Here is a 57,671-nt window from a genome sequence, read left to right as displayed (position 1 = left end):
TTTCACATTACAACGTGAAGAAGCATTTCGTTTATTAGATGAATTTGAAAAGATTTCAGCAAGTATGTATTGGTGGTGTCGTTTTGATGGACAGACTGAATTGCAAAACGGGGAATCTTTATTTAATCGTGAAGAAATAATAGAGTGGCTAAAGCATAAAGCAGTTCTTCAAGGCGGTGAGCTAACAGCGTGGCCAAAGTTATTACATGGCGATGATGAAATGTTACATTGGGTGCAGGAAACGAAACGATTACATAAAAAAGTAGAAGGACATTTTCCAGGTGCATCTGAAACGACTTTAGCAAAGTTAAAACTGTTAGGTACAGATTGTGATCATGAGGCGATGACAGGGCAGGAAGCTTTCGCTCGTCTTATGCAAGGTTACACGGTTTCCTTAAGAAATTCTTCAATCCGCCCAGATTTAGAAGTGTTATTGAAAGAATTGTTGGAACTAGGAGTAAAACAGTTTGATAGATTCATTCTTACTACAGACGGCTCACATCCTTCATTTTATGAAAATGGAATGACAAACGTAATGATATCTACCGCGATAAAACAAGGAGTGCCAGTTATAGATGCTTATCATATGGCAAGCTATAATATCGCCCGTTATTATAATATGGAGCATCTACATGGTTCAATTGCGACTGGTAGAATTGCTAATATAAATATTTTAGAAAGTAAAGAAAACCCGGTTCCAATAAGTGTAATTGCAAAGGGGAAATGGGTGAAGCGCGACGGAGTAAATAAAAATGAATCAGTACAAATAGACTGGAGTAAATTCAAAGTAACTCCATTATTATTAGACTGGTCCATAGAAAAAGAAGATATGATTTTCCCGCATAAAATGGGTATACAATTATTGAATAATGTTATAACAAAACCATACACGACTGAAATTGATTTAAACCGTGATGAACTTTCACTAGATCATGATGAGTGTTTTCTAATGATGATTGCTCGTGACGGTGCGTGGCGAGTGAATACAGTTGTGAAAGGTTTTGCAAAAGAACTTGGTGGGCTAGCTAGCTCTTATTCTGGTACCGGCGACATCATTCTTATTGGGAAGAGTAAAGAAGATATGCTTATAGCTTTTCATAGAGTAAAAGAGCTTGGCGGGGGAATGGTAATAGCTGAAAAGAATGAAGTATTACACGAAATCGCATTACCATTGCTCGGGATTATGTCTAAGTTAAAAATGAGTGAATTAATACAGGAAGAGAAACAGATGGTGAAATTATTGCAAGAGCGTGGCTACGTGTATGACGATCCGGCATTTACCATTTTATTCTTTTCTGCGACGCACTTGCCTTTTATACGGGTAACGCCTATAGGGCTATATGATGTGAAAAATAGTAAGGTAGTGGCTTCACCGGTGAATTTGATAAGACAATGTTAATATGAAAGGCCCTATAAAAGTCCAATTTATAGGGCCTTTCACATTGTTAGCATAAGAATATTGTGAGTCTCAAATAATATAGTATCTAAATTATTTGAGGTGAAACGTAAGTATGAAAAAAATATTGTACATTTTAGGCGTATTTGTATTATGTGTATCTATTCAGCAAGTAGTACATTCTCAAACGGATGCACCAGAGTTATCTTCGGATTGTCTTGAAAAAAGGAAAATTCGAGATGAAAAGTATGTGAAGAACATTATGAAGGACATTCAATCTACGTTTGATTTAAATATAGATGAACACAGTTTTTGGGAAGTTAGCCAAAGAGACCTGGATGCTGCACATTTAATGTATGGCGGAAGAGAAAATGATTCTTATTATAATTCGCTAACTAAAATTTATGATAGTGGTGGATTTAGAGAGCAGCCTAGTTTATTTGTGGCATTGCAAGAAGCATTTTTACTTTATAAAGAAAAAGATAATATCAATGTAATGAAACACTTAAATCTAGATGTTGAAAAAGGGGAATGGATCGTTATAGAAACGAAAAAGAAGAAAGGGAAAAAAGTGAAATTCAAGCCGTTACAATGTGAAAAAGATTATATAAAAAAGAGAAATGAGTACCATAATCTAAAATGAAATAACGGAAATTTAAGCGAGGAAGATTTGTTAATAATTGTAAATGGAGTGGTAGAAATTCCTAGTGATTTTGCCATAAAAAAACGTCATTTTTTATTTTTAAAATGACGTTTTTTTATATACTTAAAGCTTTTGCATCACACTTTCAATCCTCTTCACCAAATCAGCAGACACTTTATGAAAATACCCCAAAACAACCTTTCTAATATCAGCAGAGATAACTTTCAAATTACCAGCTAAATTTTCAGCAAGATGTTCTTTTTCAATCGGTTTTAACTTCGCATAAAATTCACCAGGCTGCGTAAAGTCATCTTGTTTCGAAATTGAAGTTCTTTCAAGTTTACCTTCAACGTATCTTCTGTCACCGCTCGTTATTTGATTAGCAGGTGTCCAATTTTGCTGTTGGTTAATCGTTAATTTGCGGAATTCAGGTCCAATTCTTCTTCTTTGAGAATCACTATAAATGTTAGCTCGCCCTTGCAACATTTTATCATCTGATAGTTCTGCACCGTCTAGTAAATTAGAAGGAGAGAAGGCGACTTTTTCTACTTGTTCCATATAATTTTCAGGATTTTTATTTAACACCATTTTGCCTACTGGTATAAGAGGATACGACTTTTCATCCCATACTTTTGTATCATCTAAAGGGTCATAAGAAAGATGTCCTTCATCTTTCGGATCCATGAGCTGGACATATAATCCGTATTCCACTGGTTTACCATTTGCAATTGCATCATATAAATCTTTCCCGCTATAATCAGGGTTTTCAGCAGCCAGTGTATTCGCTTCCTCATTAGTAATGAATTGTACACCTTCAAATGGGTACCAATGATACTTTACATACTTTCGGTTACCTTCTGCATTTCTCCAAACATATGTATTTACACTATGTCCTGGGATGTGGCGCAGACTTTTGGCCGTACCAGCATCAGAGTATAAATGGACAACGAAATGAATGGATTCAGGTGCTCTAGCGACAAAGCTCCAAAATCTATTCGGGTCTAGTAAGTTATTTATAGGTGAAGGTAACAACGCTTGAATCGTTTCTGGGAAGCGCATCGGATCACGAACAGAAAAGACAGGAATGTGATTACATAAAAGATCGAAAATACCTTCTTTCGTATAGAACTTTGTGGAAAAACCGCGTACATTTCTAGAAGTATCAGGTGTGCCTTTCGTACTAACAGCTAATGAAAATCTCACCATAACAGGAACTTTCTCATTAGAATTTTGTAGAAAGCTTAGTGTAGTATGTTCAGACATGGGATAGATCGTTTGAAAATAACCGAACGCACCAAATCCTTTTACATGAACAGGTCTTTCTAAAATTTTTTCGTGAATAAATTCTTGTAACGTCTCGTGAAGTACACTATCTTGCTCTAGAACAGGTCCACGCGAACCAACTGTTTGAGAGTGAAGTGTAGCTTGTTCATTACGTTCACTATCTTCATTAAAGTCATTCCCTAGTAAAGATTGCCCCTGTTTATCATAGTTTTCATCCATCGATATAGCCTCCAAATCTTTTTTGTCCATTGTTACTAAATATGATTTCATAGCCTTGATTATGTATGACATGCAAAGTAGTAACAGACCGCTAGATGAAAAAAACGCGTATGTAGTGGACCTGTTGAAATAGAAGAAATTATGGAAAAATGAATATCGAGAAGAAAATTACGATTAAAATTACAATCTTAAAAATGAATTTAAACATGACTTTATAGAGAATGAACATAAATAAACAGGGAAAATAACTAGGAGGAATTTAAAATGTCGGATTGGTTTCAATTAGATAAAGAATATATGATGCCTACGTATTGTCGTACGAAGGTTGCAATAGAAAGAGGAGAAGGGTGCAAGCTTTATGATGTGGATGGTAAAGAGTATGTAGATTTATTTTCTGGTGTCGGAGTGAACGTATTAGGATACAATCACCCGAAAATCGTGCAAAGGACAATGGAGCAAGTTACAAAGTCGTTGCATCTGCCGTTTCATTTTTTAAACCCAATTGCGATTGAATATGCAAAGAAATTAGTTGATTGCTCTTTAAAAAACGGAAAGGTCTTTTTTACAAACTCAGGTACGGAAGCAACAGAAACAACGTTGAAATTAATTGATAAATATAGAGCTAATATGGGTGAAGAGCGTGAAGGAATTGTAGTGCTGAAAAATAGTTTCCACGGGCGAACATTAGGAGCACTTCATTTTACGAGACAAGAAAATGTATATCAAAATTTCCCTAAAACATCGATTCCGGTATATGAAGTAGAGCGCGAGAATATAGAGCAATTAGAAGAAATAATTGTTAAAGAAAATCCAATTGCGATTATGCTAGAGCCGGTTTTAGGAAGCGGGGGTATTTATCCTTTATCAGGTGAATATTTACATGGTGTTCAAAACTTATGTGAGAAATATAATGTACTACTTATCGTTGATGAAGTACAAAGTGGTATGGGGAGAACTGGTAAACTATTTGCTTATCAAAATTTTAATATTACACCAGATATTATTCAAATTGGTAAAGGGGCAGGGGGCGGGATACCGCTAGGTGGAATCATTGTAGGTGAAAAGTTATGTGATGTATTTGCACCAGGAGATCACGGCACAACATTCGCTCATTCATCAATGGGAACGGCTTTAGGGCTAACAGTATTAAACACATTGATTGACGATGGTTTAATGCAAGAAGCGTATGAAACGTCACTATATTTAAATGATAAATTGCAAGAAATTCAGAAAGAAAATGCGTATTATATTGGTGAAGTACGTCATGCTGGCATGATGTTTGGAATTAGTTTGAATGATACAAATGAAAACGTAAAGAATTTACAGGTAGAGCTAATGGAGAATGGGATATTAGTTGATGTTACACAAGGGAACATCATTCGTTTACTTCCTCCATATATAATTACTAAAGAAGAAATTGATGTATTTGTTAAGGAGTTTATCTCTTGTATGCATAGTTTAGCAGCTACAAGTGTTTAAAAACTTTAATGAAAAAGTACCTTATTTTCTATTCAAATAGGAAGAAAATAAGGGTGAAAAAAATAAATTTACAAATTAAAATAAAAAGCTGAAAAGGTACTCATATAGCGCCTTCTTCAGCTTTTTATTTTTAACAAATTACTTAACCTAGGGAGCATCTCATTGGACAAATAATTAATTATGTGAAACAATAATAACAGATAAGGAGACATTAATTTTCCTTAAGTGCTTCGAATTAATTTTATTCAATAAGAGAAGGTGTGCTTAAAGAAGTTAAATTAAATAAGGAGCTGTTTTATTATATGCAACAAAATAATGATTTAAATTTTGAACCTCAAGACGTTAATATTGTCAATCCTAAACAAGCCAGGAAAGCAGTAATTGCTACTGGTATAGGGAATGCAATGGAGTGGTTTGACTTCGGATTATACGCGTATTTAGCGGTTATCTTAAGTCAATTATTCTTCTCAGGTGTTGATAATAGTGGATTGCAACTTGTACTTACATTCGGTACATTTGCAGCAGCCTTTCTCGTTCGACCAATCGGAGGTGTATTCTTTGGTAGAATAGGAGATAAGTACGGCCGAAAAATCGTGTTAAGTACTACTATTATTTTAATGGCACTTTCTACATTATTCATCGCATTACTACCAACCTATGAACAAATTGGTGTATGGGCACCAATACTACTTTTAGTTGCCCGAATGATTCAAGGCTTCTCTACAGGCGGCGAATATTCAGGTGCAATGGTTTATATCGCAGAATCTTCTCCAGATAAAAAGCGTGGTATACTCGGTAGTGGTCTTGAAATTGGAACACTCTCAGGTTACATTGCTGCATCGGTAATTGTTACCATTTTGACGTTATTGTTAACAGATGAACAAATGCTCAGCTGGGGCTGGCGTATTCCTTTCTTAATAGCTGCACCAATTGGTTTGGTCGGTTTATATTTACGCCGTCATTTAGACGAATCTCCCATCTTTGAAGAGATGGAAAAAGCACAAGAGGAATCTGAAGACAACGAACAATTTTCATTTATGGATATATTAAAATATCACAAAAAAGACTTCTTATTAAGCACAGTAATTGTCGCCTTCTTTAATATTACGAACTATATGATTCTTTCGTATATTCCTTCTTATCTAACTCAAGTACTTAAAGTCAAAGAAACAACTGGCTTATTAATTATTTCTATTACGATGGCACTTATGATTCCACTAGCACTATATTTCGGTAAATTAAGTGATAAAATTGGTAATAAACGCGTCGTGCAAATTGGTTTACTCGGTTTAACAGTATTTGCAATTCCAGCATTTTTACTAATAGGTAACGGACATATTGCAGCTATATTTGCAGGTATTTTCATTTTAGGATTCTTCCTAAGCGTATATGAAGGAACATTACCTTCATTATTACCATCACTATTTTTCACTGATGTACGTTATCGAGCGCTTTCGATCTCATTTAATATTTCTGTATCGATATTCGGTGGTACAACGCCGCTCGTATGTTCATACTTAGTTCATGCAACCGGTAACCCGCTTGCACCGGCATTTTATTTAACAGGTGTAAGTATTATTGGATTAGTCGTGTTTAGTGTACTATTCGTTACAACATCAGGACGTGCGCTAAAAGGTTCATATCCTACAGTAGAATCGAAAAAAGAAGCACACCAAATTGCTAAAGAAGATCCTGAAGAAACACTTTGGTGGCATGAAGAGTCATTAGAAATTGAAGCAGGGAAAAACGCTTCAATTTAAAAAGTAACGTAGAAGTATAAAAAGACTCCTATGAAAATAGGAGTCTTTTTGTTATGTTATTTCTTTCTTTTCTTCAAATTCTTCTGATACACATAAAGCTTATGAACCTCTTCCTTAAATTCCTGAAGTAGCATCATATTTTCACCATTAGAATAACGCACTGTATTATAAGCATCTATAATAATATGACTCTCAATATTTACATCTTCTTCACTATTTATTCTATCTAACCATGCCTCAATAGTTTCTCCTCGATTTCTATTTAAAGGGGGAGTTAACTTACTTTCAAGCTTAAAAATCTCTTTTCTAATTTCGTTATGTGGCGGTTTGTTTCGTTTCAAACGTTTTTGGCTCATTCCTTCTTTATCAGTGATAATAGTAGATTCGAAGGCAGGCATATTTGGTAAACTAAATTGTTTTCGTCTTTTTATTATTTTCCAAACGACGTAAATAGCAATAGTTGTACATACTATAATTGTAATGCTATTTATGAGAGTTGGATCAAAATCACGCTGTCCAAATTCTTCCTTAATTTGAGGGTCTTTTAGATTTCCTTTATTCGACCAAAAATCGTCTGTCTCTTTTGATTCAGCTGCTGAAAATAACGGATTGATCGCATATCCGAATCCTAATGCAACTACTTGGACAATATAAGAAAAAATAAGACGTACATAAGGAAATACTAGAATAAGTAAAGCACTAAATGTTCCAATTGTAATAATAGAAGTAAAACGTAATAACTGTTGATTACGATTGGAACCTGTTAACCAAAATGCAATCAAAATGTGTAAGACTAAAAGTAACAACTTCCATAATGGTGGAAAAGGGGCATAAAATATAGCTGAAAAGACGAAACATACTATACCACCTAATGACTTTTGAACTGGATATCCAGGACCGAATACATGTACGATAAAGAAGAAAAGCGGTAACATAATTGTGCCAAATAGAGAGAAAGGGAGAAAGATTGAGCAACCGATTATTTGAGTAATTAACAGTATGACAAAACCTGTTGTTTTTTTCTTCACTAGTTTATGGATAAGAAGTACTCCTACATATCCTGTTGCTATAAATATAGCAACAGCAACAAGTTCATCTCTTTCCGTTAATAATGAAAGGAGGAGCAGTAGAATAAAGTCATGAACGTGATAGAGCCAAGTTTTCAAGCTGTTCCACCATCCCTTCATTATTTATGAAAAACGTAGGTTGAGAGAGAAGAGGGAGTTCATTTCTTTGTAAACCAATATATATCATTGTAGACGAACGTTCCCTTTTTCTCTCTACGTAGTGAAGGAATCCTTGTTTCGGAAGTAACGTACTATCATCTGAAATACGCGCTAATTCCTCTAAAGATATTCCGTAGTGTGTTTGCCCTGCGTTTAATGGTAGATGCAGAGGACCACCCTCAGCTAATACACTAATAAATAATTCAAATGGTATTTGATGCTTCGTTGCGTATTGGCAAATGTATGTAGCAAATGATATAAGATCTTCTATATTATCCTTCCAACCAAATCCGCGATCAGCAGCTAAAGAAAGACAGATCGTCCAACTATAATTTTTTACAGGTTCATATTGCTTTGCCTGTAATGCCTGCATTTTAGCAGATGCTTTCCAATGAATAGAACGGAAAGACTCACGTTCATATCGTTTAACGCCGATAATAGATGTTTCATCATTGTAAAAAGAAAAATTCGTTCGATAAGATCCCGTTAAAAGTTGCTGAAGTTCTTGCAAACCTGCCACTTCTTTTGGAGAAGGGTACACAATAATTTCAGTCCGTAATTTATCAAAAATGGGTAAATGTACAGTTAACAGATGAAAAGGATCTTTCAAAACGCATTCGAATTGTTCAATTTGAAATACACCACGCTTCGTTGCGGTTAATGTTAAATCCCATTTTTGCGCCGAATGAGCAGGTTGTGAAAACGGGAAAGAGAATAGTGTTTTTGATATTTGTTCAATTCCTTGATCTTTTTGTGGTAGTAGTGACGGATTTAAATGAAAATAACAAACACCGTTAACGAGTGGTATATTTGCACCATTTTTTAAATGAATAAAAAACTGTCCAGATTCATTAGGGAATAACCGAGTTATTTGTTTCTCGTTTATTACTTGAAACCTTTTCTCTATATAAGCGACATATTTATAAATGAAAATCGCAAATAAATAATAGAAGAAAAAGAGAAACATAATAATTCGTTGCGGCATAAAAAATGTAAATAGTATAGCGCCTGGGACAGTTAATTGAATAATATGAAGTTGGAAAAATAACGGTACAGTTACAACGCGCTGTCCATTCATGCTTGCTCAATCTCCACTGGTACGTCAATTTCTTTTAAAATTCTTTGCATAATTTCATTTTTTGTCGTACGTAATGCGCCTTCCATTGATAGGACGATACGGTGATTCCAAACAGAAGGAACTAAAAATTGTATATCTTCAGGCGTACAATATTCTCTGCCGCGTAAAAAGGCTAACGCCTGTACTGCGCGCACTAAAGCAAGTGTGGCACGTGGACTTACACCGTTAGCGATGTAATCATGATTTCTTGTAGCATGAGCAAGTTTAATAATGTAATGTTCTAACGGCTCTGATACGAAAATTTCTTTTACTCGTTTCTGTGCCTCTAAAATGTTTTCTAAAGAAATAACAGATTTGACGCTTTCTAACGGTACATCGCTACGAAAACGTCGCATCATTTGTAGTTCATCCTCTGGAGATGGATAACCAATTGAAATTGTCATTAAAAAACGATCAAGCTGTGCATCTGGTAGAGGAAACGTTCCTTGTGATTCAATTGGATTTTGCGTCGCAATAACAAAGAACGGTTTCGGAAGAGGAGTAGATTGCTTTTCAAGCGTTACTTGTCGTTCTTCCATCGATTCTAATAAGCTAGACTGTGTTCTAGGCATAGCGCGGTTAATTTCATCTGCAAGCAAAATATTGGTCATAACTGGTCCAAGTCTTAACTCGAATTCACTCGTTTTCGGATTGAAATATTCAATACCTGTTACATCACTCGGAAGTACATCCGGTGTAAATTGAACGCGAGAAAAATTACCACCAATACTTTTAGAAAGTGTTTTCGCAAGTAACGTTTTCCCCGTACCAGGAACATCCTCAAGCAGTACATGTCCATCAGCAAGCAATGAAACGAGTAATAAATCAATAACATTTTCTTTACCGACAAAAACTGATCCTATGTTTTCTTTCAATTTATTTATCATATGTATCATTCCTTTCAAAATAAAAACGGATATTTCTATATTTTAACAAATTATTCAGAAAATTGATATGATTTTTTAATTCGAAGAAATAAATATCCAATTATTAGATTATACTTGCATATTTTGGAATGTAGTTATACAATATCGATATACGATGTATCGTTAGTCGATATATCATAAAGCGATGTATCGGAGGTGGTTATAATGAATACGAAAGCGAAAAAATATATTCCGTTAACAGAGGCGACATATTACATATTGTTATCACTAGTGAAACCAATGCACGGATACGGAATTATGCAAATGGTAGAAGAAATGACAAATGGGGAAGTAAAGCTCGGTCCAGGTACTTTATACGGGAATACGACAAAGTTACTAAAAGAGAAGTTAATAGTTGAAGTGGCTTCTACAGATAGAAAAAAGTGCTATGAATTAACTCCGTTTGGGAGAGAAGTGTTGGAGCTAGAGTACAACAGATTACAGCGTTCGGTTAAAAATGGGAATAGTATATTAGGGGAGTGAATGGAAGATGGAGACAAAAAGGGTATTCAAATTTTTTACGGCATGGAATTTAGAAAAAGAAGAAGCTTTTTTACGAAATATGCATCAACAAGGTTGGGCATTACAAAAATACAATTTAATGTATACGTTTAAGAAAACTGAGCCAAAAGATGTAATATATAAAGCTGATTTTAGATTGGTTTATAGGGATTCAAAAGAACAACAACAAGAGTACTTCGAAATATACGAAATGTCAGGTTGGGAACGCGTAACAAGTTTCACGAGATGGAATTATTTTTGTAAAGAAGTAGAAGAGGTAAATGAATTGCCTGATATTTACTCAGAAAAGGAGACGAGAGTACAAAAACTAAATGAGTTATTGCTATTCCTTGTTATTATTTCAGCAAGTATATTACCGTCAATGTACAATCTATTTATAAGCCCGATGGAATCAAGAGTGCCAATATGGGCGAAAGCTATGACGGGTCTTACAGGTTGTATGTGGATATACTTCTTTATAAGACTCACTTGGAAAATTAAGAAATTAAAAAGTGAAATATTATAATAATAAGCAAAGTTAAAAAGAAGTTGATTTTGTAGGGCGAATTATCGGGATCAACTTCTTTTTTCTCTATATTATTGTGTTTTTGTTCACTCTTTTTTATATAATAAAAAATTATATAAAGGCGCAAAAATAACTATTACGAAGAACCACACCCGAAATTAATAAATGAAGTAAAAAAGATTTATATCGAAGATCAAAAAATAAAAAATGACTAAAAAGGCGTGGGGTGTAACTTATAATAAGGAAGAAAAACATTTTTGATTAACATATTAAATGGAAAACCCCCTACAAAAATTCCATAGGGGGGAATAAAAATGTTTAAGAAAAAGACTGATTTTGCGCAGGTTTAATAAATTGTTCCGGGTTTTCAACAAGTCCGCATACAGCGCATTGGACTCTGTATGTTGGTCCTTGATAGGACATATGAAAAGCATTCATCGTTTCATTTGTGTATTCTTCTTCTACTTGACCAGTTTGTGGATTTAACTTGACTGGTTTTACTTGTTGCTCAAGAATATTAAAGCGAGTACGGTTCGTTTTACAGCTTGGACATAGCATTGGTTCCATATGTATACACCTCCATTTGTAGCATTTCTTAAACTTATTAATTTTATGCAAGCAAAAAAACTTTCTCAATATAAATGGGTATTTAAAGTATTCAAAATTCAGAAAAAATAAAATATAATAAGGGTACGAACTGGTTATGTCCAAACCAAATCTCCTGTTTTATGCCAATAAGCTGGGGGGCCGAGAAATCGGCCTCATTTTTTTGTGCTCATTACTATAGGAAACAAGGTTTTTATGAGACTTTTGTCGAAATTTTAGGGATAGATATAAAGGGGGATGTAAAATGAAGTATATCATTTTATACGTAGAAAAGTTTGAGGAATGTCTAAGATTCTATAAAGATGTATTACAGTTACCTATAAAAGCAGAGCATGGTACATATATTGAGTTTAATACTGGTTCTACAATTTTAGCGATGAACACGAGGCAAGATGTGAAAGAATTAACAGGACTACCACTTACAGAAGGCGAGTTACAATCTTCTCATTTTGAATTGGGGTTCGTTGTTGATCATGTACAAGAAACAATCGAACAATTTAGAGAGCAAGGAATTAAGATTTTAGTTGAACCAATTGTGAAACCATGGGGACAAACAATTGCATACATTGCCGATCCAGATGGAAATTATATTGAAATTTGCAGTTCATTAGAATAGAAGGAGAAAAAGAGATGGGGTTTCCGAAACTAGAAACAGAACGTTTATTATTAAGAGAACTAACACTGTTAGATGCAGAAACGATGTTCCGTTATTTTTCGAAAGAATCTGTTATACGTTATTTCGGAATGGATTCTTTCGAAAATATTGAGCAAGCGAAAACAACAATTCAAACGTTTAAAAATCGTTATGAAGAGGGAACAGTATTTCGCTGGGGAATTGAGAAAAAGGGCACGGGCCAATTAATCGGAACGTGCGGATTTCATTTAATAAATAATCATCATAAGCGAGCTGAAATTGGTTATGAATTAGACGATACATATTGGGGACAAGGGTATGCAACGGAAGCGTTACAGGCAATTTTAACTTACGGATTTGAAACGCTGCAACTGATAAGAATTGCAGCTGTTGTATATGTAGAAAATAAAGCTTCTCAAAAATTATTAAGTAAAGCAGGGTTTCAAGAAGAAGGATTACTTCGAAAACATATGATTCAAAATGAAGTTGCTCATGATACGATTTTATATTCTTTATTAAAAGAAGAGTGGAAGAAATAATGAGTACAAATGAGCTTATAAATATAATGAAGAAACATAAAGAAAATAGGTTCATTCTAGGTATAGATGGTTTAAGTCGATCTGGTAAAACGACATTCGTTGCAAATTTAAAAGAAAACATGAAACAAGAAGGTATTCCGTTCCATATTTTTCATATTGATGATCATATAATAGAACGTAATAAACGGTATCATACTGGATATGAAGAATGGTATGAGTATTATTATTTACAATGGGATATTGCAAACTTGCAGAAGAGTTTTTTTCAAAAGTTACAAACTGAAACAAAACTGACATTACCGTTCTATTATGATGAGACAGACTCAAGTGAAATGAAAAAAGTACAGATTCCTATAGTAGGTGTAATTGTAATTGAAGGTGTTTTTTTACAGCGAAAAGAATGGAGAGATTTCTTTCATTATATGGTGTACTTGGATTGTCCAAGAGAGACAAGATTTCTGCGCGAGAGTGAGGAAACGCAGAAAAACCTTTCAAAGTTTGAGAATAGGTATTGGAAAGCAGAGGATTATTACATAGAAACGGAATTGCCGAAGGAACGGGCGAATTTAATCATAGAATGATTAGAAAATAGAAGGTGAACAGAATGAATATTTTATGGGATTTTGATGGGACGTTATTTGATACGTATCCAGTTTACACAAAAATTCTTTCTCAAGTTTTAGGGAAGGAAATAAGTGAAGAAGAAATCTATACAAAGTTAAAAGTTTCATTTTCACACGCAATTGATTATTATGAAATATCTAAAAAACAATTAAGTGAAATTGATGTATTAGAGAGTCGTATTATGATAGAAGATATTAAACCATTTGAAAAAGTGGAAGAGGTTTTAAAGTTTGCTGATAAAAATGTAATTATGACTCACAAAGATAGAGCCGGAGTATTATCAATATTAAATCATTACGGCTGGGACAAATACTTCGTAGACATGGTTACAATTGACGATGGCTTCCCCCGAAAACCGAATGCTTTATCTTATAATCATCTGCATAAAAAGCACAATATTGATCTAGCTATTGGTGATAGAGAATTAGATTTATTACCTGCAAAAGAATTAGGTATTCCAACATGTATGTTTCAAGGGAATTGTGATGTAGCGGATTATTCTTTATCGCATTACTCGGAATTTTTTAAGGTAGTAATTGATAAAGAGGTTATTTTATAAATGAATGAAATAAAACCTCTACTTTTTGCTTGAAAGTAGAGGTTATTTTCTATGCTTTATAAAAACGATAGAAAATTAATACTTTCAAATATTTAGAAGAGGATTGGTATAAAGATTTGAATTATATATTTATAGATGAATCTATAAATAAAAAGATTTCTATAAAGCGAGTGATCACATGAGTATTTTCATTTTAGAAGATGATGTCATACAAGCACAGCAAATGAAACGGCTAGTTGAAGAGATTTGTGAGGAGTATATGTTGCCTTTTGATTTTATAGAGGTGACTAGTAAAAGTGAAAATATTATAACTAACATTCCTAAGGCGACGTATATCCCAATCTATTTTTTAGATATAGAGATAAAAAGAGAAGAGCGTAAAGGGTTACAAGTAGCGCAAGAGATACGTAAGTATGATACACAAGGAATTATTGTGTTTGTAACGACGCATTCTGAATTTGCACCTATTTCGTATCAATACATGGTATCAGCTTTAACATTTATTGATAAAGGATTGCCATATGAGGAGAGGCGTAACGTTTTTGAACAATGTTTACTCCAATATGAAGCGCGTAATAATCATATCATTCCGTCCGATGACTTTATCGTTGAAAGTAGTAATGCGACTGTGCGGGTTCCGTTTCATGAAGTTGAATATGTTATGACCGATGAACCACACCGTTTAGCGTTAGTGACGTTAGATCGAATCGTTTCTTTTTACGGGACTTTAAAAGAAATTGAAATAATAGATGAACGTTTATTTCGCTGTCATCAATCATATATCGTGAATACGAAGCAATTGTCTTTTTACGATGCGAAGCAAAAAATGATAGTTTTAAAAAGCGGGAAACGTATTCCGGTATCACGTCGTTTAGTGAGTAAAGTACGAAACATGTTAAAGGGTGAGATGTAATGTATATTTATGATTTATTTGCAATACTGCTTACTAGTATAAGCCATACGTTTTTATACATTCAATTAATCCGGTACAATAGATTGTCAGTTAGAATGTTAATAGCTTTAAGTGCGGTATTCATTATTTTACTTGCTATTGTCGTAACAGTAACGAGATATCCAGAATTGAATAGTACCATTGTGTTGTTTCTAATAAGTTTAGGATTAATGCAAAATGAATTGAAATTTAAGCATAATGTATATTTTGCACTAGTGAGTATGGTGATAATAACGTTAGTGAAAATGTTGCTATTTGATTTAGGAATGAAAATCTTTATGTTAACGCCATTCAATTTATATTTATGGACAGGTAGCTTGATTCATCTTACCGTATCGACACTTACTTTTATCGGTATTTTTGTAGCTCGCAAAAGAATCCAAAAAATTGCTCAATATATAGTAGGTAGTCCGCTATACTATGTAACTTATATATTATTAATTGCCGGATTTATTATTGAACTAATCTTAACTCAGCCATCTTCTGCGTTATTAGCACAATTAAATCAACAATACAGTGAAGTAAGTTATATTTCAGCGATTATTATATTTTTATTATTACTAATCATGGTGTTAATAAGCTCACACTTATCGAAAGAAAAGTTACAAGAAGAACACGAGAAACGTTTAGATAAAGAGTTATTAGATTATGTAGAGAAATTAGAGGATATGCACGATGAGCTTGCTAGTTTCCGTCACGATTATATGAATGTATTACTATCGTTAGAGGAGGGCATACGTACAAAAAATGTGAAAGAAATTGAGCAAGTGTATTATGACGTGATAGCTCCTACATTAAAAACAATAAATGATCATGAACTTGATATTGCGAAATTATCTCGCATACATATTCCTGAAGTGAGAAGTGTATTAAGGGCGAAAGTTAGCACTGCCCAGCACCAACAAATAAAAGTAATGCTCGATATACCAGAGAACATCGAAAGTGTTTCGATGACGATCATTTCATTTATTCGCATCATTTCAGTTTTAGTAGACAATGCAATTGAAGAAGCAGTACATAGTGAGGAAAAGATGTTGCAAATCGCATTCTTTGAAATGGATTCCCGACAATATTTTATCGCGCGTAATAGTTCAAAGAGTGAAGCGATTGATTTGCAAAAAATTTATGAGAAAAACCATTCAAGTAAAGACGGAGCTCGAGGATATGGGTTATTTTCGTTAAAACGGATTATGAATAAAACAAATAACGCGACGTTAGAGACAACTTATGTAAGTCCTTATTTCACACAAACACTCATATTAAAAGAGATGAAATGACCATCTATGATGAAAATGAAACCGAATAGGAAAGAACTACATACTTCCTTTACTCGTTTTTATACACTTCAAGTAAGAGGTGAAGCGAGATGAATGGTCTTATTTTTACAACAATGATTAGCTTTGGTTTACCGCTTGTAGCACTTTTATATGCTTTTTGGAAGAAACGCTATATTCCATATATGTTAGGTGTATTGGCTTTTGTTGTATCACAAATATTGATCCGCATACCAATACTGAATTATGTAAGTGGAACTAGCACAAATTTTCAAATGTTTTCTGTTATGCAGCCTGTACTATTTGTACTTTTGCTTAGTTTATCAGCTGGAATTTTTGAAGAGATAGCTCGTTTTATTGCAATGCGTTATTTTATGAAGCAACGAGATTGGCAGTCTGGTTTTTTATTTGGAGCAGGGCATGGTGGTATTGAGGCAGTGTTGATAGTTGGAGTTCCGGTAATATCTCTATTATTGTCACAAACATTCATTCAAAATGGTGACAGTTACTATTTCGGCGGTATGGAGCGTATCGTCGCGATGGTATTGCATATTGGACTTTCCATCATTGTATTGCAAGCTGTCGTCCAAAAGAAATTTCGTTATGTTGTATATGCAATTCTCATCCATGGGACTGCAAATGCAATAGCTAGCATTATATCGCTATATGTACCAGGGAAAAGCGGGATCATTATGTCAGAAGTTTCAATAGCAATTTGTGCTGTACTCGTTTTTAGTTATAGTTTTATTTTAAAAAGAAAGGGTGTATGAAAATGAGAAGAATGTTACTAATTATAATAAGTGCTATCGCGGCGTTCGCACTCGCAGCTTGTACCGGTAATAAAGTAGATGAAAGTACGTCAAAAAAGTTTATTCCTAAGGCGGAAGAAATTGTAACATTATTAAATGAGGCGAAGTATAAAGACGTGCATGAAAAATTTGATAGTAAAATGAAATCAGCCTTATCAGAAGAGCAAATGAAAGAACTTACTCCTATAATTGAAAAAGCTGGTACATTCGAAAAAATTGAGAAAAAATCGATTGAAGAAAAAGATGGTTTATATACTGTTATTCTTGTAGCGAGGTATAGTAAAGAACAACGTACCTTTATCGTAACTTATAACGATAAAGAAGAAATAGCTGGGTTAGTAATTAGGTAGAAATGTAATAGCAGATAAGATGGTTGTGTCCATTTTATCTGCTATTTATTATAACCAAATTATGGTTATTTGTGCTAATATGAACTTATAGCTGTATAGAAGGGGTGGATTAGTATGAAAACTGAAATAGTTCCTAAAAAGAAATACAGCATAATTAGTTACATATCTTTACTCATCGGCATTTTATGTTTTCTGTTCGTTTTTATTACTCCGACAAGGATAGCAAATGTAGGTAATGTAGTGGGAGATTATATTACAGTTGCCCTCACAGTTGCAGGTATCATACTTTCTAGCATTACGATGACGAAACAAACAGAGAAGAAGGGTATTGCTATTATTTCAATAATACTGTCCTTATCATTACTTATATTTTGGATGATCACGATTATATTATTATTTACTGGTCAAATTAGTTTTGCGCCGTAATGTGCAATAAAAAGAGTCCTTCTCGTATGAAGGACTCTTTTTATTCACTGTCTTCCGGTTGATATTCTAAAATATCCCCTGGTTGGCATTCTAACGCTTTACAAATAGCATCTAAAGTTGTAATTCTAATTGCTTTTGCTTTTCCATTTTTTAATATAGAAAGGTTAGCCATTGTAATTCCAACCTTCTCTGAAAGTTCAGTTACGCTCATTTTTCGTTTCGCTAACATTACATCAATATTAATTATTATTGCCATGTTATTCACCTCAGACCGTTAAATCATTTTCTGATTTTATATCTATCGCATCTTTTAAAAGTCTTTGGAGAACGGCAGCAAAGACTGCGATAACCATTGAAGCAAAGATAAGGATCATGCCAATTATTATAATACCTGGCGCGTCATCTCTCTCTGCTACAAGATAGAAAAGCGGCATACCTACTACATATAATACACTAATTGTAACAGCACATTGTTTTATCTTTTTTAAAGCTCTAACAGATAATTTCGAGAAGGCGTTCCCCTTATCAATGTAGCTTACAAGTTTAAAGGCTTGATATAGGGCAAAATAAAAAGGTATCACTGTTGCATATAGATTGATTAAAACAAGATATTTTATATATGCAATATCCGGGTATAAGTCCGCTGTGTAATTCCCGATATTAGGAATTAAAAATATACATAAAGCAAAAACAGGAATACCGATAAGGATGATTGCTGTCTTTAAAAAGAGTGTTGATCCTTGTTTCATATAAAGCACCTCATTTTTAAATTATCTCTTTAATTTAACATGAAATTTATCGTTTAACAATAAATTCTTATTCATTTCAATCGGATTTTTATTGATAAATAAATTTTAGGGAAGAGAATGATAAGACGGTTTTATAAAATAGGTGTGGTCCCTAATTATTTGAACATAAAAAGCTATGATAGGTAGCGTTCGTTGCCTTACTAATAAAAGAAAGTGAAGGTAATGATTGTTAGCTTCATGAAAATTGGGGACTAATAAAACATATATAAATGAATGTAAAACATACGGAGGAACAACAATGTCAAATTTGGGTTTACTGATGAAGAAGTTACTGTTAGTAGGAACAATCACACTAAGTATGTTATGTACTGAAAGCATGATGAATTATTATTCGGTGGAAGCGAAAGTGAAAAAAGTAGAACGGCAACCGAAAAATGTAATCATAATGGTTATGGACGGAACGAGTTCTTCAGCAACGACATTAGCTCGTTTGTATAAAGGGAAACCACTTGCATTAGATGAAATGGTAACAGGAGGAGTTCTTACATATTCGGCGGAATCAGCTATAACAGACTCAGCCCCAGCAGCAACAGCTTTAGCGACTGGGAATAAATCGAATTCAGGATATGTAGGTGTATTACCTTCTATTGTAAGTTCACCTGGCGTAAAATCAATCAAAGAAGAGGACAAGTTACGGCCGGTTGCCAATGTTTTAGAAGGTGCCAAACGTACTGGGCGCGCAACTGGAATTGTTGCTACAGCTGAAATTCAGCATGCTACTCCGGCCGGATTCTCTGCTCACCATATAAACCGTAAGCGTTTTGACGTAATTGCAGAGCAACAAGTATATCAAAATATAGATGTCGTATTAGGCGGGGGAAAAGCAGCACTGCTACCTATAAAAAGAAAAGATGGTGAGGATTTAGTAAAGGTGATTCATGACAAAGGGTACGATTTTGTTGAAACGAAAAATGCATTATTGAACTCTAAATCTAAGAAGATTTGGGGCTCTTTTTCACATAACGCTTTAGCGTTCGATATGGATCGTGAAGCAACAAATCCGGAGCAACCAACACTTTCGCAAATGACGGAAAAAGCAATTCAAACGTTATCAAAAGATAAAGATGGTTTCTTTTTATTTGTGGAAGGAAGTAAACCAGACTGGGCAGCTCATGTGAATGATCCGATGGGGATGATTAGTGATGTATTAGCATTTGATAAAGCGGTAGCAAAAGCATTACAATTTGCCAAAAATGATGAGAATACACTGCTCATCGCTTTAACTGATCATGGTAATAGCGGGATTTCTATTGGGAATGCGAATACAACAAAAGGCTATAATACTACGCCGGTCTCTGCATACATTAATCCATTAAAAAAAGCGAAAATGACAATTGAAGGGGTAACCCAAAAAATAAATAATGATTTATCAAATATAGTAGAAGTTGCTGCACTTTACGGTTTAAATAACTTAACGGAAGCTGAAAAGGAAAAATTAAAAGTTGTACGAAAGAAATCGGATATTGGTCCAATACTTACTACATTACTAGCTAACCGTGCAAATATTGGCTTCACAACAGGAGGGCATACAGGTGAGGATGTGTTTTTATATTCTTACGGTCCTCAAAAACCATATGGTTTGATCCAAAACACAGACGTTGCGAAGACGATGGCGAAAGCAATGGGCTTTAATTTAGAAGAAGTAACAAACAAATTATTTGTAGATAGTGAATCAGCTTTTAAACAAAACGATGCAACAGTCACTATAGATAATACTGATACAGCAAACCCGGTGCTCATAGTAAAACGTAATCATGTAAAAGCTCAATTATTTGTAAATAAAAATATAATTCGTATTAAGAATAAAGAATATGAATTAGGTAGTGTAGTTGTAGAAAGTAATGGCAAGTGCTATGTACCAGAAGAAGCAATCCGTTTATTCATAAAGCATTCTCGTTAAAAAAATGCCAATTCCTTAGCTAATACTTAGGAATTGGCATTTTTTGTGTAGCTAAAATTTCACTTGAAAACAAGAGTAAAGAGGATCACAACTTCTAAAAAGGACTTCTTGTAAATTTATTTATCTTATATTTTTCACCCTAAAAAATATTTCTCAACATTTTAGCTCTTTAAAAAGATTGAATATTCGTATTGTAACGAATATTATGTTCCTATCGGCAAAAAAAACGATAATTTGCAGACACTGGGGAGGAAAAGCATTGAAAAAGAATAAGAAGTTAAAACCATTATCAGTTTTAGCAACAGCGGCAGTGCTAAGTAGTACGTTTGCTTTTGGAAGTCATGCAGCGTATGCTGATACGCCACCATCTCTACCAATTGATGAGCATTTAATACCAGAGGAGCGTTTGGCAGAAGCGCTGAAACAAAGGGGAGTAATTGATCAATCTGCATCACAAGCTGAGACATCAAAGGCTGTCGAAAATTATGTTGAGAAAAAGAAAGGCGAAAATCCTGGAAAAGAAATCATGACAGGAGATAACCTTACGCAAGAAGCTTCAGATTTTATGAAAAAAGTAAAAGATGCAAAAATGAAGGAAAATGAACAGGCGCAGCAGCCAGAAGTAGGACCGGTTGTTGGACAAGATGCAGGGTTGAATTCTAGAAAATTAAATGGAAAAGTACCTACTACACCAGCGAAGCAAGCTGAGTATAATGGAGCGGTTCGAAAAGATAAAGTACTTGTTTTACTCGTAGAATTTAGCGATTTTAAACATAATAATATTGATCAAGAACCAGGTTACATGTATTCTAAGGACTTTAATCGTGAACATTATCAAAAAATGTTATTTGGAGATGAGCCATTTACGTTATTTGATGGATCGAAGATTAATACATTTAAACAGTATTATGAGGAACAATCTGGCGGTAGCTACACAGTTGATGGAACTGTAACAGAATGGCTTACTGTTCCAGGAAAAGCATCAGATTATGGTGCGGATGCGGGAACTGGTCATGATAACAAAGGTCCTTTAGGGCCACGTGATCTTGTGAAAGAGGCATTAAAAGCAGCTGTCGCAAAAGGTATCAATTTAGCAGATTATGATCAATTTGATCAATACGATCAAAATGGTGATGGAAATAAAAACGAGCCAGATGGAATTATTGACCACTTAATGGTTGTACATGCGGGCGTGGGTCAAGAAGCTGGCGGTGGTAAATTAAAAGATGATGCGATTTGGTCTCATCGTTCAAAACTAGGATCAAAACCATATGCGATTGATGGTACGAAATCTTCTGTTTCGAACTGGGGCGGCAAGATGGCTGCATACGATTATACAATTGAGCCTGAAGATGGAGCAGTTGGTGTGTTTGCCCATGAGTACGGTCATGATTTAGGATTACCGGATGAATATGATACAAAGTATTCTGGACAAGGTGAACCTGTTGAATCATGGTCTATTATGAGCGGCGGTAGCTGGGCTGGAAAAATTGCAGGAACAGAGCCAACGAGTTTCTCACCACAAAATAAAGAATTTTTCCAAAAGAATATGCAGGGTAACTGGGCAAATATCGTTGAAGTAGATTACGATAAACTACGCACAGGAATCGGTACTGCAACATATTTAGATCAAAGTGTTACAAAATCAAAACGACCAGGAATTATTCGAGTTAACTTACCAGACAAAGATATAAAAAATATCGAATCGGCATTTGGTAAGAAGTTTTATTACAGCACAAAAGGAAATGATATTCATACAACACTTGAGACTCCAGTATTTGACTTAACAAATGCAAAAGACGCTAAGTTTGATTATAAGGCATTTTATGAACTGGAAGCGAAGTATGATTTCCTTGACGTAAATGCAATTGCAGAAGATGGAACGAAGACGCGAATTGATCGAATGGGCGAAAAAGATGTAAAAGCCGGCGTAGATACAACGGATGGTAAGTGGGTTGATAAATCATACGATTTAAGTCAATTCAAAGGAAAGAAAGTAAAACTACAGTTTGAGTATGTAACAGATATTGCAGTAGCTTATAAAGGATTTGCATTGGACAATGCAGCATTAACTGTAGATGGAAAAGTTGTATTCTCTGATGATGCAGAAGGACAGCCAGCAATGACGTTAAAAGGATTTACTGTGTCAAACGGATTTGAACAGAAAAAAAATAACTACTATATTGAGTGGCGAAATTATGCTGGATCTGACACGGCGTTACAACATGCACGTGGTCCAGTATTTAATACAGGAATGGTTGTATGGTATGCGGATCAAAGCTTTACAGATAACTGGGTAGGCGTTCACCCAGGCGAAGGGTTCCTTGGGGTAGTAGATTCTCATCCAGAGGCAATCGTAGGAACATTAAACGGTCAACCAACTGTGAAGAGCAGTACACGTTATCAAATTGCCGATGCGGCATTCTCATTTGAGCAAACGCCAGCATGGAGAGTAGATTCACCAACTCGCGGTATCTTTGATTATAAAGGATTACCAGGCGTTGCGAAATTTGATGACTCTAAGCAATACATCAATAGCGTTATTCCAGATGCCGGACGTAAGTTACCGAAACTAGGATTGAAGTTTGAAGTAGTAGGTCAAGCTGATGATAAGTCTGCAGGTGCAGTTTGGATCCATCGCTAAAATAAAATGAAAAGGAGCTGTCATAAGTCGGTGAAATCTGACTTGTGACAGCTCTTTTCTTCTTGTGAGAAAAAACTGTTACATAAATACAAATCGAAAAAAATTACCATTTAAAAAAATGAAAAGATGTACAGAAGTGAAAAAGTCCTCTGCTTTTTTATATATTTATTGGAAAAAATAGATGTTTCTTTTATAATTAAAATGCTCCATCAGTCCGATTATGTAAGGTTTTTTGACCGTAAGGAATTTGTAAGTAATGAGTAAGAAAAAAGAGATTTTTATATTATATAATATTTATTACAGCTACTTTTAACACCTGATACTAATAGTATGCTATAATGTGAATTAGCAACATAAAGGAAAGGAATTAGACCAATGACATTAGAAAATACTAAAAATTTAAAAAAACAAGTTGCTCCGTATGAAAAATCAACGATTAAAAAAAGTGTGTGGCAACTTTTTAACACAATTGTGCCATTCATTATTTTATGGTACCTTGCTTATAAAAGTTTGTCCGTTTCTTATTTGTTATCAGTAGTTCCATCTCTGTTAGCCGCTGGTTTTATGACGCGAATTTTCATTATTTTTCATGATTGTACTCACTATTCATTCTTTAAAAGCCGTCGTACAAATAGAATAGTAGGGACATGTATGGGTGTTTTAACTTTATTCCCATTTGATCAATGGGGGCATGAACATTCTATTCATCACGCTACAAGTGGTAATTTGGATAAGCGAGGTACAGGAGATATTTGGACGCTTACTGTGGATGAATATGCAGCTGCGCCATTTAGACTTCGTTTAGCATATCGCTTATATCGCAATCCATTCGTTATGTTTGGATTAGGGCCGATTTATGTTTTCTTGCTTAAAAATAGATTTAACCGAAAAGGTGCTAGACAGAAAGAACGTATGAATACTTATTTGACGAATATTATAATTGTTGCTTTAATCGCTATACTTTGCTGGGCAATTGGATGGCAATCGTTCTTATTAGTACACGGTACGATATTCTTAATAGCAGGTTCAGTAGGGATTTGGCTGTTTTACGTACAACACACATTCGAGGATTCTTATTTTGAAGAGGATAAAGATTGGGAATATGTGAAAGCTGCAGTGGAAGGAAGTTCATTCTATAAACTTCCAAAAATCTTGCAATTCCTAACTGGTAATATTGGATTCCATCATGTTCATCATTTAAGCCCAAGGGTACCTAACTATAAACTAGAAGAGGCACACAATAATACGCTTCCGTTAAAAAATGTACCTACGATTACTCTTGCTACAAGCTTGCGTTCACTTCGCTTCCGACTATGGGATGAGAAAAGTAACAATTTTGTTAGCTTTAAAGAATTCAAAAATATAATTAAAAACAATGTTTCTGTTCGAGTGAAATCTGAACTATAATTTTATCTTATATAAAACTCCCCTTAATCATTTTCGATGTAAGGGGAGTTTTTGCTATATATAACAGATATCGAGGGCGTGGAATACTCATGTGTAGGTATAAATTTAAGAAGACGGTAATTTTATTATGTAAATAAGGTGAATCATCATAATTTTTATTATTGTGAAGGACATCGTACATATATAATGGAAAGCAGAAGGTAGATGATAGTAAATATAAGAACACATACAACGTAATAAAATAATTCTTTCAAAAGGAAGGGGAAATGAAAGATGTTGAAATTACAAGGAAAATACAATGAAGCGAAAGTATTTACGAATAACGTTGATGAGACTGCGACTGGGCAGATTATTGATCTTTGTAACCAAGAATTCGTAAAGGATAGTCAAATTCGTATTATGCCAGATACACATGCAGGAGCAGGTTGTACGATTGGGACAACAATGACAATACAGGATAAAATTGTTCCTAATCTTGTAGGAGTAGACATTGGGTGTGGAATGGAAGTTGTTGTGATTGATAAGAAAAAAGAAGAAATTAATTTCGATTGTTTAGACGAAACAATTCGTAAATTTGTTCCAAGTGGTTTTCGTATCCGAGATAAAGAACATCGATTCTCAAAAATGATTGATTTTGATAGTGTGAAGGCGCCATATACATTACAAAGAGCTCAAAAAAGTATAGGTACTCTTGGAGGTGGAAATCATTTCATTGAATTAAATGAAGATGAAAAAGGGAATGTATATATTGTCATTCATAGTGGTTCTCGTAATTTGGGTAAACAAATAGCAGAGTATTACCAAAACTTCGCATATGAACAATGCATTGATGTTACATCAATGAAAGATGAGATTATTAAGAGATTAACTGAAGAAGGGAGAGCAAAAGAAATACAAGAAACTTTACGTGGAATTCAGAAGCCTAAGATTCGTAAAGAGCTAGCTTATTTAGAAGGGCAAGGATTCAAAGATTATATGAATGACATGAATATTGCCCAAAAGTATGCTGCGTTAAATCGTAAAGCAATGATTGATGAAATTGTTACGAAAATGGACTGGAAAATTACGGATCAATTTACTACAATACATAACTATATTGACATAGAAAATATGATTCTACGAAAAGGTGCTATTTCAGCTCAGAAAGATGAACGAGTCATTATTCCCATTAACATGAGAGATGGTTCAATTATTGCATTTGGTAAAGGGAATCCAGATTGGAACTTTTCTGGTCCGCACGGGGCAGGACGTATTATGAGTCGTAAGAAGGCTAAAGAATTATTGAGTCTAGAGGAATTTCAAAATACGATGACAGAAGTGTGGACTACATCGGTAGTAGAAAGCACAATTGATGAAGCACCAATGGTTTACAAGCCAATGGATGAAATTATCGAAAATACGAAAGAAACAATAGATATAAAGCATATTATTAAGCCATTATATAATTTTAAAGCGAATTAAAAGGGGTAAATAAGCAGCCAGAAAAAACTATTTTTCGCATCTTATGTTCGCAAACAATCTAATCAAGGGAAGTAGTTTCCTTTTATGGCGATGGGATACGAAAAAAAGTCGATTTCCTGTGGAGTTAAGAAATCGACTTTTTTATTTTGTGAAACGAAAGTAATCATTAGCTTAATAGCAAATGATTATTACCGTCTATTTTTCCCAAAGCTCAATTAGACGACCTTCAGGATCTTTAATCCAAATAAAATTTCCGAATTCACTAATTTCTTCTTTCTTTTCAAGAGGTACGCCAATATGTTCAAGATGCTGAATAGTCTCATTCATATTATGTACTTGGAAATTTAACATCACTTGCTGTTCTGTTGGAAAATAATTATCATCTTCGGTAAAGAAAGAAAAAATAGTTTCATTTCCTAATTGCGGTTTAATCACAGTCCCATTCCAATTGTCTATTTCAATTTTCAACACTTCACTGTACCATTTTTTTAGAACATCGATATTTTTAGTTCTCCAAAATATTCCCCCGAAACCTTTTATCATCGTACATAACCCCTGTCTATTTTGAAATTATTTGGCATTATATATTCAATATATCAAAACAGTAATAGTAAGGAAAATTATTAACTTATAAAGTGAAACTTTAATCAGTGGAGGATCAACTGCCCATTAAAGCGGCATAAACAGTAAGAAATCAAAATTGCTAGTAGCATTGACTGTTGAAACGATTTTAATATCATTCTTCACATAACTTGAAATCAAAGAAAAAGGGTATAGAAATACTGAATCGTCTTCCAAAAGTAAAGGGAAATGAGGGAACGAAAGAAAAAGTGAAAAAGATAAAAGACCGCACATAAAGTGAAAGATATGTGCGGTCTTTTATATATAAGTATAGTATTACATAGTCTCGCTAATTTTAGTTTCACTTTGAGGGTTAGTAGAAATTCTTTTCTTAACTTTAAAGTGATAGTAAGTGTAGCAAAAAATGATAAATGGTACAGTGCAATAAATTCCAAGTCGTTGTTCAGGGATAAAGATAAGACTAATTAATATAATGCCATACAATCCAAAACCAAGAATTGGTACAAGTGGATAAAGTGGAGTTTTAAATTTTAAGTCTTCTAATCTTCCACCGTCTGCTAAATAATGTTTACGGAAAAAGAATTGAGAGACACAAATTGACATCCAAACAATGATTGTAATGACACCAGAAATTGAAATTAACCATAAGTAAACTGTTTCAGCAGCTACAACGCTTGTTAAAAGAGAAAAAGCAGAAATAGAAATTGTCAAAATTAAAGCGTTTAGAGGTATTCCTCGTGATGATAATTTCTTTAAAAAGGCAGGAGCCATTTCATTTTTTGATAATGACCAAAGCATGCGAGTTGCGGCGTACAGTCCAGAGTTTGCGACAGAAAGAACAGCTGTAAGAATAACAAAGTTCATAATATCAGCTGCATATGGAATACCGATATTATCAAATACAGCAACGAACGGACTTTTTGTTAATCCAGCTTCTTCCCAAGGAATTAAAGCAACAAGGACAAAAATTGCTAAGACGAAGAAAAACATCGTGCGCCATATAATATTTCTAATAGAACGTGGTAAAGTTTTTGCTGGATCTTCACTTTCACCTGCTGCGATTCCGACAAGTTCTGTACCTTGGAAGGAATAATTAACTGTAACCATTGTTAATAGGATAGCTGCAAGTCCATTTGGGAATAAACCGCCGTGATTTACGAAATTTGATAATAACGGGGCTGGTTCGTCACCTTTTAAATCAATAAAACCGAACATAGCGGCGCCGCCAAGGATAATAAAAGCTATAATGGCAGATACTTTTATACTTGAAAACCAAAATTCTGTTTCTGCATAACTACGAGCAGATAATGCGTTAATAGTGAAGATTGTAACGCCAAATATTAAACACCAAACCCAGACGGGAATATCAGGAAACCAGCGCTGCATTGTAATGCCGGCAGTTGTAAATTCAAGACCGGTCGTATTTGCCCAGCTTAACCAATATAACCATCCGATCGTAAAGCCAGTTGCAGGATTGATGAACTTAGTGGCATATTCTTGGAAGGAACCTGAAACAGGCATAGCTACAGCAAGTTCACCAAGACAAAGCATAACGAAATACATTAATAATCCACCAGCCATAAAGGCAAGCACGGATCCACCAGGTCCAGCTTGACTTATAATAAAGCCAGATCCGTTAAATAACCCCGTTCCAATCACACCACCGAGTGCAATCATGAATAAGTGTCTACTTTTCATCGTACGTTTTAATTCATTGTTTGTATTGTTTACTTGCGACATTGTTTTCCTCACTTTCGTAGTTGATAGAATAAAGTTTGATGTTTTCCGTATTGTGGAATGTATTCCGTGATGTGAAATCTTGTTATAATTTTCAGATAATTAAAAAGAAAAGTCAATATTTTTTTGTTTGCGCTTTCAAATTATTATTAGCGACATATTTTTATTTTTAGAAAATTGAATAAATGGATTGATTTCATTTTGAATTTTTGTTAAATTGATAGGTAATTGAGCGTACTAACATATTACAAGTCAAGTTGAGGTGAGTTATGGTACAGTCCATTGATCGAGCGATAAGTATTATAAAGTTGTTAAATTCTACTAATGAAAAAGAGTATTGGGCTATTTCTGATATAGCGGATAGAACACATCTTCCAGTTAGTACAGTACATAGATTACTTAATTCTCTAATCGAGCATGGGTTAGTTACGCAAATTTCAGAAACGAAACAGTACAAAATTGGGCCAATGTGGATGGAAATAGGATTACGTCAATTGGAGAAAGTAGACTACAGATCTGTAGCAAGAGAAGTGATGAAGCGGTTAGCCTCTGAAGTGGAAGAAAGTGTGTATTTAAACATTCCAAATGGAACGCATTCTATTATCATTGAAAGAATTGATAGCCCTTTAAAAATTCGAGTTATCGATAAATTAGGGGAACAGATTCCACTTTCAATTGGTGCTGCAAACAAAACGATGCTTGCCAATATGAAAACGAATGAAATGGAGCATATTGTAGAACATTTACTTTCTTCTTTACCAGAACAAAAGCGCGTTCTTTTAGAGCAAATAAAGCAAATAAGAAATGAAGGATATGCGGTAAGTTATGGTGAAAAAACAGAAGGGACGGCTTCAGTAGCTGCACCTATTAGCGGATTTAATCATAAAGTAGTAGGAGCATTAAGTGTTGGGTTAATTAGTCATCGCATTAATGATGATCGACTATCCTTTCTTATTAGTAAGGTAAAACAAGCAGCTCATGAAATTTCAATAAAAATCGGCAGTACATCAGAACTATAATTTTGATAACTGTCGTCATTTTTTATTCATATACTGGAATTCATTTTCATAATGCGGAAAAATAGGGGGATTTATATGTCAAAGTGGCAATCAAAAGAACAATTGATTCAATTATTAAGCGGTCTCGTTGAAATTCCTAGTATTACAGGTACAGAAGCAGAAGTTATATTGCCAGATTTTGTTGTGGAACAATTATCTGATTTACAGTACTTCAAAGAAAACCCGCATCATTTGCAAAAAAATCCGACGGGAGACGGACGATATTTTGTTACAGCTCTCGTAAAGAAAAGAGATAGTACAAAAAATACAGTAATTCTAGTTAGTCACTTTGATGTTGTAGATGTACAAGATTACGGAGTGTGGAAAGAAGATGCATTCAATCCTAAAAAGTTAACGTCTATGTTTTATTCTCATAAAGATGAACTACCAGATCATGTACGTGAGGATATAGAACAAGGAGATTGGTTATTTGGAAGAGGAACAATGGACATGAAATGCGGCCTTGCGTTACAAATGGCGATGATTGAGCAAGCTTGTGAAGGAAGATTTGATGGGAATGTTCTTTTATTAGCTGTTCCAGATGAAGAAGTGAACTCTGTAGGGATGAGAGCTGCTGTTCCAAGACTACTAGAGTTAGCAAGAGAACATAACTTGGATTATAAAACGGTATTAAATTCAGAGCCTATGTTTTCACGACACCCTGGTGACCAAAATAAGTATATTTATACTGGTACTATTGGTAAAGTGTTACCTGGATTTCTTTGCTACGGAAAAGAGACACATGTAGGTGAACCATTTGCAGGCTTAAATGGGAGTTACATGGCTTCATTAATAACAGCAGAATTAGAGTTGAATACAGACCTTTGTGATATTGTAGAAGGGGAAGCGAGTCCTCCGCCAACTAACTTACTTCAAAGGGACTTAAAGGAGGATTATTCTGTCCAAATTCCGCATCGTGCCGTAACATTATTTAATTTGTTTTTACTAGAAAAATCAATGACAGATGTCGTGTCATTGTTACGTCAAAAAGTAACGAAAGTAGCAGAGAAAATAGAAGAATCATATGAAAAGCAAGCATATCGTTTTTCTAAATATAATCCGTTTATACCCCCTAATATGAAAGTAAATGTATTAACGTATGAAGAGCTTATTGCTTATGCAATTGAACAACATGGGCAAGAGAAAATAGATGATATTCAATCTAGTATAATAAAAAATAGAGAAGATAAAGATGATCGTGCGGTAACGATTGATTTAGTAGATAAACTAGCTATTTTATGTAAAGAAAAGGCGCCGATGATTGTACTTTTCTTTGCTCCACCATATTATCCAGCTGTAAGTTCACGTAACAACCCGTTAATTAAAGAAGTAGTTACGGAAATGGAAAAGTATGCACACTATAATCATAACATTACATTTGAAAACCAAAATTATTTTGGGGGAATTTCAGATTTGAGCTATGTGGGCTTACAGAATCCACTACATTCAATGAGTTCACTTGTAGACAATATGCCATTATGGGATAAAGGTTACTCGATTCCGCTTCAGGAACTAGAAGAGTTTGACGTTCCAGTATTAAATATGGGGCCGGTAGGAAAAGATGCACATCAATGGACAGAACGTCTAGATGTAAATTATGCATTTGAAACATTATTAGATATGTTACCGAAATGCATTGAAAAATTACTTATTTCTAATAAAATTACACAGGTGTAGTAGGGAATAGGGAAGAGATAAATAAAATTATCTCAGTATAACTAAAAAACGGACAAACTCAAGTATATATGAGTTTGTCCGTTTATCATTTAGTGAAAGGGAGAGAGTATGTAATCCACTATTTTTTAACTACATTCATAGCAAATGTGATCTCTTTTATCGTATTATTTTTTTGTTTGACCAGACAGCTCAATAGACTTTTGCGTACAGCGCTGCATAGCTGAAATGATGGCTGTTCGTAAGCCTTTTTCCTCTAATGTTGCTACAGCCTCTATCGTTGTTCCACCAGGAGAACAAACCATATCTTTCAATTCACCTGGATGTATTCCTGTTTCTAGTACCATTTTAGCAGAGCCTAATACAGCTTGAGCTGCGAATTTATATGCTTGATTTCTTGGCATACCGTCTAGTACAGCAGCATCTGCCATCGCCTCTATAATCATATATACGTATGCTGGTGAAGAACCACTTACTGATGTAACAACATCCATTAATTTTTCACTTACGATCTCTGCTTGACCAAAGCTATTGAAAATGTTTAGCACATCTTCTAAATCTTTTTCTGTCACCATTTCATTAGGGCATAATGCAGACATTCCTTCTCCAACAAGAGCAGGGGTATTAGGCATTACACGTACAACTTTTAATTTCTTATCAAAAGATTCCTCTGTACTTTTGATGCTTTTTCCAGCAGCGATCGTTACGACGATAACATCGTTTTTGATTACTTCTTTTATTTCGTTAATGATTGATGCGTATAGGTCTGGTTTAATTGATAAAATTAAAATATCAGCATTTTTAGCGACTTCATTATTGTCAGTAGTTGTAGTTAGCCCATATTTTTCGCTAGCGTTTTTTAAATTCGTAGTGTTTAAATCCGAACAAATAACATGATTTGCAGACACTATCTTTTTGTTTAACATCCCGCCAATGATAGCCATCCCCATATTTCCGCATCCGATGAATCCAATTTGTTTGTCCATAATTATTCAATCTTGCTCCTTTTATAATAAATTATATCCTTTTGAAATTATTATTTTAAAATAACAATAACATCTTCATGCAATATAAAGAAACATTCTAAGAGAATATATTCCTTTTTGCAACAACAAAAGTTAAAAATCAATTATATTCGACATTATGTAAATATATACACTTTAATTTAAGGTACTATGTTGATGAATCTGAGTTAAATTTATATCGATTTGTATTTTCATTCAGTAGGGTAATAATCTCATACAAATAATTTGCCGCTCTATTTATTTTTAAAATACCTCTTGACACCAAATTAAATTATATCGCATAATATAAAAAATTAAACCGAAAATCGTTGAAGGGAAATAGTACATATGTCTTCTTGCGAAAGAGAGTGGAATTCACCGGCTGAAAGATTCCTCGTATAGAATATATCGAACCTATCCCTGAGTCTTAAATGAAAGTTTAAGCGTTCGCCTGCGTTATAGGCGCCAAGTGGATATCTATGTATATCAATTAAGGTGGTACCGCGGAACAATGACCGTTTCGTCCTTTTTATTTTATTAAGGGCGAAGCGGTCATTTTTATTTTGCTCTTTAATAGGCTAGGTGCAGCATTTGTGATAATAGAAGTCGCTGCAAGCCGAATGAATAAAAGTGTAATCTATAAAAAACTTTGATTTTAGACTTGGAGGATATAAAAGTGAAAAAACAACGAATTGTTGTAAAGATTGGGAGCAGTTCCTTGGCAGATAGTCACGGAGGCATTTCTAAAGAACAACTTTCAGATCACGTTGCTGCATTGGCTCGATTGAAAGAAGAAGGGCATGAAGTTTTGTTAATTACATCTGGGGCCGTCGCTGCAGGTTTTTCTGCTCTAGGCTATCCTAGCAGACCTGTGACAATTAAAGGAAAACAGGCTGCTGCGGCTGTCGGACAAAGTTTGTTAATGCAGGCGTACACGGAGGAATTTCGTAAATATGACATCGTTACTGCGCAACTATTGCTGACGAGAAGTGATTTTTCTAGAAAAGAACAATATAGTAATGCTTACGCTACTTTAGGAGAGTTACTAAACCGTTCTGCTCTTCCAATCATTAATGAAAATGATTCCATCTCATTAGAAGAGCTAACGTTTGGTGATAACGATATGCTGTCAGCTTTAGTAAGCGGGCTTGTTTCAGCGGATATGCTAATGATTTTTACGGATGTGAACGGTTTATACGACAAAAATCCTCAGAAAAATGCGGATGCGAAAAAGTATTATTTCCTTCCTGAAGTTACAGAAGAAATCGCTTCTCTTGCAGGAGATGCTGGGTCCAAACTTGGGACTGGCGGTATGAAATCAAAAATTGATGCTGCGAAGACGGCACTTTCTCTTGGCGTGAGTGTATTTATCGGAACAGGGCGTGGACAAGAGAAATTTGTAGATGTTTTAAAGGGCAAAGGTGATGGAACGTATGTCGGAAATGCTCCTCAAAAAGAAATGAAGATGAACAAGCAATGGATCGCTTTGCATTCGCTTGTTAGCGGACAAATTGAAATAGACGCTGGAGCAGCTACTGCTATCATTCAGCATGGTAAGAGTCTTCTTCCTGCTGGCGTTACAAATGTGTCAGGATTTTTCAAAGTTGGCGATGTCGTAGAAGTCATGACGCAACAAGGGCGCGTCATTGGAAAAGGGCAATGCACATATAGCGCAGAGGAACTAAGAGATGTAAAAGGTATGCAAAGCCAAGATATTCAAGCAAGAGGCGATAGGCATAATTATGAAGTCATTCACAGAGATTATTGGGTTTCACTTTAAGAATAGTGATGTTAAAAAGGAGGAAATAAAAATGAATGAAGTGTTGGCAAAAGGAATAAAAGCGAAAGAAATTGCTAGAGAACTTGTACTAAAATCTACAAATCAAAAAAATGAAGCACTTGCTGCTATTGCGGATCAGTTAAGAGTAGAAGTAGCTTATATTTTAGAGGAAAACAAACGGGATTTAGAAGAAGGTAAGGCAAAAGGATTTTCTGATTCACTTCTAGATCGTCTAATGTTGAATGAACAGCGTATTATTGATATGGCAGAGGGGATTCAGCAGTTAATTGAATTACGTGATCCTGTTGGAGAATGTGTAAGTGAATGGGAGCGACCAAATGGATTATTTATTCAGGAGATGCGTGTACCACTTGGTGTTGTTGGTATGATTTACGAGGCAAGGCCGAATGTAACAGTAGATGCTGCTACAATTTGTTTGAAGACAGGAAACGCAGTAATATTACGTGGTAGTTCTTCAGCTATCAATTCTAACAAAGCTATCGTTGCTGTTATTCACCGAGCACTCAAACAAACAAGCTTGCCTCCAGAAAGTGTACAGCTTATAGAAGATACAACGCGGGATAGCGCAAAGCAGTTGTTCACATTAAACGATTACCTAGATGTTCTTATTCCAAGAGGTGGCAAACAATTAATTGATACTGTAGTGAGAGAAGCGTCTGTTCCAGTACTTGAAACAGGTGCAGGAAATTGTCATATTTTCATTGATGAAACAGCGAATAAACAAATGGCAGTTAATATTATTATAAATGCAAAAACGCAGCGTCCATCTGTATGTAATGCCATTGAAACGATTGTACTTCATGAGAAGTGGGCACAGCAATTTGGTAGCGAATTGTTTTCAGCATTGAAGGAAAAAGGCGTGGAGTTACGTGGTGATCAAAAAGCACTGGCGATTGATTCTTCAATTGTACTTGCTTCAGAAGAAGACTGGGGTACTGAATTTTTATCACTCACGCTGGCAGTGAAAGTAGTTTCTTCTATAGAAGAAGCGATTCATCACATAAATACGTATGGATCTATGCATTCTGAAGCAATTATTACAGAAGACGAGGAAAACGTCGGTAAATTCTTCACAGCTGTAGATGCGGCTGCACTATATCATAATGCATCAACTCGTTTTACTGATGGATCTGAATTCGGATTCGGCGCAGAAATTGGCATCAGTACACAAAAGCTACATGTAAGGGGACCGATGGGACTTCCTGCATTAACTTCTACAAAATATGTGATTCGTGGAAATGGGCAGATTCGATAATAATAAAAGACACTCAATTACCTTGGGTGTCTTTTATTTATTTACCATACAAATAATCCAACGAGCATAGCACTTAATAAGGATACAGCCATTCCGCTAACAAGAAGCTTCCAAACATTTTTACCGATTATGGATGATTTTTCTCCGCCAAATAATGAATTGTAAGTTCCGTAAATCATGCCTACTGTACTAAAGTTAGCAAAAGAAGCTAGAAATGTCGTTGCAACCGCAATCGTATGTGGTTGTAACGACTTTAGATTCGATTTTAAATCCATCATGGCAACAAATTCATTCGTCGTTATTTTGATCCCCATTAATTCAGCTACATACATAGCATCATTACCTGATAAACCGAGTAAGAAAGCAAAGGGACTAAAAATAATAGAGAAGATTTTTTGTATTGTTAAACCTGATACGACAAAGCTTAATAGCCCATTTAAACAGGCAGTTAATGCTACATAACCAATTACCATGGCTAAAATAACGATAACCATATTCATCCCGACTAACATACTGTTTGAAATAGTAGAAAAGAAATCTTTTTTTTCATCTTTTGAAGGTGTATATACGACATCATCTTCTTTCGTAACTTCCACAGGATTTAATACATTGGCCAAAATTAATGCGTTAATACAGTTTAAAGGGATAGCACTGAAAATATATGTTGCCGGAACCATTGATAAATAAGCGCCAAGAATGGATCCGCTAACGCTACTCATACTCATAATTCCAAAGGTTAATAAACGATTTTCTTTTAAGACAGATAATTGATCACGAACAACGGCAAGTGCTTCCGTGTTTCCTAAAAACATCATTTGAATCGAAAAGAAACTTTCTAACTTTGGTAAACGAGAAATCTTTGAAATAACTGCACCTACTTTATCAATAATCCAAGTTAAGATTCCAAAATAAGAAAGAATATCAAAGAACGTGATAACGAAAATGATAGGAAGTAAAGCACTAAAGAAGAAATCAACGGTTTGATTTTCCATAGCGGAAGGAAATGCAAACCGAATACCTTCATTCGCACATGATAGTAGCCAACTGAAAAATGACGCAATTTTATTAATGATAATACTGCCCAGCTTCGTGCCTAACATAAACCATGTAATAAAGAGCTCCAATATGATTAGAATAACGATTGGTCTCCATTTTATTTGTTTTTTATTAGGCGAACATAGGAAAACGAATAAGATTACAATGAAAATCCCTAACATATTTAATATGAAATGCATGTCAACAACTCCTTAAGAGTTATTATTTGTATATAAAAAAGCTCCTATTCTTCTTAATTTAGGTTACAACGAGAAGTTATGAAGAATGTAAATGATGTTAGGGATTCATTCATATTATTTTTAAATACTAAAAAGAACTCATAGCAAATAAGCAGAGGGAGTTGAAAGTATTTCACGTAACGAGTAGAAAAAGGGAAATTAGTAACTAGCTCCATTTTTAAATTGTTTAGGTGAAACACCTGTATGTTTTTTAAAGACTTTTGTAAAATGGCTCTGGTCATGGAAATTTAATAGTGTAGAAATTTCGGATATAGAATGTCTTGTGTAGGTCATTAAACTTTTTGACTCATCAATTTTAGCGCGCTGTATATATTCGCCTAGTGACATTCCGATTTCTTTTTTGAAAAGAGAAGATAGATAACTAGGATTTAATCCGACTATTTGTGCAAGTTGAGATAGTGTAATTTCTTCGTAAAGATGAGTAAATATATAATTTTGACATACGTTTATAGGTTTTGAGTGTTTTTGTATCGTTCCATTTTTTACTCGTTCTGAGAACTCAAGTAAAGCAGTCTCCAAAAATGGGGAAATGGCTTCACTTTTATTTATTTCTTCGAGTTTTTGAATAAATAAATCACTAAGTGTATATGCGATTTCAGGAAATAGTCCACCATCTATAGCTGACCTTGTCGCAAGTGTAATTGCTGCGATGGCAGAGTTTTTCTGGCTGCGCAAGTGACTTGTTTTTGACAATACCCCAAGATCTCCTGATTCAGGTAGACTCCTTAAATTTTTAATTAAATCATCTTTTTTTCCCTGCTTAATACATTCAAATATTTTTCTTTCAGCCTGAGGGTCAATATGAGTTAATGTACTTTGACGTTGCGCTGATATATGTATATCGGGTTGTTCAATTTCAAATTCTGTTTTTTTTACTAGTATATTTTTTTGCAGAATATCAGCAATGTCTAATTTTTGTTGATACAACATGTAATATAAAATCATACTTACATTTATAAATTTTAAATTGCTTAAAACGGGGAGGGATTGATAATATTGAACCATTTCCTCTTTGTTTATTTTTAGATGAAGATCATTTATGAGACCTTTAATGGAGGATTCCGATAGTCTGGAATAAAGTACGGGTCCAACGATAATGTTCCCACTAAGTTGATCATTCAAACGTAAGTTAATGGAGAAAAAATTTTCAAGAAAAGAAGTCTCTTCTAGTACCGGAAAATTATAAGCGGAATTTTCTTTGAATAGTTGATTACATAACTGCTCTTTTAAAGAATAGAAAGGGTGCTGCTGAAAATTAGGCGAGATTTCAAATGCCAAATTGCCGTTGTTATCAATAAAAAAGATAGGTGTTTTATGTATGTCAAAGACTAATTTACAAATATAATATAAATCTTCTAGTTTGGAGCCATTCATGATTTTAACCTCTATTCTATAAAAATTAGCCAGTGTGAGTGCGGATAGTCATAAATAATTAACTGAAATTTTTACAAGTATTCTAAAGAATATACCATAATATATAAAAAATAATAACTATAATAACATTAGGAAAGCGTTTACTTAATTATTTTTTAGGAGGGCTATCTATTATGACCAGAGATATTAAGAGCATTATTTCACAAATGACATTAGAAGAGAAGGCAAGTCTATGTTCTGGATTAGACTTTTGGAATACAAAAGGAATTGAGCGATTAGGTATTCCTTCCATTATGGTAACTGACGGACCACATGGTCTTAGAAAACAAGCAGAGGGGGCAGATCACTTAGGGATTTATAACAGTATCCCGTCGACTTGTTTCCCATCGGCAGTAGGATTAGCAAGTACATGGAATAAAGAGCTAATCAATCAAGTAGGGGTTGCATTAGGAGAAGAATGTCAGGCTGAAAATGTAGGGGTTCTTCTTGGTCCAGGTGCAAATATAAAACGTTCGCCGCTGTGCGGAAGAAACTTCGAATATTTTTCAGAGGATCCATATTTATCATCACAAATGGCTACAAACCATGTTAAAGGTGTACAAAGTCAAGGGGTTGGAACATCATTAAAACATTTCGCTGTTAATAACCAGGAGCATCGCAGAATGTCTGTAGATGCAATTGTTGATGAAAGAACATTGCGTGAAATTTATCTTGCTAGTTTTGAAGATGTTATTAAGGAAGCACAGCCTTGGACAGTAATGAGTGCTTACAACAAAATAAATGGAGAATACGCTTCGGAAAATACGTATTTATTAAATGATATTTTAAAAGATGAATGGGGATTTGAAGGCTTTGTCGTATCCGATTGGGGCGCAGTAAATGAGCGTGTTGCAAGTTTAGCGAACGGTTTGGAGTTAGAAATGCCTTCAAGCTTTGGGATTGGTGAGAAGAAAATTATTGATGCAGTTAACGGTGGTGAGTTAACAATAGAGAAACTTGATCAATCAGTAGAGCGTCTTCTCAACATTATTTTTAAAGCCGTGGATAATCAATTAGAAAATGCTGTGTATAGTAAGGAAGCGCATCATCAACTTGCAAGAGAAGTTGCAAGTGAAAGTATGGTGATGTTACAAAATGAAGATTCCATCCTTCCGTTGAAAAGAGAAGGAACAGTAGCAGTAATTGGCGAGTTTGCAAAGCAACCACGTTATCAAGGCGGTGGAAGCTCTCATATTAATCCAACAAAGCTTGAAAGTATTCTTGAAGAAATTGAAATGGTATCAAGTGAAAAAACGAATATATTATTTGCACAAGGCTATGACCTTGCAAGCGATGATGTGGATGAAAACATAATTAATGAAGCGAAAATAGTAGCAGGGAGTGCAGATACAGCTGTTCTTTTTGTTGGACTTCCAGATCGCTATGAATCGGAAGGATTTGATCGAAAACATTTACAAATGCCAAAAAATCACGTGCAATTAATTGAAGCTATCGCTGAAGTACAAAATAATATCGTTATAGTTTTAAGTAACGGTGCGCCAATTGAAATGCCATGGATAGGAAAAGTAAAAGGAATACTTGAAGGCTATTTAGGAGGGCAAGCGTTAGGCGGAGCGATTGCTGATATATTATTTGGTGACGCGAACCCAAGTGGGAAACTAGCAGAAACATTCCCGAAAGTGTTAAGCGATAACCCATCTTACTTAAACTTCCCTGGTGAAGGTGACATAGTGGAATATAAAGAAGGTGTGTTCGTTGGCTATCGTTATTACGATAAGAAAAAGATTGAACCATTGTTCCCATTTGGGTTTGGATTAAGCTATACAAACTTTGAGTATAGTAATATTTCAATCGATAAGAAAGAAATAAAAGATACGGATACGGTTTCTGTTCGTGTAAACGTGAAAAATACTGGTAGTATAGCAGGGAAAGAAATTGTCCAGCTTTATATAAAAGATGTTGAAAGCAGTATGATTCGGCCTGAAAAAGAATTAAAAGGGTTTGAAAAAGTAGAATTGCAACCGGGAGAAGAAAAAACGGTTAGTTTTACTTTAAATAAAAGATCATTTGCTTATTACAATGTTGAATGGAAGGACTGGCATGTCGAAACAGGTGAATTCGAAATTTTAGTAGGGAAATCTTCAAAAGAGATTGTTTTACATGATAGCATTTTTGTTCAATCAACAACTATAATTCGAAAACCTGTACATCGTAATACGTTACTAGGGGAAATATTTATGGACCCAATCTTAGCGCCAATCGCAAAAGAACTAATGGAGAAAGCATTAAAAGATAGCCCGTTTAGTAGTATGGCTGAAGGGGATAGTGATGCCTCTGAAATGATGGAGGCTATGCTGAACTATATGCCGTTACGAGCGTTAGTGAACTTTAGTGCCGGTGCTTTTACAGAAGAAATGTTGGGTGAAATTATTGAGCTATTAAACGATGCGCAAATGAATCAATAAGTAACGAATAATATAAAAAACGCAGTTTGCAAATAAACTGCGTTTTTTTTACGTTCCATAAAGTTTTAAAATTCTAAAAAAATAGAAGGTATAATTCGATAAAAATAGAATTTAATACGTAGTAAAATAAGGAGGCGATAAAATGGAAGTCTTTCACGTAACGAGTAGAAAGAGGGAAACGTACAATGTTCAAATAAAGTATTCGATACTTTTCGAATGCGCATTAGGTATTGCAGCAATTACTCATAAAAGGTTAATCGATACTCTTGAAAAGAGTCAAAATGAATGGGCAGAGATTAAGGAATCATTAACAGAAGAAATGAGAGAGCACTTACAGTTTGTAGAAGAACATAATACGTGGAAAGCGTTGCTTCAGTTATTGTATGAAGGAGAGTTTCAGGATTTAACGCAGTTTAATACTAAAATCGATTCGCTTTCAGAAGAAGATTTGAAGTATATATGTTTACCGTTTTTAGGCGAGAAGTATGAAGAGAAAAGACATTTAGCAGCAAGTGGAGATGTAACTGCAATACATGAACTAATGGAACTGACACATGATCATCAGTTTTTCTCCGCGTATATTCGTTTTATATGTGATGTTCATGTACAAGTGCTGAAATCCCATTTAATCGCTGTTATGACAGGTTGGTATGAGAGTGTTATTCGGAAAGAGGAAGAGAAAATACTATCTATATTAAAACGAGATTATGAAGCGAAAAATGAAATGAATAAAAAGATGAAACCAGAAGAGTTTGTCGAGTGGGCGACCGGTGGAGTGAATTATATGCCAGAGCCAAGTGTTCATTATGTACTTCTTATCCCGCAAATGATATACAGACCGTGGAATATTGAGGCGGATATTGAAGATACGAAAGTATTTCATTACCCAGTCGCAAACGAAAGTATCCATCCTGAAGATCTGTATGAACCGAATTATTTTTTAGTTCAAAAACATAAAGCACTTGGGGATGAAGCAAGATTACGCATTGTAAAAATGTTGTTCGAAAAAGAACGAACATTACAGGAAATTACAGAAAGATTGCAACTCGGTAAATCGACTGTACACCATCATTTGAAATTGTTGCGTGCAGCGAAGTTAGTTGATATACATGACGGGAAATATGTATTAAGAAAGAAAGCAGTACAGTCGTTAGCGAAAGAATTAGATGCGTTTTTAAATAGATAATATGCAACTAGAGAATGTACATAAAGGGAGGAATTTAAGAGAAAAGTTGGTGTATGAAATTGAAAAATGTGTTGAAAAATCGTTCGTTTTTTTTCATGTGGATTGGAAGCGCGATTTCAGAATTGGGCGGGGCTTTCGGAACGTTATGTAATTCGATTCTTGTTTACGAATTAACAGGGTCAAAAACAGCATTAAGTAGTATGTGGTTACTATATTTTATCCCATCGCTCATACTGCAACTTATAAGTGGTCCATTTATTGATAAATGGAGCCGGAAGTGGATTATGATATTTTCACAATGGGTGCGAGCTTCGGTTTTCTTACTACCGTTAGGCATGTTACTTACTAGTAGTATAGAAGTTTGGCATGTGTATGTCGTACAAATTATAATCGGGCTTATTACGCCGCTGTATACACCTGCAAGTCAAGCCATTACACCGAGTATGGTAAGTGAAGAACAACTTCAAGACGCAAATGCATATATTGATGGGATGGCTCGACTTATGATGTTTCTTGGACCAATATTAGGCGGAGTGGCCATTCATTTGATTGGAGTAGAACTTACACTATCTTTCGTATGTATTTGTCTATTTGTTAGTGGCACTTTTTTACTTTATATAAAAGAAAAGAGAACAACACAATCCATTCGGAAAACGTGGCTAGAACAGTTTCTTCACGGTTTTACATATTTTTTCACAAAACCAGTTATCGTTTGGCTCGGTGTCTTTCTTACTTTCGTGCAATTTGGGGTGGGGGTAACGCTGGTTACAAATCTTCCTTATATAAAAGATGAGCTGTCAGCAGGGTATGCGGAGTTTGGTTATTTTATGGCTGGTTTTCCGTTTGGCTATGTAATTGGATCTATACTAGTCGGAAAAGTAACATATAAAAGCCGGCGTATACTTATGCTTGGTGGATTGTTTATAGGAGGATTAACATATATTTCTCTAGGGTTCAATCATAGTATAGTAATTGCGGTGTTTATTGAAGTAGTTGCAGGCATTTGTATTTCATTTTTCAATGTTCATAACACAACAATTTGCCAACAAACAGTACCAAACAATATGATAGGACAAATATTTTCAGTGCGTTTATTTTTCATACGATCCGCTATGCCGTTAGGTGTGTTATTAGGAGGCATATTAAGTGAAATGTGGGGAATACGAGCACTATACTTTATTATCGGTGCGATTATATGTGTTACTTCTTTAATAGGATTATTCCTTCCGTATTTCAAATTTTTAGATGAAGCTGTTGAAGAGAAAACAGCATAATTCAAACAATTAAAACTTTTTAATTGAAAATAATTATCATAATCAACTATAATAGAAGAATACTAGTATTCGTATTAAAAAGAGGGAGTGGAATATATGTTTATTGAAACGAAAACATTTACAGTAAAAGAAGGTACATCAAATATAGTTGTAGAACGTTTCACTGGAGAAGGTATTATTGAAAAATTTGAAGGCTTCATCGACTTAAGTGTTCTTGTGAAAAAAGTAAGACGCGGAGATGAAGAAGTTGTCGTTATGATTCGCTGGGAATCTGAAGAAGCATGGAAAAACTGGGAAACAAGTGAAGAACATTTAGCAGGACATAGAGCGAGTCGTGGGAAACCAAAACCAGATCATATTATTAACGTTGATCACGCAGTTTATTATGTAAAATCATCGAAAGCGGCTTATCAACAATCGTAATATATATGTAAAGGTAGAGGATATTTGTTTAGTAATAAACAAATATCCTCTTTTTTTGATTTATAGTAAAATATGGTTGTGATATATGTTTTATTGTTTCGTTATAAATGGAGGTAAATGAAGTGAAAAAAATATTACTAATGGCAACTTTAGCGACGACATTATTATCAGCGTGTAGTAATAATGTGAAAGAAGAAGTATCTAACAATGAGGAAGAAAAACGTGAAACTAGTGCAAAAATAGTAGAGCAGAAAGAGTATATTATTATTGATAAGAATTATAATGAAATATTTCTAAAAGATGCTAGCTCAAATAAAGAAGATAGTGTGAAAGTAAGTTTAAATGATTTAAATCCAACAAAATGGGAGGCACCTGTAAGAAACGGTATCCTAGATATAGGTGATCATATTTCTTTGGAAAAAGAAGAGGATAAATATACACCTACATTAGTAAAAGATCTTGTTGGTGAAATAAAGTATGATGGTACAATTAAATATAAAATTTTAGAAGCAACTAATAAATCAGTAAAGTGGTTTCCGCTAAATAAAGAGAACAATGGAGGATATGTTCCGCCTGAGATGGTAAAAGTAGTGAATGCTTCGAAAATAAAAGCTGGAGATATTGTTACAATTCAAGATAAAACAAAAAGCAGTAAAGACGCAATTGTATATGAACTGACAATTGTTGAATAAGTATAGAAGATTGTAAGAGAAGTACAATATATTTAGGTAAGGACTAACCCCATAATAAAATATTTGGAGGTTACAAATGTTTGAAGCACAAACATCTATTAAACATGAACAACATAAAAAATTAGTGCAAACAATAGTAGCTGAAATCTTATCAATAGATAAGGTAACTGGATGTATGCTTATCGGATCTGTCGCAAGAGGTGATGCATATCCTGATTCGGATTTAGACTTATATATTCTGTTAGAAGACGGACAAAAGAAGAAGTTTCATTCTGAAACGAGGGAAGAAATTTTAGTTGAATATAAGTATGCAGGCGTTAATCAAATACTAGTAAACTTTAAAAACAATCCGATGGAACTATACTCATTTTTAGAAGGGGAAATTTTATTTGATAAAAGCGGCGAGTTGAAAAGGTTAAAGGAGATAGCTACCTATGAATTTGAAAACTATCGTGTTTTTAGTGGCAAAGTGAAAGGTATTTCTCATTGGTTGCATAGTTCACTCATTAAAATTCAGTCTGCTTTGAAAGTAAATGATGAGTTAAAAGCTTCATACATCGTTCATACGTCAACGTGGACATTGTTAGAAGGGATATGGGCTATTAATAACCAACCCACGCCGCCAGCGGGCTCTGTTTTAAAGTATATTCAAGCGTTGCCTAATAAACCAATTCAATTGGAGGTATTACTTCATAAACTATTTTTAGGTGCTACGAAAGAACGTACCTCTTCAGCAATTTTCTTGATTGAGTGGGTTTTACATAATTTGAAAATTAAATAATGTGGCTATTTTATATAGTACATTAATATTTCACGTTGAATGGTTCATGTAATTGCATTCATTAAAAAATGTTCTAGGTCATAGAGAAAAGTATTAGACTATAAAGCATAGTCTTAGATGGAACGCTTGAATATCTTACCTTACATATTTAAGTGTTACGAAAATGAGTCTACATACCCTGTGGTTAAAAGGAGATGAGTGAATGAAGTTAAATCATTTGAATCTATGCGTCGATGATTTATCAGAAGCGAGACATTTCTTTGAAACATTTTTTGATTTTCAATTTTTGGAGCAAAAGGGAAAGGCACTAGTAGTGATGAGTGACGAGAGTGGATTTCTACTTGTACTAAGCGACCCCAAAGCATTTAAGGGGAATAAGGAAGTTATGTATCCTGAAGCTTTTCATATTGGTTTTTTAGTGGATACTTCAAATGAAGTTGATCAAGCATATAATCGTTTAGTAGCTGGAGGTATTGAAATAGAAAAGGCACCGTATTCTATGAGAGGTAGTAGTTACGGTTTTTATTTTACAATGTTTAATGGATTGTTAATTGAAGTGTCTTGCCTTGACTATAAAGATGGTAAGAAAATTCAATAGCAACCAACAAGAGTAATTGTTGAATGTTGTAAATATAGCCCCTTATCCAGTTTGGAAAGGGGCTTGATCATTTTAAGGGACATAAAAGTAAAAACAAACGAATTTTAGTCAGGAAAAGGGTTTGTGAGACAGCCTTTTTATTAATCTATCTGAATCTCAAATTCAAGCACAACTTGATCTTTCCTAAACGGTATATTAAGTTCTTTAAATCGTAAGCTTATTCCAGACAAATTATTAGGAAGGGCAGGAGATATAACGAAATGATGACTAAAATGTCCATCAGTGCCGCCACCACCTTCTGGCCAGCAATCATATGTATCATCTATTGATAATTGGAAAAAACTATGAGGCTTATTTTCATTAAAAACTTCATCAGTGGAATCCCAATCACTATATAAATAAACTACACTAGCATTTGCATATTGCCGAATAAAAGTTACCGTATACATGATACCGTTATGTTCATACGTTTTAAAAACCGGTATATGTTTTTGGAATGTAGTTGGTTCAACGCGAGGTTTAAATTCACCTTCGTCCATCATGGAAGAGAATAGTGAATTTAAATAGTCTGGATAAAAACCGAATTGCTTTGCCCATTTGTAAATCGCTTCATCATGTGGAAAGCCTGGATCACCACCTGAAAGTTCTTTCCGTTCTTTTAATAGTGCACAAATTTTTTCATCGATAGTATATAATTTTTCATCGTAATAATCAGTAGGGCGTTCAAAAGTCATGCGTTTCATAATCATTCCTCCTTTTCTTTATTTTAACAAAAAAGAAAGGAAGATACATTTTTAAATGTAAGATCATTCATAACTCGAATATTGTAGATTTAAAATGAAGTCTGATAACAAGGGCTATTTTGCAGAGGAATTGATTATGCATAAAATAATGTATGAATCAAGCAGGTTTCCCATATGGTAAAGTACGAAATTATTATAAGTAGTACAGTGATATGAATAGGAGGTTATCGCTATGACAGCTGTATTTAAAGATATGGCATTCCAGCTAAAAACGGAACGACTCGACCTAAATATGTGGGAAGAATCTGATGCGGTTTGGCTGAGAAAATTAATTGGTGAACGTGGCGTGGACATGCCAACTATTGAATCGGTTCGTAGCTCTCTTATCGAAATGCGCAAGAAAGCAACTGAAAATGGTATTTCTCTTCTTACTATTCGTAGGAGAGAAGAAGGGGATTTCATCGGATACTGTGGCTTAATCATCGGTCGGTCCACGCTTGAAGAGCCGGAAATTGCATATGAGTTGTTCCAAAGTGCTCATCGCAAGGGTTATGCGACAGAGGCAGCATCAGCTGTGCTTGAGGCTGCAATTGCTACGGGTCGTCATAGACTTTGGTCTACTGTAGGTGCTTGGAATACGGCGTCTTTCCGAGTATTAGAAAAGATAGGGTTTAAGCGGCATCACAGTACGTGGGGGGAGCGCGGTGAGATTGTGTGGAACGTACGCGATCTGTAGAAATTTGACCCAATTCAGAACAAAAAATGAAAAAGAAAGCCTCTATGTTAGATTACTTAGTAATCTAACATAGAGGCTTTTCCTTATAGTAAATATTGATTTTGTATATATGTAAGTGTAATAGTCTGTCGTTTGTTTTAATTTTTTACATCTTCATATAATTGGAGAGCCTCTTTCACATTCAATCCATTCTTCACTATGCCATGAATCGCTTGAATCATGGCAGCAGGATGTTCAGATTGCCATATGTTTCGGCCCATGTCTACGCCGATTGCGCCTTCTTGCAGTGCATTGTACGTAATGTTTAATGCGTCTTCAATTGAATCTAGTTTTGGTCCACCAGCGATTACGACTGGAGCAGGGCAAGTACTTGTAATTTTTTCGAACCCTTCGCAGTAATACGTTTTAATAATGTCAGCTCCCATTTCAACGCATACGCGGGAAGCGAGTGCTAAAAAGCGAGCTTCACGTTTTTGCAGTTCTTTCGCAACAGCGGTAATGCCGAGTACTGGTAGACCGTAATCGTGAGCTTCTGAAACTACATTTGCGAGATTTGAAACTGTTTGTGTTTCATAATCTGATCCGACGAAAACAGAAACACCGACGCCAATTGCGTTTTGTTTCACTGCTTCTTTTACAGGTGTAACAATTGTTTCATTCGCTAAATCTTTACCGACGACAGTAGCTCCGCCTGATACACGCATAACCATCGGTGTGCTGCAGTTTTCAGGAATACAGGAGCTAAGTACACCGCGCGTTAAAAAGAGGGAATCTGTATAAGGAAGTAAGTTTTTAACTGTTTCAAGTGGTTGTTCTAGCCCGTGAATGGGTCCTAAAAAGTAGCCGTGGTCTATCGCTAACATAACCGCTCTGCCATCAGGTAAAATTGTGTTTAATCGATTTTTAAATCCCCAAGTCATTTGAAATCACTCCTTCGTTAATGTTGGATTTTCAGTTTGTACCGTATCTTTATTTGGTAAATGTGGTGACTTAATAAAAACTGCTTTAAAAGGTTTGTCAGAATGGTTAATAAGATAGTGAGATTCATGAGGGCGAACTTGCAGGACATCGCCTTGTTTAATCGGAACTCTTTCGTTATTCACATAGAAATCAATTTCACCTTCTAATGCATAAAAGACTTCCTCACACATCGTATGATAGTGGTTTTGAAATTCTTGCCCAGGCTGAATGACAACAAGGCCAAGATCAATATTCGGACCTTGTATTAAATATTTCGGCCCGTTATCACCGAAGCGATAGGAAAAGTCATTTTCATTCGCTTTTAACATAATTTTCACTCCTTTATGTAATGTGTTACAGTGCACCAGGTGCAATCCACATATGTGAGGTGAGCCCTTTATCAGCTAAAGCGAGCTGACTGTCATACACAGTTTTCCATGTTTCATAGAATTCTTTATATAGTTCATGATTTTCAGTAACTGGTTCAAATGTGTGCTCCCACTGTACAAACTGTTCGGCAGTTTCTTCCATAGATGAATATATGCCAGCCCCGATTCCAGCAGCAATCGCAGTTCCTAAAGCAGCTGCTTCTTTCACAACGGGAACTTTTACAGGAATACCGAGTACGTCTGATAAAATTTGTGGCCACAGTTTTCCTTTAGCAGCACCACCAGCAAAAATGACTTCAGAAGGGAATGTTCCTGTGAGATTTTCTATTAATTTTAAGTTACCAAGTGTAACGAAGGCAGCATTTTCCTCAATAGCACGGAACAGTTCTTTTTTTCCGCATTTGTCAGCATCTAAACTTAAATTTAAAAAAGAAGGTGCAGCATGACGCCAAGAAATGTAGTTCATAACGTTTGAAAAAGTAGGGATAATACCATATGAACCGACAGGTACGTCTTTCGCTTGTTCTTCTAATAATGCATAAGCATCTACACCGAGTTTGTCAGCAAGTTTCTTTTCCTCTTGGCAAAAAGCGTCTCGAAACCAGCGCATAACAAGGCCAGGGAAAAAGGCGATTGTTTCATATTGCCATAGGTTCGGAACGACGTGACAATTTACCCGAATTGCAGCTTGTGGATCTGTTATCGGCGCTGTAATATTCACTTCTTGTTGCCAAAAACTACCGCCGCATATTAAGGTTTGATTAGGCTTCACGACTCCAGTTCCGAGCGATGCCATTTGAGCATCTCCGCCCCCGGCGACGACAGGAATTCCTTCACGTAATCCAGTTAATACTGCACACTCTTTTGTAACGTTGCCGATAACGGTACCAGCTTCATTTACTGTTGGTGAAAATGGCAACGTTAGACCGCACTCCTTAGCGACATCGTTATCCCACACTCTATTTTGTAAGTCAAAAATACCAGACGTACATCCGTTTGAGGAATCAATTTGCAGTACGCCGCTTAATTTATATAAAATCCAATCGTTTAACATCGTAAAAGAATGAATATTGCTATAGACGTCTGGTTCATGTTTTTTAATCCAAAGTAGGCGGGGTAAAGCACCTAATGAAAAAGTTTGCCCAGATCTTGTATATAAATCTTCTTCAAGATGTGACCGAATTTCTTTTAGTTCACTAACTTCAGTTGATGCGCGCCCATCAACATTTGCGCATGCCCATATTTCTTGCCCATCTTTATCATATAAAACAAAACCTTCTCGCATACTAGTAGCGCTAATAGCTTGAATAGAAGAGGGTGGTATATTACTTCTTTGCAGAACTTCTTTCGTACATTGTTGTACAAGTTGCCAGTTTTCAATGACATCAAAATTCATAGAACCTGGGTAACGAGGATCCGTTTTATGAATCCATTCTTTTTGACTGACCGCAATTTGATTACCTAATAAATCAAAAAGAACAGCTCGAATGCTTCCTGTACCAGCATCAAAAGCTAATAAATGAGACATTAACAATCACCATCCTTTCGTAATAAGGAGAGAGCCGTTTCCTCATCGGTAATTAATGTATGAATGAACTTTCCTTTTAAAGCACCAAAAATTGCATCTATCTTTTCTGTACCTCCAGCAACACCAATGACATGCTTCATTTTGCGAAGGATAGAGAGCGGTGTACCAATAAGGCGGTTGTGATGCGGGAGCTTTAATAAATCCCCATCTGTATTATAAAACTGCCCTAAAATATCGCCCGCCCCGTTTTGACTACGAATATATGTCATCTCACATAGTGTTAATTTTTCTTCTTTTACAATCGTAGCGTCTTGAGATAATCCTCCAATACCAACAACAGCCGTATGAGCAAGTGAAGCGACATGAAGCATATCCTTTACACTTGGTTCTGATAAAATGCTTTGTGCCATTTCGGTTGTGGATGCTAGAAACGGCGTAGGGATAATATGAAGATCACCTTGCATGTAGTGTAAATAGTTTTGTTTTCTCGGGAGATAGTGATTTACTCCGCCAGTTAGCGTTACGATTGAAAGATTAATGGAACTTTCAAAATGAATATTTTCTAGCATTTTGCTAATTGTTTCTCCCCAGCCAATTCCGAGTAAATCACCTTGCTGGAGCTGAGTTTCTAAATATTGTGCAGCAGCTTTTCCGAGAGAAGCGTGATAATTGTTTACTGGAGTAGGGATTATGAAAGCATCTTTTAAGTGGAATTTTTTCATTAGGTCACGTTCAATACTTAAACAGTGCAAACCAGTACCTTTTACGTGAAATGTAACGATACCTTCACTGCGTGCCTTATCTAATAACCGGACGACTTTATTTCTAGAAATATGAAGAAGTGAAGCGATCTCCTGTTGTGTTAATTGATCTTTATAATAGTACCAAGCTACTTTAGTTAATAAATTCTCTTCAAAGTTCAGCTGTGTCATACTCGTCATCCCTTTCAACAATTGACCAATGCTTAAACATATGTGCCGTATATTTTGTTTATTCCAGTTGAAACGATTAATAGTCTGATGAAAAAAATGTTCTAGATATGAAAAAAGGAATATACAATGCTACAAAACAAGTAGAACAAATAATCATTTTCTCAAAAAATGTTCTGTATAAAGGCAGGTGACATCATGTGGATAACGTACCTTTATTACAAGTAAAGGAAATGAGTAAGGCGTTTTCAAATCAACTTGTACTAAAAGAAGTAAACTTACAATTAGAGCGTGGTGAGATATACGCTTTAGTTGGGGGAAATGGTGCTGGAAAATCAACATTAATGAAAATATTAACGGGGTTATATTCGTATGATAGTGGAGAAATGTATGTAAAAGGAATGAGGAAACAGTTTGCAAATCCGAAAGAAGCACACAGAGAAGGGGTTTACTTAATACCACAAGAACCACTCATTTTTCCGCATATGACCATTGAAGAAAATATATGTATCGGACTGAAAAGGAAGAAAAAGGAATTAAAAGTAAAGATTCAGCAATTAATTGACAGTTTAGGATGGGATATTGACCTTAATGAACTAGGAGGATCACTATCCATTGCGCAGCAACAGTTAGTAGAAATCGTAAGAGGATTAATACGAGAAGCCGAGATTCTTATTTTAGATGAGCCAACATCGACATTAACAACTCACGAAATTAAGAGTCTTTTTGTGCTGATGAAAAATTTACAAGAAAAAGGAATTGGGATGATATATATTACGCATCGCTTTCCAGAAATCTTTGAAATTGCCAACAAAGTAGCGATTTTACGTGATGGAATGATTATAAGCCAAGGGGATGTATGTAACTATACATATGACATGCTAATGGAGGGTTTATTGCCGCAAGGGTATAAACAAGAAGAGGAAAGAGAAATAGTGCAAGAGACAAAAGAAACGAAAAAAATATTAGAAGTATCTGATATAACGAGTCACGCTTTCGAAAATATATCATTCACTGTACATGCTGGTGAAATTGTAGGTATTGCGGGCATTGTTGGATCGGGCAGAACTGAATTAGCAGAATCGATATTAGGATTAAAATCTATAAAATCAGGTTCCATTTTATTAGAAGGAAAATCAATTGATTCATGCTCTTTGCATAAAAGACTAAGAGAAGGACTTGTTTATGTGCCAGAGGATAGAGCCAGAAATGGTATTTTCTCAATTGCATCGGTTAAAGAAAATATGACTGCAGCATGTTTACATCAGAATTGTCGCTTTTTCATTAACCAAGAAAAAGAAAGCGCTTTAGTAAAGTCGTATATAGAACAGTTTCGAATTGTTGTACGAAGCATGGATGAAGTTCTAGCATCTTTATCAGGAGGTAATCAGCAAAAAGTCGTACTTGCAAAATATCTTGCGTGTAATCCGAAAATTATTATTCTTGATGAACCGACTCGCGGAATTGATGCGAAAGCAAGGCTTGAAGTATATGAGACGATAGAAAAAATGAAAAGGGAAGGACTCGCAATATTATTAATCTCTTCAGATGTTGAAGAAATTGTTCAATTAGTAAACCGTGTATATGTAATGCGAAATGGAAAATTTGTTTCTCATTTGGAGAAAGAAAAGGTGAATGTAGATGAAGTTACACGTCTTGCTTACGGAGGTGTAACGGAATGAAACGTATGTATAAAATGCACGAAACATCTATCATACTGTTATTACTAAGTTATATTGCCATTGTCGGAATGATAAATCCAAGTTTCGTTCAACTTAACTCGTTATCTTTAATGATGAAATCTAGCGTTATTTTAGTCGTGCTAGCAATTGGCCAATCGTTTGTCTTATTTACGAAAAATATAGACGTATCAGTTGGTTCAATTATGGGATTAAGCGCAGCGGTTTGCGGGATGTTGTTAACGGATGGATTTAGTGCAATCTTGTCTATTACTGCCGCTATAATACTTGGGGCTATTATTGGTTTTGTAAACGGAGTTGGCGTTGCGAAGCTTCGAGTACCAGCTATTATTATGACATTAGGTATGTTAGGGATCATTAGAGGTGCGATGTTAATTTTCACAGGCGGAAAATGGATTGAAGATATTCCAAACAATTTTAAGCAACTCTCATCTATCGTCATACTTGGTCTGCCAATAACTGTATGGGTTGTTCTGATTATTTTACTACTACTATACTTCTTTTTAAGGAAAGTACCATACGGGAGATACTTTTATGCGGTAGGTGATAATGAAGATGGCGCGAGACTTATTGGTATACCAGTTAATAAAGTAAAGATATATGCGTTTATTATATCAGGCATAAGTGCTGCGCTCGCTGGTTGCATTTTTGTTATGAATATCGGGTTCGTTCCTAACCAAACAGGTACTGGGATGGAACTACAGGTTATCGCAGCCGCTGTACTAGGAGGAATTCATTTAAAAGGAGGAACGGGTTCTATATTTGGAGCTGCATTAGGAGCGTTATTTTTAGAGGCGATAAGCAGTTCACTCGTATTTTTAAAAATACCAGCATTTTGGAATAATGCTATTTCAGGTTTCTTATTATTATTAATCGTCATATTAGATAGTGTTATGAAAAAGTGGAGGGCAGAAAGGAGGATGAATCTATGAAGTATTTATATAGATGGGAAGGTGTTCTAATTGTATTACTTTTTATAGAATTCATTCTCTTTAGTTTTATAAGTAGTGATTTCTTAAATATTAGTAACCTTCTTTTTAGTACAAATGATTTTCTATTTATCGCAATCGCTGCGATACCAATGACTTTCGTTATTGTAACAGGAGGAATTGATGTATCGGTCGGCTCAATAATGGGGCTCACTTCAATCTTGATCGGTGTGCTTTGGATGAACGGAATACCTATTTTATTTGCTGTCATAATAGCCCTAATCATTAGTTGCTTAGCAGGAGCTTTAAACGGAATCATTATAAAAATGACAGATGTAGAGCCACTTGTCGTTACACTCGGAACGATGTTTTTATACGGAGGAATTGCACTCGTCATTTCGGGAGGGGCAGGAGCTTCTGGATATGAAGGGATAAGTGGTTTACCTGAATCATTTGTACAACTGGCAAATGGTAGTTTTATAGGGATACCGAATTTATTATGGATACTGATCGTATTAACAGTTTTATGTACTTTATTATTCCACCGAACTGTATATGGGCGTCACGTAAAATTAACAGGAGCGAACGAAAACGCAGCAAAATACACAGGGATTAAAACGAAACAAGTAGTTATCATCGCTTACATAATTTCCGGGTTAGGAGGTGGATTAGGGGGCGCTTTTTTAACTGCATATTTCGGTTCCGCACGTGCAGATATGGGAAGTGAAACGATTTTACCAATTATTACAGCAGTTGTATTAGGAGGGACACTTATTACAGGGGGAAAAGGAAGCATTATCGGTACTGTACTGGCAAGTATTTTTATAGGGTTAATGCAGTATGGTTTGCAAATGACGGGTTTAACAAATGAACAATCCAACGTAGTAATTGGTATTATTCTTATTCTTTCAGTTATTATAAGACATTTCAAATTACATCAAATTACACCAGGGAAAAGAAAGAATTTGCATAAGGGGGAAATGTCATGAAGAGAAAACTAGGGATTGTATTCATTGTATGTATTTGTTTAATCGGTTTAATAGCTTGTTCTAGTCAAACGGCAGATAAGAAAAAAGCGGATGATGTGAAATTTGCATTCATTCCGAAACTAACTGGGGTTGGTTTCTTTACATCTGGTGGTGAAGGAGCAAAAGAGATGGGAGATAAACTAGGCGTACAAGTGAAGTATGATGGACCGTCTGAAGCAAGCGTATCAGGGCAAGTGAAATATATAAACAATTTTATTAACCAAAACTATGATGCACTTATGATCTCCTCTACTTCAGTGGATGGTCTATCACAATCATTACAACGCGCTAAGAAAAAAGGGATGACGGTGTTAACGTGGGACTCTGATGTGAATCCGAAAGACCGTTCATTTTATATAAGCCAAGGTACACCAGATCAACTTGCTAACTTATTAATTGAAATGACTTCAAAGCAAATTGGAGATAAAGGCAAAGTAGCCTTCTTTTATTCAAGTCCAACAGTAACGGATCAAAATCAATGGGTAACGAAAGCGAAAGAAATTATTAAAAAGAAATATCCGAACTGGGAAATTGTTACGACACAGTACGGTGAAAATAATGCGCAAAAATCGTTATCAGTAGGGGAGAACATTTTAAAAACGTATCCAGATATTAATGCAGTCATTTGCCCGGATGCAACGGCACTTCCGGCAATGGCACAAGCAGCTGAAAACTTGAAAATGGATAAAAAAGTAGCCGTAACTGGCTTCTCTACACCAAACGTTATGCGTGATTACGTAAAACGAGGAACAGTACAACAATTCGGATTATGGGATGTAAAACAACAAGGTGCACTCGCAACGTTTGTAGCAAATGAAATAGTAGTTAAAGGGAAGAAGTTAAAAGTAGGGGATAGCTTCGAAGTAAAAGGAATCGGAAAAGTGAAAGTAGAGCCAAACTCCATCCAAGGTTATGATTATGAGGCAGAAGGAAACGGAATTATCGTATTACCAGAGCGAGTTGTATTTACGAAAGAGAATATTGATAAATATAATTTCTAGTAAAGAAAAAACGTCCGAATATATCGGACGTTTTTTAATTTCTTCATTAGTTATGAACTGTTTCTTTTTCATTTAATCCAAGCGTACGACCAGTCGAAGTGTGAAGATCTTGGAATAATCTTGGATTTTCAGTTAGTGAAATGCCGTAAGAAGGGATCATTTCTTTTATTTTTCCTTCCCATTCTACCATGCGGCTTGGGAAACATTTTTCTAATACTTCAAGCATGACGTGAACGGCAGTAGAAGCACCTGGTGAAGCACCTAGTAACGCAGCGATTGATCCATCAGCCGCACTAACAACTTCTGTACCGAATTGAAGAGTACCTTTACCACCAGCATCAGTATCTTTAATTACTTGTACACGTTGCCCAGCAACTACAATATCCCAATCTTCACTTTTCGCGTTCGGAATGAATTCGCGTAATTCTTCCATACGCTTTTCGTGTGATAACATAACTTGCTGAATTAAGTATTTTGTTAGTCCCATTTCTTTTACACCAGCTGCTAACATCGTTAAGACGTTATTCGGTTTTACAGAACCAATTAAGTCAAGGTTTGAGCCAGTTTTTAAGAACTTAGGAGAGAACCCAGCGAACGGTCCAAATAGTAAAGCTTTTTTATTGTCTATATATCTCGTATCAAGGTGAGGTACAGACATTGGCGGAGCGCCAACTTTAGCTTTACCGTAAACTTTCGCATGATGTTGCTCTACAACTTTTTGGTTTTTACATACCATAAATAGTCCACTTACTGGGAATCCACCGATATGTTTTGATTCAGGAATTCCAGTCTTTTGTAGTAGAGGTAGGCTACCGCCACCGCCGCCAATAAAGACGAATTTTGCAGTATGATGCTCAATTTTACCACTATTCATATCGTGTACTTTTACTTCCCACAAACCATTCTTTGTGCGTTTAATATTTTCGACACTATGTTTGTAGTTTAGCTCGACATTTTTAGTTTGTAAGTAATCAAACAACATACGTGTTAATGCACCGAAGTTAACATCTGTTCCAGAGTCAATCTTCGTCGCAGCCATCGGTTCGTTTGGTGTACGTCCTTCCATAATGAGTGGAAGCCATTTTTTTAATGTTTCAGGAGCATCGGAAAATTCCATACCTTGAAACAGTGGATTTTTTGAAAGCGCTTCAAAACGGTTTTTTAGAAACTCAACATTTTTTTCACCTTGTACTAAACTCATATGAGGTAGAGGCATAATAAAATCTTGTGGATTACGAATTAATTTACTTTTTACAAGATATGCCCAAAATTGTCTTGAAAGCTGGAATTGCTCATTCACTTTTACAGCCTTACCAATATCTATAGATCCGTCAGATTTTTCGGAAGTATAGTTCAGTTCGCATAGCGCAGAATGCCCTGTACCTGCATTATTCCATTCATTAGAGCTTTCTTCCCCGGCACTTGCGAGTTTTTCAAAAACTTTAATTTCCCATTCAGGTGCTAATTCTTTTAGTAATGAGCCTAACGTTGCACTCATAATTCCTGCACCAATTAAGATAACGTCTGTTTTTTGCTGCATGTTGCTCATGATAATCTCTCCATCCCCTATATTGGCAAAAAAGAGTAGGTGTTCACTATATCTAAGCCGTAAAAAGAAAACACCGCCTAGGCCCCACCTAGGTATTTACCTTTTTTGTCTCAATTATATAACCATCTCATACTCTATTATAATAATTAATAGACTAAAATATCTAGTGTTATCTGATAATTTTAAACTATTTAACGTTTTATTCGCTAAAAATCTTATTTAACAAGCTCTTTTAAGGTGGTAAATAGAAAAAAATTACAGTTTGAAATTATCTCGAAAAAGCTTACGTATCGTAAAGTGGGTAGAAAGGGTACCTTTTTATGGGATTTTTGCACTAGAAATAGTAAGATTATTCTGTGAAAAAACAAAAGGAGGGATACCAATGCGTACACAAGAACAAATAGCAAACTTATTTCGAAATTTTTCAATAAAGGAATGTAAAGGGTCAAGTGACTTATATGAATACTTATCAATTCAAATTGCTGAAGATGAGGAAGTGCTTACACTATCTTCCTACGCTCAAGTAGGCCAACCAGTCCCAAACTTATTATTAGGCGCCGTACATTATTTATTACTTGCAGGGAAAGAACATCAGTTAAAAACGTATTATAGTAGCTTAGTTGAAAATAAGAATACAAATTTAGACCAAGTGTTTGATCATTTTAAAGACTTTTGTAAAAAGTACCGAGAAGATATCATTACTTTGTTACAAACGAAACTCGTTCAAACGAATGAAGTAAGGCGATGTGCGTACTTATACCCAAGTTTCTGCTACATATTTAATAAAGTGAAAAAGCCGTTAGCGTTAATCGAAATTGGGACAAGTTCTGGATTACAACTATTTTGGGACCAATATAGCTATTCGTACGGAACAGATGAAACATACGGAAATATAAATTCGAATGTACA

Annotated in this window: 54 protein-coding genes and 1 other annotated feature (2 of these 55 running past the window's edge); of the genes, 36 read left to right on the top strand and 18 right to left on the bottom strand. The window is 35.0% G+C overall.

What is annotated here, in order from left to right; translation table 11 throughout:
* Together BAQ44_RS21720 and BAQ44_RS21715 are read left to right on the top strand one after the other, a co-directional pair.
* Positions 1 to 1,399, top strand: partial view of an adenine deaminase C-terminal domain-containing protein gene (locus BAQ44_RS21720; RefSeq protein WP_071723682.1) — the 3' portion only. 356 nt of this gene lie to the left of the window's left edge; only the last 1,399 of its 1,755 coding nucleotides appear in the window; its start codon lies beyond the left edge, outside the window; its stop codon occupies positions 1,397 to 1,399.
* Between the two features lie 112 nt (positions 1,400 to 1,511).
* Entirely contained in the window at positions 1,512 to 2,039 is a 528-nt protein-coding gene (locus BAQ44_RS21715; protein WP_071723681.1) for a hypothetical protein, read from the top strand.
* Between the two features lie 123 nt (positions 2,040 to 2,162).
* On the opposite strand, the gene BAQ44_RS21710 is transcribed toward BAQ44_RS21715, so the two are convergent.
* Positions 2,163 to 3,542, bottom strand: coding sequence for a catalase (locus BAQ44_RS21710; RefSeq protein ID WP_071723680.1), 1,380 nt, complete (start codon positions 3,540 to 3,542; stop codon positions 2,163 to 2,165).
* Positions 3,543 to 3,806: 264 nt separating this feature from the next.
* On the opposite strand from BAQ44_RS21710, the gene BAQ44_RS21705 reads away from it, so the two are divergent.
* Both BAQ44_RS21705 and BAQ44_RS21700 read left to right on the top strand, forming a co-directional pair.
* Positions 3,807 to 5,021, top strand: a complete 1,215-nt coding sequence (locus BAQ44_RS21705) for an aspartate aminotransferase family protein (RefSeq protein WP_071723676.1) — start codon at positions 3,807 to 3,809, stop codon at positions 5,019 to 5,021.
* 302 nt (positions 5,022 to 5,323) lie between these two features.
* Positions 5,324 to 6,781, top strand: coding sequence for an MFS transporter (locus tag BAQ44_RS21700; RefSeq protein WP_061676903.1), 1,458 nt, complete (start codon positions 5,324 to 5,326; stop codon positions 6,779 to 6,781).
* A 56-nt stretch (positions 6,782 to 6,837) separates the two neighbouring features.
* On the opposite strand, the gene BAQ44_RS21695 is transcribed toward BAQ44_RS21700, so the two are convergent.
* From BAQ44_RS21695 to BAQ44_RS21685, 3 genes are read right to left on the bottom strand one after another with little or no spacing between them, the layout of a single operon-like run.
* Positions 6,838 to 7,947 (bottom strand): DUF4018 domain-containing protein, encoded by a 1,110-nt coding sequence (locus tag BAQ44_RS21695; RefSeq protein WP_071723674.1) that lies wholly within the window; start codon positions 7,945 to 7,947, stop codon positions 6,838 to 6,840.
* Positions 7,919 to 9,085 carry a DUF58 domain-containing protein gene (locus BAQ44_RS21690; RefSeq protein ID WP_071723672.1) on the bottom strand — a complete coding sequence of 389 codons (1,167 nt, stop codon included), beginning with the start codon at positions 9,083 to 9,085 and terminating at the stop codon, positions 7,919 to 7,921. The genes BAQ44_RS21695 and BAQ44_RS21690 overlap by 29 nt, the downstream gene beginning before the upstream one ends.
* Positions 9,082 to 10,011 carry an AAA family ATPase gene (locus tag BAQ44_RS21685; RefSeq protein ID WP_071723671.1) on the bottom strand — a complete coding sequence of 310 codons (930 nt, stop codon included), beginning with the start codon at positions 10,009 to 10,011 and terminating at the stop codon, positions 9,082 to 9,084. The genes BAQ44_RS21690 and BAQ44_RS21685 overlap by 4 nt, the downstream gene beginning before the upstream one ends.
* Positions 10,012 to 10,215: 204 nt before the next feature.
* Between BAQ44_RS21685 and BAQ44_RS21680 the strand changes: the two genes are divergently transcribed.
* Both BAQ44_RS21680 and BAQ44_RS21675 read left to right on the top strand, forming a co-directional pair.
* A complete protein-coding gene (locus tag BAQ44_RS21680; RefSeq protein WP_048565484.1) occupies positions 10,216 to 10,533 on the top strand; it encodes a PadR family transcriptional regulator in 318 nt (105 codons plus the stop codon).
* 7 nt (positions 10,534 to 10,540) lie between these two features.
* Entirely contained in the window at positions 10,541 to 11,077 is a 537-nt protein-coding gene (locus BAQ44_RS21675) for a DUF2812 domain-containing protein (protein ID WP_063259437.1), read from the top strand.
* Positions 11,078 to 11,395: 318 nt separating this feature from the next.
* Here BAQ44_RS21675 and BAQ44_RS21670 read toward each other — a convergent pair whose 3' ends face one another.
* On the bottom strand, positions 11,396 to 11,644 hold the full coding sequence (locus BAQ44_RS21670) for a hypothetical protein (RefSeq protein WP_048547666.1): 249 nt from the start codon (positions 11,642 to 11,644) through the stop codon (positions 11,396 to 11,398).
* Positions 11,645 to 11,927: 283 nt separating this feature from the next.
* On the opposite strand from BAQ44_RS21670, the gene BAQ44_RS21665 reads away from it, so the two are divergent.
* The 9 genes from BAQ44_RS21665 (at position 11,928) to BAQ44_RS21625 (ending at position 17,850) form a co-directional block, all read left to right on the top strand.
* Positions 11,928 to 12,299 carry a VOC family protein gene (locus tag BAQ44_RS21665; RefSeq protein WP_071723670.1) on the top strand — a complete coding sequence of 124 codons (372 nt, stop codon included), beginning with the start codon at positions 11,928 to 11,930 and terminating at the stop codon, positions 12,297 to 12,299.
* A 14-nt stretch (positions 12,300 to 12,313) separates the two neighbouring features.
* Positions 12,314 to 12,856: a GNAT family N-acetyltransferase gene (locus BAQ44_RS21660; RefSeq protein ID WP_061676896.1), complete on the top strand. Its 543-nt coding sequence runs from the start codon at positions 12,314 to 12,316 to the stop codon at positions 12,854 to 12,856.
* Entirely contained in the window at positions 12,856 to 13,437 is a 582-nt protein-coding gene (locus BAQ44_RS21655) for a kinase (protein WP_071723668.1), read from the top strand. The genes BAQ44_RS21660 and BAQ44_RS21655 overlap by 1 nt, the downstream gene beginning before the upstream one ends.
* Before the next feature lie 23 nt (positions 13,438 to 13,460).
* Positions 13,461 to 14,039: an HAD-IA family hydrolase gene (locus tag BAQ44_RS21650; RefSeq protein WP_071723667.1), complete on the top strand. Its 579-nt coding sequence runs from the start codon at positions 13,461 to 13,463 to the stop codon at positions 14,037 to 14,039.
* Between the two features lie 178 nt (positions 14,040 to 14,217).
* Complete coding sequence (locus BAQ44_RS21645) at positions 14,218 to 14,952, top strand: LytR/AlgR family response regulator transcription factor (protein ID WP_071723666.1); 735 nt, start codon at positions 14,218 to 14,220, stop codon at positions 14,950 to 14,952.
* The gene (locus BAQ44_RS21640) at positions 14,952 to 16,268 is read left to right on the top strand and encodes a GHKL domain-containing protein (protein ID WP_063259442.1); all 1,317 of its coding nucleotides are present in this window, start codon (positions 14,952 to 14,954) and stop codon (positions 16,266 to 16,268) included. The genes BAQ44_RS21645 and BAQ44_RS21640 overlap by 1 nt, the downstream gene beginning before the upstream one ends.
* 89 nt (positions 16,269 to 16,357) lie before the next feature.
* Positions 16,358 to 17,035: a YhfC family glutamic-type intramembrane protease gene (locus tag BAQ44_RS21635; RefSeq protein ID WP_063259443.1), complete on the top strand. Its 678-nt coding sequence runs from the start codon at positions 16,358 to 16,360 to the stop codon at positions 17,033 to 17,035.
* Between the two features lie 2 nt (positions 17,036 to 17,037).
* A complete protein-coding gene (locus tag BAQ44_RS21630) occupies positions 17,038 to 17,424 on the top strand; it encodes a DUF3887 domain-containing protein (RefSeq protein WP_063259444.1) in 387 nt (128 codons plus the stop codon).
* 114 nt (positions 17,425 to 17,538) lie between these two features.
* A complete protein-coding gene (locus BAQ44_RS21625) occupies positions 17,539 to 17,850 on the top strand; it encodes a hypothetical protein (RefSeq protein WP_061676889.1) in 312 nt (103 codons plus the stop codon).
* 40 nt (positions 17,851 to 17,890) lie between these two features.
* Here the strand turns inward: BAQ44_RS21625 and BAQ44_RS21620 are convergent, their stop codons facing one another.
* Both BAQ44_RS21620 and BAQ44_RS21615 read right to left on the bottom strand, forming a co-directional pair.
* A complete protein-coding gene (locus BAQ44_RS21620) occupies positions 17,891 to 18,106 on the bottom strand; it encodes a helix-turn-helix domain-containing protein (RefSeq protein WP_002084833.1) in 216 nt (71 codons plus the stop codon).
* A gap of 10 nt (positions 18,107 to 18,116) precedes the next feature.
* A complete protein-coding gene (locus BAQ44_RS21615; RefSeq protein WP_071723664.1) occupies positions 18,117 to 18,599 on the bottom strand; it encodes a DUF2975 domain-containing protein in 483 nt (160 codons plus the stop codon).
* 298 nt (positions 18,600 to 18,897) lie between these two features.
* On the opposite strand from BAQ44_RS21615, the gene BAQ44_RS21610 reads away from it, so the two are divergent.
* The 4 genes from BAQ44_RS21610 to BAQ44_RS21595 all read left to right on the top strand — a co-directional run bounded on the left by BAQ44_RS21610 (position 18,898) and on the right by BAQ44_RS21595 (position 26,071).
* Positions 18,898 to 20,559, top strand: coding sequence for an alkaline phosphatase (locus tag BAQ44_RS21610; protein WP_071723663.1), 1,662 nt, complete (start codon positions 18,898 to 18,900; stop codon positions 20,557 to 20,559).
* 259 nt (positions 20,560 to 20,818) lie between these two features.
* Positions 20,819 to 23,203: an immune inhibitor A domain-containing protein gene (locus BAQ44_RS21605; protein WP_084669601.1), complete on the top strand. Its 2,385-nt coding sequence runs from the start codon at positions 20,819 to 20,821 to the stop codon at positions 23,201 to 23,203.
* A gap of 375 nt (positions 23,204 to 23,578) precedes the next feature.
* Positions 23,579 to 24,610: a Delta(5) desaturase DesA gene (gene desA, locus BAQ44_RS21600; RefSeq protein WP_061679885.1), complete on the top strand. Its 1,032-nt coding sequence runs from the start codon at positions 23,579 to 23,581 to the stop codon at positions 24,608 to 24,610.
* 273 nt (positions 24,611 to 24,883) lie between these two features.
* The gene (locus BAQ44_RS21595) at positions 24,884 to 26,071 is read left to right on the top strand and encodes an RtcB family protein (RefSeq protein ID WP_071723661.1); all 1,188 of its coding nucleotides are present in this window, start codon (positions 24,884 to 24,886) and stop codon (positions 26,069 to 26,071) included.
* A 195-nt stretch (positions 26,072 to 26,266) separates the two neighbouring features.
* Here the strand turns inward: BAQ44_RS21595 and BAQ44_RS21590 are convergent, their stop codons facing one another.
* Both BAQ44_RS21590 and BAQ44_RS21585 read right to left on the bottom strand, forming a co-directional pair.
* Entirely contained in the window at positions 26,267 to 26,614 is a 348-nt protein-coding gene (locus tag BAQ44_RS21590) for a VOC family protein (protein WP_063259448.1), read from the bottom strand.
* Between the two features lie 354 nt (positions 26,615 to 26,968).
* Positions 26,969 to 28,393, bottom strand: coding sequence for an amino acid permease (locus BAQ44_RS21585; RefSeq protein ID WP_061679887.1), 1,425 nt, complete (start codon positions 28,391 to 28,393; stop codon positions 26,969 to 26,971).
* Between the two features lie 266 nt (positions 28,394 to 28,659).
* Between BAQ44_RS21585 and BAQ44_RS21575 the strand changes: the two genes are divergently transcribed.
* The gene (locus tag BAQ44_RS21575) at positions 28,660 to 29,409 is read left to right on the top strand and encodes an IclR family transcriptional regulator (protein ID WP_071723659.1); all 750 of its coding nucleotides are present in this window, start codon (positions 28,660 to 28,662) and stop codon (positions 29,407 to 29,409) included.
* Between the two features lie 75 nt (positions 29,410 to 29,484).
* Complete coding sequence (locus BAQ44_RS21570) at positions 29,485 to 31,125, top strand: M20/M25/M40 family metallo-hydrolase (RefSeq protein ID WP_071723656.1); 1,641 nt, start codon at positions 29,485 to 29,487, stop codon at positions 31,123 to 31,125.
* A 164-nt stretch (positions 31,126 to 31,289) separates the two neighbouring features.
* On the opposite strand, the gene proC is transcribed toward BAQ44_RS21570, so the two are convergent.
* Positions 31,290 to 32,108, bottom strand: coding sequence for a pyrroline-5-carboxylate reductase (gene proC, locus BAQ44_RS21565; RefSeq protein ID WP_071723654.1), 819 nt, complete (start codon positions 32,106 to 32,108; stop codon positions 31,290 to 31,292).
* 338 nt (positions 32,109 to 32,446) lie between these two features.
* Positions 32,447 to 32,657: a binding site (T-box leader), on the top strand.
* A gap of 145 nt (positions 32,658 to 32,802) precedes the next feature.
* On the opposite strand from proC, the gene proB reads away from it, so the two are divergent.
* Positions 32,803 to 33,906: a glutamate 5-kinase gene (proB, locus tag BAQ44_RS21560; RefSeq protein WP_071723651.1), complete on the top strand. Its 1,104-nt coding sequence runs from the start codon at positions 32,803 to 32,805 to the stop codon at positions 33,904 to 33,906.
* Between the two features lie 31 nt (positions 33,907 to 33,937).
* A complete protein-coding gene (locus tag BAQ44_RS21555) occupies positions 33,938 to 35,182 on the top strand; it encodes a glutamate-5-semialdehyde dehydrogenase (protein ID WP_071723648.1) in 1,245 nt (414 codons plus the stop codon).
* Positions 35,183 to 35,223: 41 nt separating this feature from the next.
* Here BAQ44_RS21555 and BAQ44_RS21550 read toward each other — a convergent pair whose 3' ends face one another.
* Entirely contained in the window at positions 35,224 to 36,417 is a 1,194-nt protein-coding gene (locus BAQ44_RS21550) for a NupC/NupG family nucleoside CNT transporter (RefSeq protein WP_071723647.1), read from the bottom strand.
* A 198-nt stretch (positions 36,418 to 36,615) separates the two neighbouring features.
* Positions 36,616 to 37,851 carry a helix-turn-helix domain-containing protein gene (locus tag BAQ44_RS21545; RefSeq protein WP_071723645.1) on the bottom strand — a complete coding sequence of 412 codons (1,236 nt, stop codon included), beginning with the start codon at positions 37,849 to 37,851 and terminating at the stop codon, positions 36,616 to 36,618.
* A 173-nt stretch (positions 37,852 to 38,024) separates the two neighbouring features.
* Here BAQ44_RS21545 and BAQ44_RS21540 point away from each other — a divergent pair, with 173 nt between their 5' ends.
* From BAQ44_RS21540 to BAQ44_RS21510, 7 genes are all read left to right on the top strand, one after another.
* A complete protein-coding gene (locus BAQ44_RS21540; protein WP_071723643.1) occupies positions 38,025 to 40,316 on the top strand; it encodes a glycoside hydrolase family 3 C-terminal domain-containing protein in 2,292 nt (763 codons plus the stop codon).
* Between the two features lie 142 nt (positions 40,317 to 40,458).
* A complete protein-coding gene (locus BAQ44_RS21535) occupies positions 40,459 to 41,502 on the top strand; it encodes an ArsR/SmtB family transcription factor (RefSeq protein WP_071723640.1) in 1,044 nt (347 codons plus the stop codon).
* Between the two features lie 53 nt (positions 41,503 to 41,555).
* Complete coding sequence (locus BAQ44_RS21530; protein WP_071723638.1) at positions 41,556 to 42,776, top strand: MFS transporter; 1,221 nt, start codon at positions 41,556 to 41,558, stop codon at positions 42,774 to 42,776.
* A 96-nt stretch (positions 42,777 to 42,872) separates the two neighbouring features.
* Positions 42,873 to 43,199, top strand: coding sequence for a heme-degrading monooxygenase HmoA (gene hmoA / locus BAQ44_RS21525; protein ID WP_000469503.1), 327 nt, complete (start codon positions 42,873 to 42,875; stop codon positions 43,197 to 43,199).
* Positions 43,200 to 43,306: 107 nt separating this feature from the next.
* Positions 43,307 to 43,891: a hypothetical protein gene (locus BAQ44_RS21520; RefSeq protein ID WP_071723636.1), complete on the top strand. Its 585-nt coding sequence runs from the start codon at positions 43,307 to 43,309 to the stop codon at positions 43,889 to 43,891.
* Between the two features lie 76 nt (positions 43,892 to 43,967).
* Positions 43,968 to 44,672, top strand: coding sequence for a nucleotidyltransferase domain-containing protein (locus BAQ44_RS21515; protein ID WP_071723634.1), 705 nt, complete (start codon positions 43,968 to 43,970; stop codon positions 44,670 to 44,672).
* Positions 44,673 to 44,874: 202 nt separating this feature from the next.
* Positions 44,875 to 45,270, top strand: a complete 396-nt coding sequence (locus tag BAQ44_RS21510) for a VOC family protein (protein ID WP_071723632.1) — start codon at positions 44,875 to 44,877, stop codon at positions 45,268 to 45,270.
* A gap of 140 nt (positions 45,271 to 45,410) precedes the next feature.
* Here BAQ44_RS21510 and BAQ44_RS21505 read toward each other — a convergent pair whose 3' ends face one another.
* A complete protein-coding gene (locus tag BAQ44_RS21505) occupies positions 45,411 to 46,013 on the bottom strand; it encodes a hypothetical protein (RefSeq protein WP_071723629.1) in 603 nt (200 codons plus the stop codon).
* 232 nt (positions 46,014 to 46,245) lie between these two features.
* Between BAQ44_RS21505 and BAQ44_RS21500 the strand changes: the two genes are divergently transcribed.
* On the top strand, positions 46,246 to 46,749 hold the full coding sequence (locus tag BAQ44_RS21500) for a GNAT family N-acetyltransferase (RefSeq protein ID WP_071723628.1): 504 nt from the start codon (positions 46,246 to 46,248) through the stop codon (positions 46,747 to 46,749).
* A 137-nt stretch (positions 46,750 to 46,886) separates the two neighbouring features.
* On the opposite strand, the gene lsrF is transcribed toward BAQ44_RS21500, so the two are convergent.
* The 4 genes from lsrF to BAQ44_RS21480 are packed head-to-tail and all read right to left on the bottom strand — an operon-like array spanning position 46,887 to position 50,558.
* Positions 46,887 to 47,669 carry a 3-hydroxy-5-phosphonooxypentane-2,4-dione thiolase gene (lsrF, locus tag BAQ44_RS21495; RefSeq protein WP_000219778.1) on the bottom strand — a complete coding sequence of 261 codons (783 nt, stop codon included), beginning with the start codon at positions 47,667 to 47,669 and terminating at the stop codon, positions 46,887 to 46,889.
* 6 nt (positions 47,670 to 47,675) lie between these two features.
* Positions 47,676 to 48,038 carry a cupin domain-containing protein gene (locus BAQ44_RS21490; protein WP_071723625.1) on the bottom strand — a complete coding sequence of 121 codons (363 nt, stop codon included), beginning with the start codon at positions 48,036 to 48,038 and terminating at the stop codon, positions 47,676 to 47,678.
* A gap of 25 nt (positions 48,039 to 48,063) precedes the next feature.
* Positions 48,064 to 49,626, bottom strand: coding sequence for an autoinducer-2 kinase (gene lsrK / locus BAQ44_RS21485; RefSeq protein ID WP_071723622.1), 1,563 nt, complete (start codon positions 49,624 to 49,626; stop codon positions 48,064 to 48,066).
* Positions 49,626 to 50,558: a sugar-binding transcriptional regulator gene (locus BAQ44_RS21480; RefSeq protein WP_063259465.1), complete on the bottom strand. Its 933-nt coding sequence runs from the start codon at positions 50,556 to 50,558 to the stop codon at positions 49,626 to 49,628. The genes lsrK and BAQ44_RS21480 overlap by 1 nt, the downstream gene beginning before the upstream one ends.
* A gap of 197 nt (positions 50,559 to 50,755) precedes the next feature.
* On the opposite strand from BAQ44_RS21480, the gene BAQ44_RS21475 reads away from it, so the two are divergent.
* The 4 genes from BAQ44_RS21475 to lsrB are packed head-to-tail and all read left to right on the top strand — an operon-like array spanning position 50,756 to position 55,213.
* Positions 50,756 to 52,237: a sugar ABC transporter ATP-binding protein gene (locus BAQ44_RS21475; protein ID WP_071723620.1), complete on the top strand. Its 1,482-nt coding sequence runs from the start codon at positions 50,756 to 50,758 to the stop codon at positions 52,235 to 52,237.
* Positions 52,234 to 53,187, top strand: a complete 954-nt coding sequence (locus BAQ44_RS21470; protein WP_071723619.1) for an ABC transporter permease subunit — start codon at positions 52,234 to 52,236, stop codon at positions 53,185 to 53,187. The genes BAQ44_RS21475 and BAQ44_RS21470 overlap by 4 nt, the downstream gene beginning before the upstream one ends.
* Positions 53,184 to 54,173: an ABC transporter permease gene (locus BAQ44_RS21465; protein ID WP_061679968.1), complete on the top strand. Its 990-nt coding sequence runs from the start codon at positions 53,184 to 53,186 to the stop codon at positions 54,171 to 54,173. Before BAQ44_RS21470 ends, BAQ44_RS21465 begins: the two co-directional genes overlap by 4 nt.
* A complete protein-coding gene (gene lsrB, locus BAQ44_RS21460) occupies positions 54,170 to 55,213 on the top strand; it encodes an autoinducer 2 ABC transporter substrate-binding protein LsrB (protein WP_071723616.1) in 1,044 nt (347 codons plus the stop codon). Before BAQ44_RS21465 ends, lsrB begins: the two co-directional genes overlap by 4 nt.
* A 46-nt stretch (positions 55,214 to 55,259) precedes the next feature.
* Here the strand turns inward: lsrB and BAQ44_RS21455 are convergent, their stop codons facing one another.
* A complete protein-coding gene (locus BAQ44_RS21455; protein WP_061679966.1) occupies positions 55,260 to 56,762 on the bottom strand; it encodes a malate:quinone oxidoreductase in 1,503 nt (500 codons plus the stop codon).
* Between the two features lie 382 nt (positions 56,763 to 57,144).
* Between BAQ44_RS21455 and BAQ44_RS21450 the strand changes: the two genes are divergently transcribed.
* Positions 57,145 to 57,671: the 5' portion of a DUF2332 domain-containing protein gene (locus BAQ44_RS21450; RefSeq protein WP_071723614.1), read on the top strand. The gene runs 520 nt beyond the window's last position; 527 of the gene's 1,047 nt are visible here — the first part of the coding sequence; the start codon lies at positions 57,145 to 57,147; the stop codon falls past the right edge of the window.

The organism is Bacillus mobilis, assembly GCF_001884045.1.
GTDB classification, from domain to species: Bacteria; Bacillota; Bacilli; order Bacillales; family Bacillaceae_G; genus Bacillus_A; species Bacillus_A mobilis.
Note: the sequence above shows the minus strand (reverse complement) of the source record. Positions and strands in the feature narration are given on the sequence as shown.

What these genes read in the sequence shown, in the direction of transcription:
- BAQ44_RS21715 (WP_071723681.1), top strand. Translation starts at nt 1,512, where the DNA reads ATGAAAAAAATATTGTACATTTTAGGCGTATTTGTATTATGTGTATCT.
- BAQ44_RS21710 (WP_071723680.1), bottom strand. Translation starts at nt 3,542, where the DNA reads ATGGATGAAAACTATGATAAACAGGGGCAATCTTTACTAGGGAATGAC.
- BAQ44_RS21705 (WP_071723676.1), top strand. Translation starts at nt 3,807, where the DNA reads ATGTCGGATTGGTTTCAATTAGATAAAGAATATATGATGCCTACGTAT.
- BAQ44_RS21700 (WP_061676903.1), top strand. Translation starts at nt 5,324, where the DNA reads ATGCAACAAAATAATGATTTAAATTTTGAACCTCAAGACGTTAATATT.
- BAQ44_RS21690 (WP_071723672.1), bottom strand. Translation starts at nt 9,085, where the DNA reads ATGAATGGACAGCGCGTTGTAACTGTACCGTTATTTTTCCAACTTCAT.
- BAQ44_RS21685 (WP_071723671.1), bottom strand. Translation starts at nt 10,011, where the DNA reads ATGATAAATAAATTGAAAGAAAACATAGGATCAGTTTTTGTCGGTAAA.
- BAQ44_RS21680 (WP_048565484.1), top strand. Translation starts at nt 10,216, where the DNA reads ATGAATACGAAAGCGAAAAAATATATTCCGTTAACAGAGGCGACATAT.
- BAQ44_RS21675 (WP_063259437.1), top strand. Translation starts at nt 10,541, where the DNA reads ATGGAGACAAAAAGGGTATTCAAATTTTTTACGGCATGGAATTTAGAA.
- BAQ44_RS21670 (WP_048547666.1), bottom strand. Translation starts at nt 11,644, where the DNA reads ATGGAACCAATGCTATGTCCAAGCTGTAAAACGAACCGTACTCGCTTT.
- BAQ44_RS21665 (WP_071723670.1), top strand. Translation starts at nt 11,928, where the DNA reads ATGAAGTATATCATTTTATACGTAGAAAAGTTTGAGGAATGTCTAAGA.
- BAQ44_RS21660 (WP_061676896.1), top strand. Translation starts at nt 12,314, where the DNA reads ATGGGGTTTCCGAAACTAGAAACAGAACGTTTATTATTAAGAGAACTA.
- BAQ44_RS21655 (WP_071723668.1), top strand. Translation starts at nt 12,856, where the DNA reads ATGAGTACAAATGAGCTTATAAATATAATGAAGAAACATAAAGAAAAT.
- BAQ44_RS21650 (WP_071723667.1), top strand. Translation starts at nt 13,461, where the DNA reads ATGAATATTTTATGGGATTTTGATGGGACGTTATTTGATACGTATCCA.
- BAQ44_RS21645 (WP_071723666.1), top strand. Translation starts at nt 14,218, where the DNA reads ATGAGTATTTTCATTTTAGAAGATGATGTCATACAAGCACAGCAAATG.
- BAQ44_RS21640 (WP_063259442.1), top strand. Translation starts at nt 14,952, where the DNA reads ATGTATATTTATGATTTATTTGCAATACTGCTTACTAGTATAAGCCAT.
- BAQ44_RS21635 (WP_063259443.1), top strand. Translation starts at nt 16,358, where the DNA reads ATGAATGGTCTTATTTTTACAACAATGATTAGCTTTGGTTTACCGCTT.
- BAQ44_RS21630 (WP_063259444.1), top strand. Translation starts at nt 17,038, where the DNA reads ATGAGAAGAATGTTACTAATTATAATAAGTGCTATCGCGGCGTTCGCA.
- BAQ44_RS21625 (WP_061676889.1), top strand. Translation starts at nt 17,539, where the DNA reads ATGAAAACTGAAATAGTTCCTAAAAAGAAATACAGCATAATTAGTTAC.
- BAQ44_RS21620 (WP_002084833.1), bottom strand. Translation starts at nt 18,106, where the DNA reads ATGGCAATAATAATTAATATTGATGTAATGTTAGCGAAACGAAAAATG.
- BAQ44_RS21615 (WP_071723664.1), bottom strand. Translation starts at nt 18,599, where the DNA reads ATGAAACAAGGATCAACACTCTTTTTAAAGACAGCAATCATCCTTATC.
- BAQ44_RS21610 (WP_071723663.1), top strand. Translation starts at nt 18,898, where the DNA reads ATGTCAAATTTGGGTTTACTGATGAAGAAGTTACTGTTAGTAGGAACA.
- desA (WP_061679885.1), top strand. Translation starts at nt 23,579, where the DNA reads ATGACATTAGAAAATACTAAAAATTTAAAAAAACAAGTTGCTCCGTAT.
- BAQ44_RS21595 (WP_071723661.1), top strand. Translation starts at nt 24,884, where the DNA reads ATGTTGAAATTACAAGGAAAATACAATGAAGCGAAAGTATTTACGAAT.
- BAQ44_RS21590 (WP_063259448.1), bottom strand. Translation starts at nt 26,614, where the DNA reads ATGATAAAAGGTTTCGGGGGAATATTTTGGAGAACTAAAAATATCGAT.
- BAQ44_RS21585 (WP_061679887.1), bottom strand. Translation starts at nt 28,393, where the DNA reads ATGTCGCAAGTAAACAATACAAACAATGAATTAAAACGTACGATGAAA.
- BAQ44_RS21575 (WP_071723659.1), top strand. Translation starts at nt 28,660, where the DNA reads ATGGTACAGTCCATTGATCGAGCGATAAGTATTATAAAGTTGTTAAAT.
- BAQ44_RS21570 (WP_071723656.1), top strand. Translation starts at nt 29,485, where the DNA reads ATGTCAAAGTGGCAATCAAAAGAACAATTGATTCAATTATTAAGCGGT.
- proC (WP_071723654.1), bottom strand. Translation starts at nt 32,108, where the DNA reads ATGGACAAACAAATTGGATTCATCGGATGCGGAAATATGGGGATGGCT.
- BAQ44_RS21555 (WP_071723648.1), top strand. Translation starts at nt 33,938, where the DNA reads ATGAATGAAGTGTTGGCAAAAGGAATAAAAGCGAAAGAAATTGCTAGA.
- BAQ44_RS21550 (WP_071723647.1), bottom strand. Translation starts at nt 36,417, where the DNA reads ATGCATTTCATATTAAATATGTTAGGGATTTTCATTGTAATCTTATTC.
- BAQ44_RS21545 (WP_071723645.1), bottom strand. Translation starts at nt 37,851, where the DNA reads ATGAATGGCTCCAAACTAGAAGATTTATATTATATTTGTAAATTAGTC.
- BAQ44_RS21540 (WP_071723643.1), top strand. Translation starts at nt 38,025, where the DNA reads ATGACCAGAGATATTAAGAGCATTATTTCACAAATGACATTAGAAGAG.
- BAQ44_RS21535 (WP_071723640.1), top strand. Translation starts at nt 40,459, where the DNA reads ATGGAAGTCTTTCACGTAACGAGTAGAAAGAGGGAAACGTACAATGTT.
- BAQ44_RS21530 (WP_071723638.1), top strand. Translation starts at nt 41,556, where the DNA reads ATGAAATTGAAAAATGTGTTGAAAAATCGTTCGTTTTTTTTCATGTGG.
- hmoA (WP_000469503.1), top strand. Translation starts at nt 42,873, where the DNA reads ATGTTTATTGAAACGAAAACATTTACAGTAAAAGAAGGTACATCAAAT.
- BAQ44_RS21520 (WP_071723636.1), top strand. Translation starts at nt 43,307, where the DNA reads ATGGAGGTAAATGAAGTGAAAAAAATATTACTAATGGCAACTTTAGCG.
- BAQ44_RS21515 (WP_071723634.1), top strand. Translation starts at nt 43,968, where the DNA reads ATGTTTGAAGCACAAACATCTATTAAACATGAACAACATAAAAAATTA.
- BAQ44_RS21510 (WP_071723632.1), top strand. Translation starts at nt 44,875, where the DNA reads ATGAAGTTAAATCATTTGAATCTATGCGTCGATGATTTATCAGAAGCG.
- BAQ44_RS21505 (WP_071723629.1), bottom strand. Translation starts at nt 46,013, where the DNA reads ATGAAACGCATGACTTTTGAACGCCCTACTGATTATTACGATGAAAAA.
- BAQ44_RS21500 (WP_071723628.1), top strand. Translation starts at nt 46,246, where the DNA reads ATGACAGCTGTATTTAAAGATATGGCATTCCAGCTAAAAACGGAACGA.
- lsrF (WP_000219778.1), bottom strand. Translation starts at nt 47,669, where the DNA reads ATGACTTGGGGATTTAAAAATCGATTAAACACAATTTTACCTGATGGC.
- BAQ44_RS21490 (WP_071723625.1), bottom strand. Translation starts at nt 48,038, where the DNA reads ATGTTAAAAGCGAATGAAAATGACTTTTCCTATCGCTTCGGTGATAAC.
- lsrK (WP_071723622.1), bottom strand. Translation starts at nt 49,626, where the DNA reads ATGTCTCATTTATTAGCTTTTGATGCTGGTACAGGAAGCATTCGAGCT.
- BAQ44_RS21480 (WP_063259465.1), bottom strand. Translation starts at nt 50,558, where the DNA reads ATGACACAGCTGAACTTTGAAGAGAATTTATTAACTAAAGTAGCTTGG.
- BAQ44_RS21470 (WP_071723619.1), top strand. Translation starts at nt 52,234, where the DNA reads ATGAAACGTATGTATAAAATGCACGAAACATCTATCATACTGTTATTA.
- BAQ44_RS21465 (WP_061679968.1), top strand. Translation starts at nt 53,184, where the DNA reads ATGAAGTATTTATATAGATGGGAAGGTGTTCTAATTGTATTACTTTTT.
- lsrB (WP_071723616.1), top strand. Translation starts at nt 54,170, where the DNA reads ATGAAGAGAAAACTAGGGATTGTATTCATTGTATGTATTTGTTTAATC.
- BAQ44_RS21455 (WP_061679966.1), bottom strand. Translation starts at nt 56,762, where the DNA reads ATGAGCAACATGCAGCAAAAAACAGACGTTATCTTAATTGGTGCAGGA.